42 protein-coding genes and 2 tRNA genes (1 of these 44 running past the window's edge) are annotated in these 45085 nt (G+C 69.7%); 32 read left to right on the top strand and 12 right to left on the bottom strand.

Features of this window, described 5'->3' with window-relative positions:
* Both ADX84_RS04605 and ADX84_RS04600 read left to right on the top strand, forming a co-directional pair.
* Window positions 1-665: serine hydrolase (locus ADX84_RS04605; protein ID WP_049567994.1), on the top strand; the 665-nt coding region annotated here is incomplete at its 5' end.
* 57 nt (window positions 666-722) lie between these two features.
* Window positions 723-1169, top strand: a complete 447-nt coding sequence (locus ADX84_RS04600; protein ID WP_049567991.1) for a VOC family protein — start codon at window positions 723-725, stop codon at window positions 1167-1169.
* 39 nt (window positions 1170-1208) lie between these two features.
* On the opposite strand, the gene ADX84_RS04595 is transcribed toward ADX84_RS04600, so the two are convergent.
* Entirely contained in the window at window positions 1209-2015 is an 807-nt protein-coding gene (locus ADX84_RS04595; protein WP_049567988.1) for a transposase, read from the bottom strand.
* Between the two features lie 77 nt (window positions 2016-2092).
* Window positions 2093-2169: transfer RNA gene (locus tag ADX84_RS04590), tRNA-Leu, on the bottom strand.
* Between the two features lie 162 nt (window positions 2170-2331).
* Here ADX84_RS04590 and ADX84_RS04585 point away from each other — a divergent pair.
* From ADX84_RS04585 to ADX84_RS04565, 5 genes are all read left to right on the top strand, one after another.
* Window positions 2332-2904 carry an ANTAR domain-containing response regulator gene (locus ADX84_RS04585; protein ID WP_049567985.1) on the top strand — a complete coding sequence of 191 codons (573 nt, stop codon included), beginning with the start codon at window positions 2332-2334 and terminating at the stop codon, window positions 2902-2904.
* 325 nt (window positions 2905-3229) lie between these two features.
* On the top strand, window positions 3230-4798 hold the full coding sequence (locus ADX84_RS04580; protein ID WP_049567982.1) for a branched-chain amino acid ABC transporter permease: 1569 nt from the start codon (window positions 3230-3232) through the stop codon (window positions 4796-4798).
* Window positions 4799-4810: 12 nt separating this feature from the next.
* Window positions 4811-5812: a branched-chain amino acid ABC transporter permease gene (locus tag ADX84_RS04575; RefSeq protein ID WP_049567980.1), complete on the top strand. Its 1002-nt coding sequence runs from the start codon at window positions 4811-4813 to the stop codon at window positions 5810-5812.
* The gene (locus ADX84_RS04570) at window positions 5802-6683 is read left to right on the top strand and encodes an ABC transporter ATP-binding protein (RefSeq protein ID WP_049567976.1); all 882 of its coding nucleotides are present in this window, start codon (window positions 5802-5804) and stop codon (window positions 6681-6683) included. The genes ADX84_RS04575 and ADX84_RS04570 overlap by 11 nt, the downstream gene beginning before the upstream one ends.
* Entirely contained in the window at window positions 6676-7536 is an 861-nt protein-coding gene (locus ADX84_RS04565; RefSeq protein ID WP_049568028.1) for an ABC transporter ATP-binding protein, read from the top strand. Before ADX84_RS04570 ends, ADX84_RS04565 begins: the two co-directional genes overlap by 8 nt.
* A 91-nt stretch (window positions 7537-7627) precedes the next feature.
* Here the strand turns inward: ADX84_RS04565 and ADX84_RS04560 are convergent, their stop codons facing one another.
* From ADX84_RS04560 to ADX84_RS04550, 3 genes are all read right to left on the bottom strand, one after another.
* Entirely contained in the window at window positions 7628-8866 is a 1239-nt protein-coding gene (locus ADX84_RS04560; RefSeq protein ID WP_049567973.1) for an ABC transporter substrate-binding protein, read from the bottom strand.
* 288 nt (window positions 8867-9154) lie between these two features.
* Complete coding sequence (locus ADX84_RS04555) at window positions 9155-10408, bottom strand: ABC transporter substrate-binding protein (RefSeq protein ID WP_049568024.1); 1254 nt, start codon at window positions 10406-10408, stop codon at window positions 9155-9157.
* Window positions 10409-10792: 384 nt separating this feature from the next.
* On the bottom strand, window positions 10793-11218 hold the full coding sequence (locus ADX84_RS04550) for a PaaI family thioesterase (protein ID WP_049568022.1): 426 nt from the start codon (window positions 11216-11218) through the stop codon (window positions 10793-10795).
* A gap of 117 nt (window positions 11219-11335) precedes the next feature.
* On the opposite strand from ADX84_RS04550, the gene polA reads away from it, so the two are divergent.
* The 3 genes from polA to rpsA all read left to right on the top strand — a co-directional run bounded on the left by polA (window position 11336) and on the right by rpsA (window position 16507).
* Entirely contained in the window at window positions 11336-14095 is a 2760-nt protein-coding gene (polA, locus tag ADX84_RS04545) for a DNA polymerase I (protein ID WP_049567970.1), read from the top strand.
* A 30-nt stretch (window positions 14096-14125) separates the two neighbouring features.
* Window positions 14126-14569 (top strand): alternative ribosome rescue aminoacyl-tRNA hydrolase ArfB, encoded by a 444-nt coding sequence (gene arfB / locus ADX84_RS04540; RefSeq protein WP_049567966.1) that lies wholly within the window; start codon window positions 14126-14128, stop codon window positions 14567-14569.
* A 438-nt stretch (window positions 14570-15007) separates the two neighbouring features.
* A complete protein-coding gene (rpsA, locus tag ADX84_RS04535) occupies window positions 15008-16507 on the top strand; it encodes a 30S ribosomal protein S1 (RefSeq protein ID WP_049567964.1) in 1500 nt (499 codons plus the stop codon).
* A gap of 84 nt (window positions 16508-16591) precedes the next feature.
* Here the strand turns inward: rpsA and ADX84_RS04530 are convergent, their stop codons facing one another.
* On the bottom strand, window positions 16592-16957 hold the full coding sequence (locus tag ADX84_RS04530; protein WP_049567961.1) for an iron chaperone: 366 nt from the start codon (window positions 16955-16957) through the stop codon (window positions 16592-16594).
* Between the two features lie 73 nt (window positions 16958-17030).
* Here ADX84_RS04530 and ADX84_RS04525 point away from each other — a divergent pair, with 73 nt between their 5' ends.
* Together ADX84_RS04525 and coaE are read left to right on the top strand one after the other, a co-directional pair.
* Window positions 17031-17528, top strand: coding sequence for a GNAT family N-acetyltransferase (locus ADX84_RS04525; RefSeq protein ID WP_049567958.1), 498 nt, complete (start codon window positions 17031-17033; stop codon window positions 17526-17528).
* Window positions 17529-17561: 33 nt separating this feature from the next.
* Window positions 17562-18164: a dephospho-CoA kinase gene (coaE, locus tag ADX84_RS04520; protein WP_049567955.1), complete on the top strand. Its 603-nt coding sequence runs from the start codon at window positions 17562-17564 to the stop codon at window positions 18162-18164.
* A gap of 448 nt (window positions 18165-18612) precedes the next feature.
* Here the strand turns inward: coaE and ADX84_RS04510 are convergent, their stop codons facing one another.
* Window positions 18613-19725, bottom strand: a complete 1113-nt coding sequence (locus ADX84_RS04510; protein WP_156208023.1) for a hypothetical protein — start codon at window positions 19723-19725, stop codon at window positions 18613-18615.
* 257 nt (window positions 19726-19982) lie between these two features.
* Between ADX84_RS04510 and uvrB the strand changes: the two genes are divergently transcribed.
* The 16 genes from uvrB (at window position 19983) to der (ending at window position 38289) form a co-directional block, all read left to right on the top strand.
* Window positions 19983-22076, top strand: a complete 2094-nt coding sequence (gene uvrB / locus ADX84_RS04505; protein ID WP_049567949.1) for an excinuclease ABC subunit UvrB — start codon at window positions 19983-19985, stop codon at window positions 22074-22076.
* A gap of 203 nt (window positions 22077-22279) precedes the next feature.
* Window positions 22280-22729: a DUF3060 domain-containing protein gene (locus ADX84_RS04500; protein ID WP_234003839.1), complete on the top strand. Its 450-nt coding sequence runs from the start codon at window positions 22280-22282 to the stop codon at window positions 22727-22729.
* Window positions 22730-23033: 304 nt separating this feature from the next.
* Window positions 23034-24029 (top strand): GNAT family N-acetyltransferase, encoded by a 996-nt coding sequence (locus ADX84_RS04495; RefSeq protein ID WP_049567943.1) that lies wholly within the window; start codon window positions 23034-23036, stop codon window positions 24027-24029.
* Between the two features lie 105 nt (window positions 24030-24134).
* A complete protein-coding gene (locus ADX84_RS04490) occupies window positions 24135-25058 on the top strand; it encodes a hydroxymethylglutaryl-CoA lyase (RefSeq protein WP_049567940.1) in 924 nt (307 codons plus the stop codon).
* 338 nt (window positions 25059-25396) lie between these two features.
* Window positions 25397-27037, top strand: a complete 1641-nt coding sequence (locus ADX84_RS04485; RefSeq protein WP_082206291.1) for a CTP synthase — start codon at window positions 25397-25399, stop codon at window positions 27035-27037.
* A gap of 44 nt (window positions 27038-27081) precedes the next feature.
* Window positions 27082-27750, top strand: coding sequence for an NUDIX hydrolase (locus tag ADX84_RS04480; protein WP_049567935.1), 669 nt, complete (start codon window positions 27082-27084; stop codon window positions 27748-27750).
* 7 nt (window positions 27751-27757) lie between these two features.
* Window positions 27758-28792, top strand: a complete 1035-nt coding sequence (locus ADX84_RS04475) for a site-specific tyrosine recombinase XerD (RefSeq protein WP_049567933.1) — start codon at window positions 27758-27760, stop codon at window positions 28790-28792.
* Window positions 28793-29081: 289 nt separating this feature from the next.
* Window positions 29082-30041, top strand: coding sequence for a ParA family protein (locus ADX84_RS04470; protein ID WP_049567931.1), 960 nt, complete (start codon window positions 29082-29084; stop codon window positions 30039-30041).
* Window positions 30038-30439 (top strand): hypothetical protein, encoded by a 402-nt coding sequence (locus ADX84_RS04465; protein WP_049567928.1) that lies wholly within the window; start codon window positions 30038-30040, stop codon window positions 30437-30439. Before ADX84_RS04470 ends, ADX84_RS04465 begins: the two co-directional genes overlap by 4 nt.
* Window positions 30440-30559: 120 nt before the next feature.
* Entirely contained in the window at window positions 30560-31423 is an 864-nt protein-coding gene (locus ADX84_RS04460) for a ScpA family protein (protein ID WP_049567926.1), read from the top strand.
* Window positions 31423-32013: an SMC-Scp complex subunit ScpB gene (gene scpB, locus ADX84_RS04455; protein ID WP_017544594.1), complete on the top strand. Its 591-nt coding sequence runs from the start codon at window positions 31423-31425 to the stop codon at window positions 32011-32013. The genes ADX84_RS04460 and scpB overlap by 1 nt, the downstream gene beginning before the upstream one ends.
* Window positions 32000-34081 carry a pseudouridine synthase gene (locus ADX84_RS25270; protein ID WP_082206290.1) on the top strand — a complete coding sequence of 694 codons (2082 nt, stop codon included), beginning with the start codon at window positions 32000-32002 and terminating at the stop codon, window positions 34079-34081. Before scpB ends, ADX84_RS25270 begins: the two co-directional genes overlap by 14 nt.
* A gap of 118 nt (window positions 34082-34199) precedes the next feature.
* Entirely contained in the window at window positions 34200-34562 is a 363-nt protein-coding gene (gene aroH, locus ADX84_RS04440; RefSeq protein WP_049567923.1) for a chorismate mutase, read from the top strand.
* A 129-nt stretch (window positions 34563-34691) separates the two neighbouring features.
* Window positions 34692-35834: a prephenate dehydrogenase gene (locus ADX84_RS04435; RefSeq protein ID WP_049567920.1), complete on the top strand. Its 1143-nt coding sequence runs from the start codon at window positions 34692-34694 to the stop codon at window positions 35832-35834.
* Between the two features lie 108 nt (window positions 35835-35942).
* Window positions 35943-36632 (top strand): (d)CMP kinase, encoded by a 690-nt coding sequence (cmk, locus tag ADX84_RS04430; protein WP_049567918.1) that lies wholly within the window; start codon window positions 35943-35945, stop codon window positions 36630-36632.
* 220 nt (window positions 36633-36852) lie between these two features.
* Window positions 36853-38289 carry a ribosome biogenesis GTPase Der gene (der, locus tag ADX84_RS04425; RefSeq protein WP_049567915.1) on the top strand — a complete coding sequence of 479 codons (1437 nt, stop codon included), beginning with the start codon at window positions 36853-36855 and terminating at the stop codon, window positions 38287-38289.
* A gap of 68 nt (window positions 38290-38357) precedes the next feature.
* Here the strand turns inward: der and ADX84_RS04420 are convergent, their stop codons facing one another.
* Window positions 38358-39806 carry an MFS transporter gene (locus ADX84_RS04420; RefSeq protein WP_049567910.1) on the bottom strand — a complete coding sequence of 483 codons (1449 nt, stop codon included), beginning with the start codon at window positions 39804-39806 and terminating at the stop codon, window positions 38358-38360.
* 98 nt (window positions 39807-39904) lie between these two features.
* Between ADX84_RS04420 and ADX84_RS04415 the strand changes: the two genes are divergently transcribed.
* A complete protein-coding gene (locus tag ADX84_RS04415; RefSeq protein ID WP_049567908.1) occupies window positions 39905-40402 on the top strand; it encodes a DUF523 domain-containing protein in 498 nt (165 codons plus the stop codon).
* Between the two features lie 31 nt (window positions 40403-40433).
* On the opposite strand, the gene ADX84_RS04410 is transcribed toward ADX84_RS04415, so the two are convergent.
* The 4 genes from ADX84_RS04410 to ADX84_RS04395 all read right to left on the bottom strand — a co-directional run bounded on the left by ADX84_RS04410 (window position 40434) and on the right by ADX84_RS04395 (window position 43795).
* A complete protein-coding gene (locus ADX84_RS04410) occupies window positions 40434-40991 on the bottom strand; it encodes a dihydrofolate reductase family protein (protein WP_049567905.1) in 558 nt (185 codons plus the stop codon).
* Window positions 40988-41926, bottom strand: coding sequence for a helix-turn-helix transcriptional regulator (locus ADX84_RS04405; RefSeq protein WP_049567902.1), 939 nt, complete (start codon window positions 41924-41926; stop codon window positions 40988-40990). The genes ADX84_RS04410 and ADX84_RS04405 overlap by 4 nt, the downstream gene beginning before the upstream one ends.
* Window positions 41923-43128: an MFS transporter gene (locus ADX84_RS04400; RefSeq protein ID WP_199776471.1), complete on the bottom strand. Its 1206-nt coding sequence runs from the start codon at window positions 43126-43128 to the stop codon at window positions 41923-41925. Before ADX84_RS04400 ends, ADX84_RS04405 begins: the two co-directional genes overlap by 4 nt.
* A gap of 70 nt (window positions 43129-43198) precedes the next feature.
* Window positions 43199-43795, bottom strand: a complete 597-nt coding sequence (locus ADX84_RS04395) for a TetR/AcrR family transcriptional regulator (protein WP_049567897.1) — start codon at window positions 43793-43795, stop codon at window positions 43199-43201.
* A gap of 165 nt (window positions 43796-43960) precedes the next feature.
* Here ADX84_RS04395 and ADX84_RS04390 point away from each other — a divergent pair.
* The 3 genes from ADX84_RS04390 to ADX84_RS04380 all read left to right on the top strand — a co-directional run.
* Window positions 43961-44034, top strand: a tRNA-Pro gene (locus tag ADX84_RS04390).
* A 457-nt stretch (window positions 44035-44491) separates the two neighbouring features.
* Window positions 44492-44710 (top strand): hypothetical protein, encoded by a 219-nt coding sequence (locus ADX84_RS26555; RefSeq protein WP_049567894.1) that lies wholly within the window; start codon window positions 44492-44494, stop codon window positions 44708-44710.
* Window positions 44711-44816: 106 nt separating this feature from the next.
* A protein-coding gene (locus ADX84_RS04380) for a TetR/AcrR family transcriptional regulator (protein WP_049567891.1) crosses the window boundary here: on the top strand, window positions 44817-45085 show its 5' portion. It continues 391 nt past the right edge of the window; the window shows 269 of its 660 coding nt (coding positions 1-269); it begins with the start codon at window positions 44817-44819; its stop codon lies off the right edge, out of view.

The following is a 45085-nucleotide window of genomic DNA, read 5'->3' as shown; positions in this document are numbered from 1 at the left end:
CCACCGGGCCCCTCGGGCTCGGCCGCTTCCGCCACCCCGCCACCGTCGCTGTCGACGACCTCCTCTACCTGGCCATGTGCGTCAGTGACAACGTCGCCGCCGACATCCTGTTCGGCCTCACCCCACCCGCCCGGGTCACCGACACCCTCCGCGAACACGACATCCACGGGATCGCCGTCCGGCACATCGTCCGCGACCTCAACCAGACCCCCGCCGAACGCCTCGCTCCGGACGAGACCCACCTCGCCCACACCCTCGCCATCCAGGCCGCCAGCGCCGGACGCGGCCACCGCATCCCCCAACTCGACGTCACCCGCGCCAACTCGGGCTCCGCCCGTGCCCACGTCGACCTCCTCCAGGCCATCTGGCGACCCACCACCATCCACCCCGACACCGCGGCCCGCCTGCGCTCCCTCATGGCCGACAACGTCATCCGCCACCGCCTGGCCCCCGAGTTCAGCACCGACGCCAGCACCTGGTCCTCCAAGACCGGCAGTGTCCTCAACCACCGCCACGAGGTCGGCGTCGTCGAACACAGGGGCGGCGAGGCCTACGCCATCGCCGCCCTCACCGCCTCCTCCGTCCCCGCCCGCCACCAACCCGCGGCCGAGGCCCTCATCGGCCGCGTGGCCCGTTCGCTGCGGGACCACCTCCGGGCGTCCTGACCACACCCTGACGTGGCGTAGAGGGACGCAAGACCAGGTCAGACGTAGCGTTGGAGCATGCTCACACAGATCGCCATCCACTCCGTGACCGTGCTCGACCAGGACGAGGCCCTCGACTTCTACGTCGGCAAACTCGGCTTCGAGGTCGGCGACGACGTCGACATGGAGTTCATGCGGTGGCTCACCATCACCCTGCCCGCCGACCCGGACCGCCACATCCTCCTGGAGGTGCCCTCCCAGGACGAGAACGGCGCCCAGGTTCGCGAACTCCTCACCAAGGGCGCCCTCGGCGTCGCCGCCATCATCAACACCGACGACTGCCAGGCCACCTACGACACCCTGCGCGCGCGAGGAGTCCAGTTCACCGAGGAACCGACCCAGCAGCCCTACGGCATCGACTGCGCCCTGCGCGACCCCTTCGGCAACCACCTCCGCATCACGCAGCCCGCACCCATGCAGGAGATCACCGAGGAGGACCTCAGGCGCTGGCGGGGCGAGGAGTAGGCCGCGCCGCCCGCACGCGCGTCCGCCGCGTGGGCGTCCTCAGTACTTGGGCCCCACGAACGCGTCCATCCGCGCCACCGCGTCCCGCTGGGACACCGACACGACGTGTTTGTCCCGGTAGCGCGGTTCCCGCCTGCTCACGTGGACCTTCCAGGCGATGTCCAACCGGTCCAGGGCCTCGGTGAACAGTCCGACGATGTCGGTGGAGACGTTGGTGAAGTGGTAGCGCGGGTACTCGTAGAACCTCACCCCTCCGTCGGGCAGTGTCCTCCTGATCCGGTTGAGCACCCTGCTCCCGTCGGAGTGGATCAGGCCGCGTACGAACTGCTCGGGGTGCTCCTCGACGACGGCCCGCTGCCAGGGTTCCAGGAGGATGGCCCTGTCGTGCTTCCTGCCCGGCCCGTGCTGGGGGAAGAGGCACGGCCAGTGCTTCCAGTTGCTGTGGACCTCGGTGCACCCGGTGGAGGGGACCCGGGAGACCCTGTGGTCGGGGCGGATCGCGGCCATACTCCCCGCGCAGAGTTCTATGAGTCCGGGCCAGGTGTCGGAACACATGACGCGCAGCCGCCAGACCCCCTTCGTGGGGTCTCCGGCGGGGGTGAGACACCCGTCGCCGAGGTAGAGGCCCAGGAGGTACCCGTACGCATCGGTTCGTCGGGGTGGGACGGGTACCGGTTCACACCGGGGACACAGGTCGGTGCCGACGTACCTGTCCACGAGTGAACGGTCGAGGAACCACGTCCGAAGCGTGGACCGGTTGATGCCCGTCCGACGGCTGACCTCCGCGCAGGAGATCCCGGAATCGATGAGGGAGACGGCCTCGCGCCTGACATGCGGTGAGTACATACGGTGCATGTTCGCTCACGCCTCGGACATTCCTGGAAGGCCTCGAACGCAGAAAAGCCACCCGTGGGGGTGGCTGCTGGTGCCCCGAGTGGGATTCGAACCCACACTTGATGGTGTTTGAGACCATTGACTCTGCCGGTTGGTCTATCGGGGCGTTTGAGTTGTTGGTTCCGATTGTCCGGTTTGCCTGCTCGGCGTCCCGGGAGCGACGCTCCGTCAACGGTGCAGTCACGATTGACGCGCATTGCCGGGGCCAACGGTCAGCATACTAGCGGATCTCGGTAACCTCGTGTACGTGACGAGGACGCAGAGCCGTGTGGTGATCGCGGAAGACGAGGCCCTGATTCGCCTGGATCTCAAGGAGATGCTCGAAGAGGACGGTTACGCCGTCGTCGGGGAGGCTGGCGACGGTGAGGCCGCCATCCGGCTTGCCCAGGAGCTCAAACCCGACCTGGTGATCACCGACATCAAGATGCCGGTGCTCGACGGCCTGTCGGCCGCCGAGCGCATCGCCGGGGAGCGCATCGCCCCGGTCGTGATCCTGACCGCCTTCTCCCAGCGGGAGCTGGTGGAGCGGGCACGCGAGGCCGGGGCCATGGCCTACCTGGTCAAGCCGTTCAGCAAGTCGGACCTGGTGCCGGCGATCGAGATGGCCACCTCGCGCTACGCCGAGTTGGCCGCACTGGAGGCCGAGGTCGGCAGCCTCCAGGAGCGACTGGAGACCCGAAAGCTCGTGGAGCAGGCCAAGGGCCTGCTCCAGAGCCGCCACGGGATGAGTGAGCCCGAGGCGTTCCGGTGGATCCAGAAGAACTCCATGGACCGCCGGCTGACCATGCGCAAGGTCGCCGAGACCGTCGTCGAGACGCTCGGGGGAGGACAGTCCTCCTGACGGACCGCCCACCCCAGCGCTGAACCGGGGCCGTACCCGAACGGGTGCGGCCCCTTCGTGTGTCCCGGGGTTCGGCCCGAGAAAACTAACAGATTGGCAGGTTCCGGCTCCGGAACGTGTCCGGGTGTTCAGGGTCAACGCGCATCCAGCACCAGTTTGATCTCGGTTGCACACGATGGGGTGACGGTTGGGTCACGTGGTTTAAGTGACACTGAATGCCCGGCATAAATCGGGCTAAACTCACCGCACCGAACAGCTAAAGGACAGCGGCGCTCGAATGCCTCCCATTCGGGTGCCGCCAACCTCAGATGCGCAAGGAGCGCGCGTGCGCACACGCCTCGTGACCGTGTTGCTCGCCCTGATCACCGCATTCCTGGTGATCCCCGGGGCGGCGGCGACGGCAGACGAACAGGGCGGTGAGACGCTGCACGGTCAGATCGGTCAGCCGGACGACCGGGACCAGGGTGTCGAGGGCATCCTGATCACGGTCCTCCAGGGTGACGACGAGATCGATGCGGTGGAAACCGACTCTGATGGAATTTGGGAAGTGGAGTTGCCCGGACCGGGTGACTACCGCGTAGTGGTGGACCAGGAGTCCGTCCCCAGCGAGTTCGCCGTACGCGAGACGTCCCTCATGGCAGAGGGTGAGGCCCAGGTCGAGGTCGAGACCGGCCAGCAGCGACTGCTCCTCATCGGGTTGGAGAACCCGGGCGAATCCGCGGGCGGCCAGGACGAGAGCTCCCCCTCCCCGGACGCCGAGGCGACCGAGGACGCCGAGGGGGACACGGCCGCCGAGGACGAGTCCGTGGCGGTCGAGGGCGTCAGTGGCGGGTTCGGTGAGCGCTTCGCGCAGCTCACCGCGGCCGGTCTGCTGTTCGGCCTGGTCATCGCGATCTCCGCGATCGGCCTCTCACTGATCTTCGGTACGACGCAGGTCATCAACTTCTCGCACGGTGACATGGTCACCTTCGGCGCGATGATGGCCCTGCTGTTCAGTACCGGCGCCGCGGGACTGGGCAACTCCCTGCTGGCGATCTTCGCCGGTCTGGGGATCGCCGTCCTGCTGGGCGCCTTCCTGGAGCACCGGCTCAACCGGACGACGCTGATCGTCCTCCAGTGGTCCTCGGTCTTCGGCGGTATCGCGCTGGCGACGCTGATGGGCGTGCTCGGTGACGACCTCGGCTGGCAGGTGCCGCTGTGGGCGGCGGCCGGCATCGCGGTGGTCATGGGCGGTGTGCTGGGCAGCACCATGGAGCGCTACCTGTGGCGTCCGCTGCGCAGGCGCAACGTCGCCCTGATCCAGATGTTCATCGTCTCCATCGGCCTGGCCCTGGTGCTGCGGCACGTGCTGCTGGTGCTCTTCGGCGCCAACCGGCGCCGCTACGCCGGGTTCCAGGTGCAGGAGATGGTGCACTTCGGCCCGATCTCCATGCCCCCGCGCGACCTGGTGATCATGGCCGTCGCGATCGTGGTGCTGGTGCTCGTGGCCTGCATGCTCCAGTTCACCCGCATCGGCAAGGCGATGCGCGCGGTCTCGGACAACCGGGACCTCGCGGAGTCGTCGGGCATCGACGTCGACCGGGTGACGCTGTACGTGTGGTTCCTCGGCGGCGGCCTGGCGTCCCTGGGCGGTGTGCTCTTCGGCCTGAACCAGGTCGTGGACTACGAGATGGGCTTCCGTCTGCTGCTGCTCATGTTCGCCGCGGTGATCCTGGGTGGTCTGGGCACGGCCTACGGCGCGATGGTCGGCGGCATCGCCGTGGGCCTGGTGGCGATGCTGTCCACCCTGTGGTTCCCCGCACAGCTCATGCAAGCGTGGGCTCTGGCCCTGATGATCCTCATGCTGCTGATCAGGCCCCAGGGCTTGCTCGGTCGGCGCGAGCGGGTCGGCTAGGAGAGGTAGACGATGGATATTTTCTTGATCCTCGCCGAGTCCGCCCGATCCGCGGTGGGACCGGTGGCCGCGATCTACGCGCTGGCCGCGATCGGCCTGAACATGCACTTCGGTTACGCTGGGTTGCTGAACTTCGGTCAGGTCGGCTTCATGCTGGTGGGCGCCTACGGCGTCGGTATCAGCGTCGCGGTGTTCGAGTTGCCGTTGCTGGTCGGGTTCCTGGTGGGCCTGGCCTGCGCGGTGGTGTTGGCGTTGTTGTTGGGTATCCCGACGCTCCGGTTGCGGGCGGACTACCTGTCGATCACGACGATCGCCGCGGCCGAGGTGCTGCGGTTGGTCTACCGGGCGGGCTTTGCCGAGCCGGTGACCAACGGCGTGTACGGGTTGCAGAACCTGTCCACCGAGTTCCGTGAGTGGAACGAGGCGTTGGGGCTGTTCGACCCGGCCGGCCGTTACGGGATCGGTTCGTTCTCGTTCAGCGGCAACCACATGTGGATGATGACGGTGACGTGGGGTCTGGTGGCGCTGATGGCGGCACTGACCTGGGCGCTGATCCACAGCCCGTGGGGCCGTGTGGTGAAGGGCATCCGCGAGGACGAGGACGCGGTTCGCAGCCTCGGCAAGAACGTCTTCGCGTACAAGATGCAGGCGCTGGTCCTGGGCGGCCTGATCGGTTCGCTGGCCGGTTGCATGATGGCGGTGCACCAGGGTGCGATCGCGCCTGACCAGTTCAAGCCGCAGGTGACGTTCTTCCTGTGGGTGATCCTGCTGCTGGGCGGTGCGGGCCGTGTTCTGGGTCCGATCGTCGGGTCGATGGTGTTCTGGTTCCTCATGAACTTCACGGACAAGCTGCTGCGCGGGTTGGGCAGTGAGGGTTACCTGCCGTTCCTGTCGGGTCCGGACTTCGGCGCCATCCAGTTGGCGTTCGTCGGTGTGCTGCTGGTGCTGCTGATCGTCTTCCGGCCGCAGGGTCTGATCGGTGACCGCAAGGAGATGTTGATCAATGTCAAGTGACGAGGTGAACGCCTCCGGGGCGGATGTCGAGGTCGACCGGATGGCCGGGGCGGTCCCGGAGCCGGGTTCGGCCAAGCCGGATCCGATCCTGGTGGCTGACGGGGTGAAGCGTTCGTTCGGCGGTCTGACCGCAGTGGACGTGGAGCACCTGGAGGTGCAGCGGGGGACGATCACGGCGCTGATCGGTCCGAACGGCGCGGGCAAGTCCACGCTGTTCAACCTGCTGACGGGGTTCGACCGGGTCGACGGCGGCCAGTGGTCGTTCGAGGGCCGCGGCATCAACGGTCGTCGGGGTCACCAGGTGGCCCGGGCCGGGATGGTGCGGACCTTCCAGCTGACCAAGGCGCTCACGCGGATGACGGTGCTCGACAACATGTTGTTGGGCGCTCCGGGTCAGACAGGTGAGCGCATGGCGGGGTCGTTCCTGCGTCCGGTGTGGGGCCGTCAGGAGAAGGCCAACACCGTGAAGGCCCTGGACCTGCTGGAGCGGTTCAAGCTGATCGACAAGCGCCAGGACATGGCGGGCGCGTTGTCGGGTGGTCAGCGCAAGCTGTTGGAGATGGCTCGCGCGCTGATGACCGATCCGAGCATGATCATGCTGGACGAACCGATGGCGGGTGTGAACCCGGCGTTGGTGCAGTCCCTGTTGCACCACATCACGTCGTTGCGTGACGAGGGCAAGACGGTCCTGTTCGTGGAGCACGACATGGACGTGATCATGGGCATCAGTGACTGGATCGTGGTGCTGGCCCAGGGTCAGGTGATCGCGGAGGGGCGTCCTTCGGACATCCGGTCCAACCAACAGGTGATCGACGCCTACCTGGGTGCCCAGGAGGTCGAGGGTGAGACCCAGGGGAGTGGCGATGAGTGAGGAGAACGGCGGGGTCCGTCCGGAGCCGGAGGAGGTCCCGGAGGAGGCTGAGGAGGCCGCGGCCGTGCAGGAGCACCGCGAGGAGGTGCTGGAGCAGGCCCAGGCGGAGTCGCTTGAGGTGGGTGGTCCGGACGACTACCTGCTGTTGGCCAAGGACCTGGTGGCCGGTTACGTGCCCGGGGTGAACATCCTGAACGGGTGCACGCTGACCCTCACCGAGGGTGAGGTCGTGGCGATCATCGGTCCGAACGGCGCGGGCAAGTCGACGTTGATCAAGACGATCTTCGGTCTGATCCCGGTGCGTGAGGGCGGTCTGACGCTGCGGGGTTCGAGCATCGCGGGGTTGGCGGCGCACTCGTTGGTGGAGCGGGGCGTTGGTTACGTTCCGCAGACGCGCAACGTGTTCCCGTCCCTGACGATCGAGGAGAACCTCCAGATGGGGGCGTTCCTGCGGCCGAGGTCGTTCTCGGAGCGGTTCGAGGTGGTGGCGGGTCTGTTCCCGTTGCTCGCGGACCGGCGTCGGGCGAAGGCGGGTTCGCTGTCGGGTGGTCAGCGTCAGATGGTGGCCATGGGCCGGGCGCTGATGATGGACCCGTCGGTGCTGCTGCTGGACGAGCCGACCGCCGGGTTGTCGCCGATCTACCAGGAGGAGGTCTTCCAGCGGGTGAAGGAGGTCAACGCCGCCGGGGTCTCGGTCGTCATGGTCGAGCAGAACGCGCGGCGGTGTCTCCAGATCTGTGACCGCGGTTACGTGCTGGACCAGGGCCGGAACGCGTACACGGGTTCGGGTCGGGACCTGCTGAACGATCCGAACGTGATCGAGCTGTACCTGGGGACGCTCGCCAAGGGCTGATCCGGACGTGTGTGGGGGCGGGACCCGTCGAGGGTCCCGCCCCCTTTTCGTGTGTCCGGAGTGTGCGGTGCCCGGTGTGGTGGGCGCGGGGTCAGTCGTTGGTGTACTCGACGTATTCGAGGATCTCGTAGCCGTCGTCGCCGAAGTGGAAGATCTCGAAGGTGGCGGAGGTGGGGTCGCCGTTGTCGTCGAGGTCGATGTTGCCGCTCATCCCCTGGTAGTCGATGGACCGGCCGTCGGCGAGGAGGTCGCGGCACTCCGCGAACGAGCTGCACTCGGTGCCTTCGGGGCGGGTGACCTCGGCGACGTGGTCCACGTACCGGGTGGGGTCCGTGGAGCCCGCGGACTCGGCGGCCAGGGCGATGGTGGTGACGCAGTCGAAGATGTGCGGGGCGAACTGGAAGGCGTCGAGTTCGGGGTCGAAGGCGCGCAGGTCCTCGCTGAACTGGGGGTTGTCGGCGCTGGGGGCGACGCCGGTGGTGCCGGTGATGGCGTTGGTGGAGGCGGCTCCGATGGTCGCCTCCAGGTCGGGGTCGTTGAGCCCGTCCGTGAGGTAGAACTGGCTCTCGGTGCCGCTCTCGATGAGGGCGGCCATGAGCTGGGTGCCCTCCTGGAAGGAGATGAGGGCGACGGCGTCGGCCCCGGAGGTGACGGTGGAGCTGATGACCGCGCCGAAGTTGGTGGCGTCGGGGTCGTAGGTCTCGGTGAGGACGACGTCGGCGCCGAGGGCGTGGAGTTCGGCCTCGACGGCGTTGAGGTAGCCGATGCCGTAGTCGTCGGCGCGGGCGATGACGGCGACGTCGAGGTGGCCGTCGTCGACGATGCGCTGGGCGAGTACGGGTCCGGCGAGGAGGTCGCTGGGGGCGGTGCGGAAGAAGTAGCCGTTGTCGTCGACGCTGGTGAGGTCGGGCGCGGTGCTGGAACCGGAGCACTGGGCGATCCCCGCGCCCGTGATGGTGGCGTAGCTGGCCTGGGTCATCACGGAGGCGGCGGCGCCGATGACGGCGTTGACGTCGGCGGAGACGAGGTCGTTGGCGGCCTGGTTGGCCTGGGCGGCGTCTCCGGCCTCGTCGGCCACGACCGGTGGTGGGACGGTGGTGCCGAGGATGCCGCCCGCGTCGTTGATCTGGTCGATGGCGTAGTCGACGGCGGCGGTCTGGGGTCGGCCGAGGAAGCTCAGGTTGCCGGTCTGCGGGTAGAGGAGGCCGAACGTGAACCCGGTGTCGTCCGCGGTGTCGTCGCCGAGGTCCAGGGTGCCGCCGCAGGCGGTGAGTGCGAGGCTGACGGTGAGGGCGGCCGCCGAGAGGGAGAGGGCCCTGTGGGTGGGCATGGCGTGGTCGTCCGTTCAGGTGGCGTGGTGCGTCCGGGGGTGGGGACGCGTGGGCGTCGGGCCCCGGTGCGTGCGGTGCCGCTGTGCGGCCGCCTGGCCCGTGTACGACGAGGCACGGCGCGCGGGGTGCGGCCGTGCCGGGGTCTCGCGGTGGTCGTGTTCGGACGGGTCCGGGGGTGCGGGGCTGGTGCCCCGCACCCCCGGACGGTTCGCGTGGTGTGTGGCGGACGGCGCCTCCGCCCAGGGGTCGTGGTGTGGCCCCCTGGGAGGAGACGGGGTCATCCGTCGTTACTCGTCGACGGAGTACTCCTCGAAGCCGAGGGTCTCGTAGCCGTCGTCACCGAAGTGGAAGACCTCGAAGGTGGCGGAGGTGGGGTCGCCGTTGTCGTCGAAGTCGATGTTGCCGCTGGTGCCCTGGAAGTCGATCTCCTCGCCGTCGTTGAGGAGGTCGCGGCACTCCTCGAAGCTGCCGCACTCGGTGCCGTCGGGGCGGCTGATCTCGGGGAGGTGCTCGACGTAGTCGGCGGGGGAGACGGACCCGGCGGACTCGGCGGCCAGGGCGATCGCCGTGACGCAGTCGAAGACCTGCGGGGCGAACTGGAAGACGTCGAGCTCGGAGTCGAAGGCGCGCAGGCCCTCGTTGAACTCGGGGTTGTCAGCACCGGGGGCGACGCCGGTGACGCCGGTGACGACGTCGGGGTCGTCCGAGTTGACGGTGTCGCCGAGCTCGGGGTCGTTGAGACCGTCGGTGATGTAGAGCTGGTCGCCCGAGATGCCGGACTCGATGAGTTCGGCGATGACCTGGGCGCCCTCCTGGAAGGAGATCAGGGCGACGGCGTCGGGGTCGGCGCTGGACACGGAGTTGACGACGGAGTCGAAGTTGGTGGCGTCGGGGTCGTAGTTCTCGGTCGCGACCACGTTCGCGCCGAGGGCCTCGAGCTCGGCCTCCACGGCGCTGCGGTAGCCGTCGCCGTAGTCGTCGGCGCGGGCCACCACGGCGACGTCGAAGGCGCCGTCGTCGACCATCTGGCGGGCCAGGACCGGTCCGGAGAGGAGGTCGCTGGGGGCGGTGCGGAAGAAGTAGCCGTTGTCGTCGATCTCGCTCAGGTCGGGCGCCGTGTTGGAGCCGGAGCACTGCACGATGCTGGCGGCTGTGACGGTGTCGTAGCTGGCCTGCGTCATGGCGGAGGCGGCGGCGCCGATGACGGCGTTGACGTCGGCGGAGACGAGGTCGTTGGCGGCCTGGTTGGCCTGGGCGGCGTCACCGGCCTCGTCGGCCTCGACGATGGCGGGGACGTCGGTGCCGAGGATGCCACCGGCCTTGTTGATCTCGTCGATGGCGTACTTCGCCGCGGTGACCTGGGGCGGACCGAGGAAGGCCAGGCTGCCGGTCTGGGGGTAGAGGATGCCGAAGGTGAACTCCTCGCCGGAGCCCTCACCTCCGTCGGCGCTGTCGCCGCCGTCCCCGTTGCCACACGCGGTCAGTCCGAGCACGAGGGCCGCGGTTGCGGCAGTGAGGCTCAGGAACTTCTTGCTTGCCATGTTCGTGGTCACTCCGTTCAACCGGCTGATCTTGCGCAGCCGTGCCGATAGCTCTGTTGCATCCTGTTGCCCGTTATGTGTGGCATGACTTAATCAGGAGCGTTAGCGGAGCTTAATCCGGTATCGGGTTCCGGCGGAAGCGGCAGGGGGCGGTTGCGTCTCAGTCGCCTTCTGCTCGTTATGACTCTGTAGCCGTGTGGCCGGGTGTGACTGGACGGATGCGCGGTGTCGCGGGGGGATGTTGTGACTGGTTGTCGTGGTGTGAGGGCGTGGCGTGCCCGTTCGTCCAGTGTTCGGAAATGGCGGAGCCGTCGTTAGCCGGGCTTCGTTCCCGGTGGTGGGGGGCCCAACAGCGGGGCGCGGGGCCCCGCTGCTGGAGTTTCCCTACTGGGGGGCGTCGCGCAGCATGCAGGTCAGACGCGAGGTGCAGACCTTCCGCCCCCGGTCGTCGGTGATGGTGATGTCCCAGGTGGCGAGGGTGCGGCCCAGGTGGACCGGGGTGGCCACCCCGGTGACGTGCCCATCGGTGGCGGACCGGTGATGGGTCGCGTTGATCTCGATGCCCACGGCGACGCGGCCGAACCCCTGTGCGTGGATGGTGGAGCCGATGGACCCCAGGGACTCGGCGAGCACGCACGAGGCGCCGCCGTGCAGCAGCCCGAAGGGCTGGCGGTTGCCCTCGACCGGCATACGGCCCACGACGCGTTCGGCGGAGGCCTCGGTGATCTCGATGCCCATGCTCTGGCCCAGACCGCCGGAGAGCGCCCCGGAGTCCATGAGTTCGCGCAGGCCCTCGGCGTCTGTGGTCATGGTGTTGCCTTCCGATCCGGTCAGGTGGCCCCGTAACCGGTCGAACCGACCGGTGTGGGGAGGTGTTCCCGTGGTGATGGCCGCGGGCTGTCCGTAGCGCATCCTAGGATTCGTTCTGTGGTGACCAAGCGAGAGACCCCTGAACAGACATCCCAGGCCGACGGCGGGCGCGCCCGGCTGCTCCTCCTGGACGGCCACTCGATGGCCTTCCGCGCGTTCTTCGCGCTCCCCGTGGAGAAGTTCGGTACGAGTACCGGGCAGTCCACCAACGCCGTGTACGGCTTCGCTTCCATGCTGGTGAAGCTGCTGCGCGACGAGGAGCCCACGCACGTCGCGGTGGCGTGGGACCTCTCGGGCCCCACCTTCAGGGACGAGGAGTACGACGGGTACAAGGGCGGCCGGTCGGAGACCCCGCCGGAGTTCCCCTCCCAGGTGCCGCTGACCCAGGACCTCATGCGCCTGATCGGGGTCGCGAACCTGTCGGCGCCCGGCTTCGAGGCCGACGACGTGATCGCCACCCTCGCGCACCAGGGCTGCGAGGCGGGCATGGAGGTGCTGATCGCCTCCGGTGACCGGGACGCCTTCCAGCTGGTGAACGAGGACTGCACGGTCCTGTACCCGGGCAAGAGCCTCTCGGACATGCGCCGGATGGACCCGGAGGCCGTCGAGGACAAGTACGGGGTCACCCCGGAGCGGTACCGCGACCTCGCGGCCCTGGTGGGGGAGAAGGCCGACAACCTTCCCGGGGTGCCGGGGGTGGGTCCCAAGACCGCCGCCAAGTGGATCACGAAGTTCGGGTCCCTGGAGGAGCTGGTGGCCCGCGCGGACGAGGTCCCCGGCAAGGCGGGGCAGAACTTCCGCGACCACCTCGACGACGTGCTGCGCAACCAGAGGCTCAACAAACTGGTCACCGACGTGGAGCTGGACACGGCCGTGCGGGACCTGGGGCTGGGCGAGGCCGACCGGGCCGGGGTCGACGCGCTCTTCGACAACCTGGAGTTCGCCTCCAACCTGCGTGAGCGCCTCTACGCGGTGATCCGTGCGGACGACGGCGAGGAGAGCGCCGAGGCGGGCGGGGCCGTCGAGGGCTTCACCGTGGACGTGACCGTGGCGGCGACCGGGGGTGTGGCGGCCTGGATCACCGAGCACGCCTCCGCTGAGTCACTCACGGACCAGGCCCCGGCGGGGCTGGCGGTCGACGGTACCTGGGGAGCGGGGACCGGACGGGTGGACGCCCTGGCCGTCACGGTGCCGGGCGGGGCCTCGCTGTACGTGGATCCCACCGTGCTGGACACCGCCGACACCGAGGCGCTGGCGGCCTTCCTCGCGGACGCCGGGCGCCCCAAGGCCGTGCACGAGTACAAGGGCGCGCTGCTCGCGCTGGGCGCACACGGGTGGGACCTGAACGGTGTGGTCAGCGACACCGCCCTGGCGGCCTACCTGGCGCAGCCGGGGCAGCGCCGCTTCGACCTGGCCGACCTGTGCCGCAAGTACCTGGGCCGGGAGCTGGAGGTGGACACCGACGGCGACCAGATGGCCCTGGACCTCGGGGAGCAGGGCGGCAGCGGGCGCGGTCACGGTCTGGCCGTGCGGGCCGCCGCCACCCGCGACCTGGCCGCCGTGTTGGTGGCGGAGCTCGACAAGCGCGGCGGCACGCACCTGCTGCACGAGGTGGAACTGCCGTTGGTCGACGTGTTGGCGCGCCTGGAGCGGGCCGGGATCGCCGCGGACCGCGAGTACCTGGAGGGTCTCCAGGGGGAGTTCGCCTCGGCGGCGCGCGGTGCGGTGGAGCGGGCGCACGAGATCGTGGGCCGGGAGTTCAACCTGGGCTCGCCCAAGCAGTTGCAGCAGGTGCTGTTCGAGGACCTGGAGCTGCCCAGGACGAAGAAGATCAAGACGGGATTCACGACGGACGCGGACGCGTTGGCGTGGTTGGCGGCCCGGACCGAGAACGAGTTGCCGGGCGTGCTGCTGCACCACCGGGACCAGACGAAGCTGCGCACGACGGTCGAGGGTCTGATCAAGACGGTCGCCGACGACGGGCGCATCCACACCACCTTCAACCAGACGGTCGCGGCGACGGGGCGGCTGAGCTCCACGGAACCCAACCTCCAGAACATCCCGGTGCGCACGGACGTGGGCCGAAGGATCAGGCGCGCGTTCGTGGTCGGTGAGGGCTATGAGGAGCTGCTCACCGCGGACTACAGCCAGATCGAGCTGCGCATCATGGCGCACCTGTCGGGTGAGCGGGCGCTGATCGACGCGTTCAACAGCGGGTACGACTTCCACGCGCACATGGCGGCGCAGGTCTTCGACATCGAGGTCGGGGAGGTCGACGGCGAGGCCCGGTCCAAGATCAAGGCGATGAGCTACGGGCTGGCCTACGGGCTGAGTGCCTACGGACTGTCCCAGCAGCTGGCGATCACCCCGGAGGAGGCGAAGAGGCTGATGGAGGACTACTTCGCCAGCTTCGGCGGGGTGCGCGACTACCTCAACCAGGTGGTGGACGAGGCCCGCAAGGTGGGGTACACCGAGACCATCCTGGGTCGGCGGCGCTACCTGCCGGACCTGACGAGCGACAACCGCCAGCGCCGCGAGATGGCGGAGCGGATGGCGTTGAACGCGCCGATCCAGGGGTCGGCCGCCGACATCATCAAGGTGGCGATGCTCCAGGTGGACGCGGCGCTGACCGAGGGAGGATTCCGCTCCCGGGTGCTGTTGCAGGTGCACGACGAGCTCGTGGTGGAGGTCTCCCCGGGTGAGCGCGAGGCGGTCGAAAACCTCGTGACGCACGAGATGGGCTCCGCCTATGATCTGCGTGTCCCGCTGGGCGTCTCGGTCGGCAGCGGGCAGAACTGGCATGACGCCGCGCACTAGGGCGCGGCGCTGATCTCGGAGGTGGGAACGGTGACGGGGCAGGAAGAGACCACGGGCGGACTGGCCGTGGGACCCGTGACCGTTCCCGCCGACGCGTTGACGTGGCGGTTCTCACGGTCCTCGGGGCCGGGCGGGCAGCACGTGAACACGTCGGACACGCGGGTGTCGCTGTCGTTGGACGTGGCGTCGTGCCGGGCGCTGGGAGCCACGCGGCGGGCCCGCGCCCTGGAACGGCTGTCCGGGCGCCTCGTGGACGGGGTGCTCACGGTGTCGGCGCAGACTCACCGTTCCCAGGTGCGCAACCGGGCCGAGGCGCGGGAGAGGCTGGCCGCGATCCTCGCGGAGGCCATCGCGCCACCGCCGCCCGAGCGGCGCAGTACACGGCCCAGCCGGGCCTCGAAGCGGCGTCGGCTGGACGCCAAGCGTCGGCGGAGTGACGTGAAGAAGTCGCGTTCGCGGCCTCCGATGGACTGACGAGCGTCGGATGAACCACGCGTTCCGGACTTTTTTCGGAACGTCTCGCCCCGGCCCCGCGCGGATGGCGTTCGGGGTGCGTCAGCCCCTGGCAGACATGGCTGAAGAGCTAGTTGATCTTCCCCACCCCGCTCGGGTAAATTGCGGCCACGACAGCCTTGTACGGTGCCCTCTTCCCGGATTCCGATTGACCTGCGCGCTCACGTCTCATATTCTGGCGTCAGCGTTGTGGGTTCGTGCGGGCGTCCGCTGTCTCCGATAGGGGGGCAGGAGGGTTGCACCGTCTCGGTCTCCACTCTGGACCGGCGGCTGGCGGTCACGGACGGCTCGTTCCGTACATGTGACCTTCGCTTCTTACTTCTGGACTGCGGATCGACGGGCTCGAACCTGCGGCGTGCCCATTTCCTGTTCCTGTCCGTATCCGGAGTCCACCCACAAATGACGAGCAGCACCGAGGCCACCTCGACACCCCAGGTAGCGGTCAACGACATCGGGTCCGAGGAAGCCTTCCTCGCGGCGATCGACGAGACCATCAAGTACTTCAACGACGGTGACATCGTCGAGGGCACCATCGTGAAGGTCGATCGAGACGAGGTCTTGCTCGACATCGGCTACAAGACCGAGGGTGTCATCCCCTCTCGGGAACTGTCGATCAAGCACGACGTCGACCCCGGTGAGGTCGTTGCCGTCGGCGACCAGGTCGAAGCCCTCGTTCTCCAGAAGGAGGACAAGGAAGGCCGTCTGATCCTGTCCAAGAAGCGCGCTCAGTACGAGCGGGCCTGGGGCACGATCGAGAAGATCAAGGAAGAGGACGGCGTCGTCACCGGCACCGTCATCGAGGTCGTCAAGGGTGGTCTCATCCTCGACATCGGCCTGCGCGGCTTCCTTCCGGCGTCCCTGGTCGAGATGCGTCGCGTCCGCGACCTTCAGCCCTACGTCGGCCGCGAGCTCGAGGCGAAGATCATCGAGCTGGACAAGAACCGCAACAACGTGGTCCTGTCCCGTCGCGCCTGGCTGGAGCAGACCCAGTCCGAGGTCCGTCAGACGTTCCTCAACACCCTCCAGAAGGGTCAGATCCGCAAGGGCGTCGTCTCCTCGATCGTCAACTTCGGTGCCTTCGTGGACCTGGGTGGCGTCGACGGTCTGGTGCACGTCTCCGAGCTGTCCTGGAAGCACATCGACCACCCGAGCGAGGTTGTCGAGGTCGGCCAGGAGGTCACGGTCGAGGTCCTCGACGTCGACATGGAGCGCGAGCGCGTCTCCCTGTCGCTCAAGGCGACCCAGGAAGACCCGTGGCAGCAGTTCGCCCGGACCCACCAGATCGGGCAGGTCGTTCCCGGCAAGGTCACCAAGCTCGTCCCGTTCGGTGCGTTCGTGCGCGTCGAGGAGGGCATCGAGGGCCTGGTCCACATCTCCGAGCTGGCCGAGCGCCACGTCGAGGTGCCGGAGCAGGTCGTCCAGGTCGGCACCGAGATCTTCGTCAAGATCATCGACATCGACCTCGACCGCCGTCGCATCAGCCTCTCGCTGAAGCAGGCCAACGAGAGCGTCTCGCCCGACCAGGTGGACTTCGACCCCACCCTGTACGGCATGGCCGCCGACTACGACGAGCAGGGCAACTACAAGTACCCCGAGGGCTTCGACGCGGACAGCGGCGAGTGGCTCGAGGGCTTCGAGGCCCAGCGCGACGAGTGGGAGCGCAGCTACGCCGAGGCGCAGGCCCGCTTCGAGGCTCACCGCAAGCAGGTCGAGGAGGCGCGTGCGGCCGAGGCCGACGCCGCCAACGCTCCTGCCGTGGAGGAGGACGAGGAGGACTACACCGGTGGTGCGCAGAGCGCCGGCGGTTCGTCGTCCGGCTCCGAGACCACCAGCGGTGCGCTCGCCTCTGACGAGGCTCTGGCCGCCCTCCGCGAGAAGCTCGCGGGCGGCGAGGCCTGAGGGTCTCCTCGCCGGGCTCCGGCCCGAGTGATGGCTGAGTGAAGGGCCGTCCCCACCCACGGGTGGGGGCGGCCCTTCCGCGTGTCAGCGGTTCGGTCCCCGCATGGCGGCCACGGTCCGCAGCAGGTCCCGAACCAGGTCGAGGTCGACGGCCCCGGGAGAGCGGAAACGCAGGCATCCCCTGCCCATGTCCTGGCCCGCGAGCCGCTCGGCGTGGGCCGCGGCGACGTCCTCACGCATCAGGTAGACCGAGACGTGGCGCTTCTGACGGGCGAAGGCGACCTCCGGGACCCCGTCCCTGCGGTACGCGGGCATCCCGTACGCCATGACCTCCTCGAACCCCGGGAGTTCGGCGCGGAACAGGTCCCGGAGCCCGCTCAGCGCGGACCGGTCGGCCTCGGGAAGTTCCGCCAGATAGGCGTCGACATCGACTGCGTTGCTGCTCACCATGGGTCAAGGCTACGTACCGGCGGCTAGGGTTGCCTGGTACCCGCCGAGGGCGGGGACCAGTTGAGGAGGCGACGTGTTCGACATCCACCCGGCCACCCCCGACGACGCCGGTGAGATCTTCACCCTGCAACGGGCCGCCTACGTGGACGAGGCCCAGGCCTACGGGGACCCGTTCATCCTGCCGCTCACCGAGGGGCTGTCACGGATCCAGGGGTTGCTCGCCGACGGAGACGCCCTCGTGCTCAAGGCCGTGGTCGGGCACCGTCTGGTCGGTGCGGTCCGCGCCGGAGTCACTGAGACCACCGGGGTGGTGGGGCGCCTCGTCGTGGCCCCGGACATGCGTCGCCGGGGGATCGCCGGGGCGCTGCTGGCCCGGGTCGAGGACGACCTGCGCGAGCGCAGGCCGGAACTGACGGCGCTCACCCTGTTCACGGGGGCACAGAGTCCGAAGAACCAGCGACTGTACCGGACCCTGGGGTACGCCGAGACGCACCGGGAGCGGGTCGCGGACCACCTCGTGATGGTGCACATGCGCAAGGAACTGGCCCGGGTGGGCGCGGGGTCGGCGTGACGCCCGCCCGCCGCGCCCCCTAGGGTGTGGCCCATGCTGAAAGTGGGTCTCACCGGCGGGATCGGTTCGGGCAAGAGCGCGGTCTCGTCCGCGTTGTCCTCCTACGGCGCGGTGGTGGTCGACGCGGACGCCATCGCCCGTGAGGTGGTCGCGTCCGGCACACCGGGACTGGCCGAGGTGGTCGCCGAGTTCGGCGAGGGGGTGCTCGCCTCCGACGGGAGCCTGGACCGGCCCGCGCTGGGGGAGATCGTCTTCGCCGACGAGGCCCGTCTGGCCAGGCTCAACGCGATCGTCCACCCCCGGGTGGCCGAGCGCAGCGGCGAGCTCATGGCGGAGGCCGAGGCCGCCGGGGCCAGCGTGGTGGTGTACGACGTGCCGCTGCTGGTGGAGAACGGGCTGGAGTCGCTCTACGACGTGGTGGTCGTGGTGGACACCCCCGACGAACTCAGGGTGGAGCGGGTGTCCCGTGACCGGGACATGCCGCCCGAGCAGGTGCGGGCCCGGATCGCGGCTCAGGCTGACCGGCCGACCCGTCTGGCCGCGGCCGACCTGGTGGTGGACAACTCCGGTACCCGTGAGGACCTCGCCGACCGCGTCGCCGAACTGTGGGGCGAACTCCTGGCACGGGCGGCCTAGGGCGTTGATGGCAGATCCCTGAATCCCCTGCGGGCAGGACGAAGGGCGTCGAGGATCAGAGTGTGCCCCAGGGACCTTGACGCCCTTTCGTCAGCGCTCCACGTCCAACTGGACGATGAGGTGATCCCTCCCCACGAGCCGCGCCACTGGGCCGGGGCGCCCCGCCCGCTCAACGACTCCGGACTCGTCTGCGTCGCCCTGGCCCGAGTGCTGTTGCGCCATGATGCAGAACGCCACTGGACGCGTGCCGCCCCGCACCGGATCGGGCACCTGTTCCCCCGCCTGCCCGGCCAGTCCGAACGCGACCGCCACTGCGCTCGGCGGCCCCGGCCCTGTTCAGGGTCGCGATGTGGCTGGTGACCTGGCACAACCGGATGATCGGTGCCCCAGTCAAGCGGTCGTTGGTCGCTGACGACCCCTGACCAGGGCACATCGTCCCATCAACGGTCTAGGGGCCCTTCGACCCGTCAGTGCCGCGGAAGAGGTCGGCCGTGGCCCGGACGGTCTCCCGGATCATCTCCTCCCGTACCGCCCGGGCGGCCTCGGCTCCGTGGAGGCTGTCGTCAAGGGCGTTCGGCGTACCCGGGTCCGCCGTCGGTGTCCTGGCCGCGAGGTCGGCGAAGTCGCCCGCCTGGTCGGCGACGCGTTGGAGCCTGACCCACTCCTTGTGGGTCTCCACAGCCGTCTGGATCCTCTTGCCGTAGGCGTCCAGCCGGTCGACCTCCTCGGTCAGGCGTTCCGTCGCCTCCTCCAGGACACTCCACTGCGGAGCGAGCGCCTCCCTGAGCGGTGCGCTGTTGCCCTCCCTCTGGCTGTCGACCAGCCTTCCGCGCAACTGGTCGAGGTGCAGGCACTCCCTGGCCAGGCGCCACTCCTCCGAGCGCAGCAGGGGCAGGGCATGGTCCAGACCCACCGGTGTGCCGAGGACCAGGTGCGCGTGCTCGGCGCGCGCGGTCACACGCTGGAGCCTGTCCAGCAGCTGGGCGCTCAGGGTGAACCGGAGGTCCGCGCGGATGACGTAGTCGTCACGGTGCCGAGCGGCGAGGTCGGCGGTGTCCCAGGGGCGCCGGACGACGAGGAACACGACCAGGGTGACCACGGGAAGGAACCAGAGCACGACCGCGCCCGGTGTGCCCGGCATCAGGGGCTCCGTGACGGATGGCTCCTCCGCCGCGATCACCTCGGCGATGAGCAGGATCCACCACATGGGGAACACGAAGCCGACCAGGGGGGCGCCCAGGACGAAGAGCCACATGAAGAACCCCTCGTCCTCGAGGTCCAGCATGTCGTGCACCACGAACCTCAGGCAGAGGAAGGCGCAGCAGAGCCCGGTCACGAGGATGAGCGGCGTGAGCACCACGAAGCCGGATGCTCCGGGAGTCAGGACCAGAGGTGCTCCGAGGACGGCAGGTGCCATCGCGGCGAGGGCGATCAGGGACCAACGCGGCAGGGGGAGCCTGATCGGGTTCGGGTGTCTGAGGCCTTCGGGGGAGGCCTTCAGGCGCCTGAGGGTCCCGGACCGCAGGTTCGGGTCGAAGGTCGCCTGTGTGCTGGGGGTCACGGTGCACATCACCCTTCTTCGGGGATCGGACGTCGGTGAGATGCCGCCGGGTCCCCACCGGTTCCCGACGCCTTCGGGAAGTCGTGCGCCGTGGTCGTCGTGCCGCGGGGACGGTGCGCCCGGCGGCGGTGACGACCCGTTCGGGGGCCTATGAGGAGGTGTCCGGAGGCTCCGGGATGTCGTGGGCGGTCTGTAGCGTTGGAGAGAGGGACACGTGGGCGAGGGGCGGCCCGACGTTCGTAGGGAGAAGAGGGCAAGTGCGACCGGTCAGTGACATCAAGCGCAGTGAGGCACCCTTCGAGGTCGTCTCGGAGATGACCCCCGCCGGGGACCAGCCAAGGGCCATCGAGCAGATCACCAGGCGGGTGCGGGAGGGCGACCAGCACACGGTGCTGCTGGGCGCGACCGGTACGGGCAAGACGGCCACGGTGGCGTGGACGGTGGAGCAGCTCCAGCGGCCCACGCTCGTGATGCAGCCCAACAAGACCCTGGCGGCGCAGTTCGCGAACGAGCTGAGGCAGATGCTGCCGAACAACGCCGTCGAGTACTTCGTCTCCTACTACGACTACTACCAGCCCGAGGCCTACGTCCCGCAGAGTGACACCTACATCGAGAAGGACTCCTCGATCAACGACGAGGTGGAGCGGCTGCGGCACTCGGCGACCAACTCGCTGCTCACGCGGCGGGACACGATCGTGGTGGCGTCCGTCTCCTGCATCTACGGCCTGGGCACCCCGCAGGAGTACGTGGACCGCATGGCCCAGCTGTCGGTGGGCATGGAGGTGGACCGCGACGACCTGCTGCGCCGCCTGGTGGAGATGCAGTACGCGCGCAACGACATGGCGTTCACGCGGGGGACGTTCCGGGTGCGCGGGGACACGATCGAGATCATCCCGGTCTACGAGGAGCTGGCGATCCGCATCGAGATGTTCGGTGACGAGATCGAGCGGCTGCTGACCCTGCACCCCCTGACCGGCGAGGTGCTGGGGGAGAGCCAGGAGATGTTCATCTTCCCGGCCTCCCACTACGTGGCCGGTGAGGAGCGCACCGAGCGGGCGATCGGCACGATCGAGGCGGAGCTGGGCGAACGGCTGGCCGAGCTGGAGGGCCAGGGCAAGCTCCTGGAGGCGCAGCGACTGCGGATGCGCACCACCCACGACCTGGAGATGATGCGCCAGCTCGGCACCTGCTCGGGGATCGAGAACTACTCGCGGCACTTCGACGGGCGTGAGCCCGGCAGCGCCCCCAACACGCTGTTGGACTACTTCCCCGAGGACTTCCTGCTGGTCTTGGACGAGTCGCACGTGACGGTCCCGCAGATCGGTGCCATGTACGAGGGTGACGCGGCGCGCAAGCGGACCCTGGTCGACCACGGTTTCCGGCTGCCCTCGGCGCTGGACAACCGGCCGCTGAAGTGGGAGGAGTTCACGAAGCGGATCGGGCAGTCGGTGTACCTGTCGGCGACGCCGGGCAAGTACGAGCTGCGTCAGGCCGGTGGCGACGTGGTCGAGCAGGTCATCCGGCCGACCGGCCTGGTGGACCCCCAGGTGGTGGTCAAGCCGACCGAGGGCCAGATCGACGACCTGGTGCACGAGATCACCGAGCGCGCGGAGCGCTCGGAGCGGGTGCTGGTGACCACGCTGACCAAGAAGATGGCCGAGGACCTCACGGACTACTTCGCGGAGCTGGGTATCCGGGTGCGGTACCTGCACAGCGAGGTGGACACGCTGCGCCGGGTGGAGCTGCTGCGGGAGCTGCGGGTGGGGGAGTTCGACGTGCTGGTGGGCATCAACCTGCTGCGTGAGGGCCTGGACCTGCCCGAGGTGTCGTTGGTGGCGATCCTGGACGCGGACAAGGAGGGCTTCCTGCGTTCGGAGACCTCGCTGATCCAGACCATCGGCCGCGCGGCGCGCAACGTGGACGGTCAGGTGCACATGTACGCCGACAACGTCACGGACTCGATGCGCGCGGCGATCGACGAGACCACGAGACGCCGGGACAAGCAGCTGGCCTACAACGCCGAGCACGGGATCGATCCGACGCCGCTGCGCAAGCAGATCGCGGACATCCTGGACACCCTGAACCGTGAGGACGTGGACACCGAGGAGCTCATGTCGACGGGGTACCGCCAGGGCGGCAAGGCGGGCCGGGCTCCGGTGCCCGCGTTGGGCGAGCGCGCGGACGTGGCGAACATGCCGCGCGCGGAGCTTGCCGGGCTGATCGACCAGCTGAGCGAGCAGATGCACCAGGCCGCGACCGACCTCCAGTTCGAGCTCGCCGCCAGGCTGAGGGACGAGATCGGCGAGCTGAAGCGCGAGCTTCGCGGCATGGACGCGGCCGGGTTGAAGTGATCCTGGCGGCACCCGGTAGGGTGCCGCCAGGCTAGTCGGCGCGGGGGTTCCACACCGGGAATCCCCGCGGTGACCGCCGTTCCCGTCTCGAATCGAGCACGATCCCAGTACGGTTGGGTCGCATAGTTACCTCCACGTGACATATTCTTGTGCTTTGCGTAAGTCGAATGTCGCTTTTGCCTTTTTCGGGTGTGGGGGAGTTCATGGTCGGTCGGGTTCTTGGTATCGCGTTCGTCGCGGTGCTGACGGGTCTCCTGGTGGCCGGGTGCGGGCTCGACCGGGGCGGTGACGACCCGGAGGAGATCGCCCCCACCCCCGACGTCGGTCAGGGGCCGGAGGACGAGCCGGTGGACGGAGTCTCCAACGACCAGGTCATCGTGGTGGTCGACGACGGTGCCGAGGTGCACGAGGACTGCGCCAACCGCGAGGTCGTGGTCAAGGCGGACGACGCCGTCGTGATACTGGACGGTGACTGCGGGCTGGTCCGCGCCACCGGGCGCAACTCCGTCGTGGAGGTGGGCACGGCGAGGAAGATCGTCCTCGTGGGCGTGGACAACCAGATCTCCTTCGCCTCCGGCGACCCCGAAGTGATCAACCACGGACGCAACACCACCGTCTCCGAGGGCGGCACCGCCAGCCCCGAGGTCGAATAGCCCCCTCGCCGAGGAGCCCCGCCCTCCGTGCGCGACCCCTCCATCCGTTACCGTGGTGCGCGTTCGCGCGCGCCGTGTAGGCGTGGTCGGGCAGGGGCTCGCCGAGGTCCTCTCCGGAGAGAAGGACGGGCCCGTGTTCTCCGGCTTTCGGTCACCCGTACCGCTTCGAGGAGGTACGGTCGATCCTGTCCCGACACGTCGGTTGGTTCGGACGACGGCCCGGTGCCCGTGAAGGGCATCGCGACGCGACCGCACCCGTCAGTCCGGTCGGGGCACGCTCTTGACGAATGGAGGGGTGGGGCGGGTGAGTGGTTATGTCGCTCGGGTGCGGCATGATGAGTCGCCTGGCGGCGACATCGGACTCGATCCGCTGGTGCACTCCGTTGCCCAGCGCTGGGCGGAGTCGGACCCCCTGCTGCCCGAACCCGTGGGGTTCGCGGCCAACTCCTACCCCCTGCTGACGGTCAGCGACGAGGAGAGCCGAACCGTCGCCGCGGGCAGCATGCACTACACCTGGTACCAGCCGGGCGAGGTGGGCCGCATCTGGGGCGTGCCCGACCAGCACTGGCTCACCCCCATCGTCGGTGGTCCCGAACCCGCCCGCGCGCTGGACTCCCTGCTCACCAGCTGGCGCGACCAGATCGAGGACCTGCCCACGGGCACCGGCTCGGAGTCGGCGGCCCTCGTGAGCTGGCCCGCGCGCGACGTCGCGGGGATCATCCCGCTGCAACGCCACGGCCTCCAGCCCTACACCGTGCTCGCCGCCCGCCAGCGCCGCCGAGGCGTGCCGCCCTCCCTGCCCCCGCGTGACGTGGTCATCCGGCTGGCCGACACCAGCGACCTCACCCAGGTGGTGGGTCTGTTGATGGAGGAGCACCGGTACGAACAGCACTTCGGCGGGGTGTTCCTCCAGCCCGACACCGCCGAGCAGACCCGCAAGGTCGCCGCTCGGGCGCTCAACCGTTCGCGTTCGTGGATCTGGTTGGCCGAGCGCCGGGGCCGGGCCGTGGGGCTGTTGTGGGTGTCGCCGCCCGAACGCTCCCGCTGGGCGAAGTCCCTGGTCCGGGCGCGGCCGATCGCGCACATCGGCTACGGGGTGGTCTCGGGGGCCGAGCGCGGCCACGGGATCGGCACCGCCCTGGTGAGCCAGGCGCACCAGGCACTGGACAGCCACGGTGTGGGGGTGTCGGTGCTCAACTACGCCGCCATGAACCCGCTCTCCGGACCGTTCTGGCACCGGATGGGCTACCGCCCGGTGTGGACGACCTGGGAGGTCCGTCCCGCCCTCGCGCTGCGCTGACCTCGGCGCGCACCGCGACGGTCCGGAGCCCCGGTGACGGAGTTCACGGGGCGGGCTGGTTAGCCTGGGCGCGCAAACGCAGTGTGGCGTGGAGAGGTGGAGTCGATGAGCGCGGATGACCGTGGGCCCGAGGGTGGCGAGCACGTGGAGATCGTGGAGGTGGGGCCGCGTGACGGCCTCCAGAACGAGTCCACCGTGCTGTCGGTCGAGGACCGGGTGGAGCTGATCGACCGTGCGGTGGCCGCCGGGGTGCGGCGGATCGAGGCGGTCAGCTTCGTCAACCCCAAGCGGGTGCCGCAGATGGCCGGGGCCGAGGAGGTCATGGCCGGGGTCACGCGGGCGCCCGGTGTCTCCTTCATCGGTCTGGCCCTCAACCGGCGCGGCCTGGACCGGGCACTGGAGGCCGGGGTGTCCGAGGTCAACGTGGCGGTTCCGGCCACGGACGGCTTCAGCACCCGCAACCAGGGCACCACCGTCGAGGCGATGCTGGACTCCCTGGTGGAGATGGACCGGGCCCTGGAGGGCACCGGGGTGCCGTTGAGCGTCACCGTCTCCACGGCCTTCGGTTGCCCGTTCGACGGAGAGGTCGCGCCGGAACGCGTGATGGAGGTCGTGCGGCGGATCGCGGACACCGGAGCCGTGGAGATCGCCCTGGCCGACACGATCGGGGTGGGCGTCCCCGCGCAGGTGCGCGATCTCCTGCGCCGCACCGCCGAGGTGGCGGGCGGTCGGACCCTGCGCTGCCACTTCCACAACACCCGCAACACGGGCTACGCGAACGCCCTGGCCGCGGTGGAGGAGGGCGTCCGGGTCCTGGACTCCAGCCTGGGCGGTTTCGGCGGCTGCCCGTTCGCTCCGGCCGCCACCGGCAACATCGGCACCGAGGACCTCCTGTACATGCTGCACCGCAGCGGTCTGCGCACGGGAGTGAGCCTGTCCGAGGCGGCCGAGCTGGGCGACTGGATGGGCGAGCGGCTCGGCAAGCAGCCGCCCGCCTACCTCGGCCGCGCCGGAGGCTTCCCCGCCTGACACATGGCACGGGCTCCGGGCCGGTGAGTGGTGGTCCGGAGCGTCACGGGCTCTTCGAGGGGCTTCGGAACGGTGTTGCCTTCGCCACCCGGCGGGCGGTGGTTCGCACGGGAGGCCCACGCCACCAGGGGTTCGCGGCAACCGCGCAGGTGGGGATGGGGAACACCGGGGGCAGGGCGGACGTTCCCAGGTGTGGACGAACGGAGGGCCTGTTATTCTGGTGCCCCGTGGAGTCCGACGCGCTGGAACGGCATCGCCGCCGCTCGGAACCGGACCGCCGCACGGCAGCCAAGCTCGCCCGAGCCAGCCGTAGCCACTCAAACCACGGGAGCAACACTTTGGCATCCGCCGCGAGTACCAAGCACCTTTTCGTTACTGGCGGCGTCGCCTCCAGTCTTGGCAAGGGCCTGACCGCCTCCAGCCTGGGACGGCTCCTGAAGTCACGCGGACTTCGGGTCACCATGCAGAAGCTGGACCCCTACCTCAACGTCGACCCCGGAACGATGAACCCGTTCCAGCACGGTGAGGTCTTCGTGACCGACGACGGCGCCGAGACCGACCTGGACGTCGGTCACTACGAGCGCTTCCTCGACGTCGAGCTCTCCGCCTCGGCCAACGTCACCACCGGCCAGATCTACTCCAGCGTCATCGCCAAGGAGCGCCAGGGCGCCTACCTCGGTGACACCGTGCAGGTCATCCCGCACATCACCAACGAGATCAAGTCGCGCATCTACGCGATGGACGCTCCCGACGTCGACATCGTCATCACCGAGATCGGCGGCACCGTCGGCGACATCGAGTCGCAGCCCTTCCTCGAAGCCGTCCGCCAGATCCGGCACGAGATGGGCCGGGAGAACTGCTTCTTCCTGCACGTCTCCCTCATCCCCTTCCTCGGCCCGTCCGGCGAGATGAAGACCAAGCCGACCCAGCACTCGGTCGCCGCCCTGCGCAGCATCGGGATCCAGCCCGACGCCATCGTGTGCCGCTCGGACCGGCCCATCACGCAGAGCCTGAAGTCCAAGATCAGCCTCATGTGTGACGTGGACGAGGCCGGCGTGGTCTCCACCCCCGACGCCCCCTCCATCTACGACATCCCCAAGGTCCTGCACCGCGAGGGCCTGGACGCCTACGTCGTCCGCCGCCTGGGCATGCCCTTCCGTGACGTGGACTGGACCGAGTGGGACGAGCTGCTGCGCCGCGTGCACCAGCCCGACCACGAGGTCACCATCGCCATGGTGGGCAAGTACATCGACCTGCCCGACGCCTACCTCTCGGTCAGCGAGGCCCTGCGCGCCGGAGGCTTCGCCACGGACACCCGCGTGAACATCCGATGGGTGGCCAGCGACAACTGCGCCAGCCCCTCGGGTGCGGCCGCCGAGCTCGACGGCGCCGACGGCGTCCTCATCCCGGGCGGCTTCGGCGTGCGCGGCATCGAGGGCAAGCTCGGCGCGATCCGCTACGCCCGTGAGAAGGGCGTGCCGCTGCTCGGCATCTGCCTGGGCCTCCAGGGCATGGTCATCGAGTACGCGCGCAACGTGCTCGGACTGGAGGGCGCCAACAGCCTCGAGTTCGACGACAAGGCCGTCGACCCGGTGATCGCGACCATGGCCGACCAGGAGGACGTCGTCGCGGGCGACCGCGACATGGGCGGCACCATGCGTCTGGGCCTGTACCCGGCGGACCTGGGCGAGGGCACCCTGGCCCGCGACCTGTACGACGGGGCCGACCAGGTCACCGAGCGCCACCGCCACCGGTACGAGGTCAACAACGCCTACCGGCCCAAGCTGGAGGAGGCGGGTCTGGTGTTCTCCGGCCTCTCCCCGGATGGCAAGCTGGTGGAGTACGTGGAACTGCCCCGGGACGCGCACCCGTTCTTCATCGCGACGCAGGCGCACCCGGAGCTGCGCTCCCGCCCGACCAACGCGAACCCGCTCTTCCGCGGCCTGATCTCCGCCTCGCTGGAGCACAAGGTCTCCTAGCGGCGACGACCAGGTGGGTGGGGCCCGAGCCTGAGAGGGGCCGCATGGCCAACCACACCCGCCCGGTCGAGGACGAGACGACGGGGGCGTTCGCGAAGGTCGCGGACGCCCCCGAGTCGTGGCCGGTGGAGCGGTCCGAGGAGCGGTACCGGGGCGCCAAGTGCTCGATGCGCACGGACTGGGTGGAGATGCCCGGAGCCAACGGCCAGGGCCGGGCCGTCGCGGCCCGCGACTACATGGTCCACCCGGGTGCCTCCGCGATCCTGGCCCTCGACTCCCGTGGCCGGGTGCTGCTGCAACGCCAGTACCGGCACCCCACCCAGCACACGCTCTGGGAGCTGCCCGCCGGTCTGATCGACGGTGACGGCGAGGGGCCGCTGGCCACCGCCCGCCGTGAACTGGTGGAGGAGGCCTCGCTGCGCGCCGCCACCTGGCACAGACTTCCGGACTTCTACCCGAGCACGGGTTTCTCCAACGAGCGCATCCACGTCTTCCTCGCCCGTGACCTCACCGAGGTACCGGAGGAGGAGATCGACTTCGTGCGCGAACACGAGGAGACCGACCTGGCCAGCGAGTGGCTCCCGCTGCCGGAGGCCGTGCGCGCGGTCATGGAGGGGCGGCTGCACAACGGGGCCACGGTCATCGGCGTGCTCGCCGCGCACGCGGCCTCGCAGGACGGGTTCGCCTCCCTGCCCGTGGCCTCGGACGACTGAACCGCACGTGGGAACCGAAGCAGCGGAGAACGGGCCGGGGCGGACCGAACTCGACGAGGGCCCCCTGGGCCGGGTCCGGTCCGCGTTCCTCGACCACCTGAGCGCCGAGCGGGCGCTGGCCGACAACACCCTGCTGGCCTACCGGCGTGACCTGTGGCGTTACGTCGAGTACCTGGACGCCCAAGGGGTCACCGACCTCGCCGGGGCTTCCACCGGGCACGTGGGAGCGTTCCTGGGGGCGCTGCGCGACGGCGATGACGCCCACGCGCCGCTGAGTGCCTCCTCCGCCGGACGCACCCTGGCCGCGGTGCGGGGGCTGCACCGGTTCGCGGTGCGAGAGGGGTGGGCGGCCAACGACCCCGCCGCCGAGGTGACTCCGCCGTCCCCGCCCATGCGCCTGCCCAAGGCCGTGCCCCTGGACCAGGTGGAGCGGCTGCTGGAATCGGCGGGGCCGGTGGCGGCGCCGGCCTCGGACGCACGCGTCGACCTGCTCGCCCAGCGCGACCGCGCGCTGCTGGAGGTGCTGTACGGCACGGGGGCGCGGGTGTCGGAGGCGGTGGGCCTGGACGTGGACGACGTCGCGGACGCGGTGGACGCGGGCGGGCCGGTCGGCCTGGTGCGTTTCAGGGGCAAGGGCGGCAAGGAGAGGCTCGTACCGTTGGGCTCCTACGCCCGTCGCGCCCTGGCCGGTTACCTCACCCTGGTGCGGCCGGTACTGGCCGCGTCGGGGCGGGGCGGCCCGGCGCTGTTCCTCAACACCCGGGGCGGACGCCTGACCCGGCAGGGCGGGTGGGTGCTGCTGTCGGCCGTGGCGGAACGAGCCGGGGTGGAGGGAGTCTCGCCGCACACCCTGAGGCACTCCTTCGCCACCCATCTGATCGACGGTGGCGCGGACATCCGTGTCGTCCAGGAGTTGCTGGGGCACAGTTCGGTCACCACCACGCAGGTCTACACGCTGGTGACCGTGGAGCGGCTGCGCGAGGTGTACGCGTCGAGTCACCCCAGGGCGCGGCGCGGGGCGGATCCGGGTGGCCCGCCGTGAGGGCTGGGACCGCCGCGGAGGGGGCGGAACCGCGTTCGGGACGAGTCCGACGTGCGTCGTGTGTACCCTTCTCCTACGAGAGAAATGGGTACGACCGTGCGGTTCCTCCCGGTTGCAGAGGGTGGGGAATCCTCGTCGGATCATGTTGAAGTGCGCCGTGTCGTCGTTCTAGAGTCGCCGCACAGAGGTACGTTGCTGTCGACATATTGAGTTTCCGACGGCGGCCAGTCGTGGGAGACGTCAAGAGTCCCATCGGGCCGTGGCCGGTCCGTAGGGGAGGTCAAGGGTTGTGAACTGGTCGGACAACGACGAGGCGGCGAACACCGCACCCGTCGGCAAGGAGGGCTTCGCCGACCCGGTGAGCAACCCGTGGGGGACGACACGCAACACGGGGGCGGATCTGCACACCAAGAGACCCGTGCGTACATATCCGGAGCCTGCGCCGCTTGACGAACACGGTCCGGCACGGATTGTAGCACTCTGTAACCAGAAGGGTGGGGTCGGTAAGACCACCACCACCATCAACCTCGGTGCAGCCATCGCGGAGTACGGCAGACGGGTACTGCTGGTCGACTTCGACCCGCAGGGCGCGCTGTCGGTGGGCCTGGGACGGCTGGACCCGCGCGAGCTGGACCTGACCGTCTACAACCTGCTCATGCAGCGCGACGTGACGGTCGAGGACGTCCTGCTCAAGACTGACGTCGACGGCCTGGACCTCATTCCGAGCAACATCGACCTGTCGGCCGCAGAGGTGCAGCTGGTCGGCGAGGTGGCCCGTGAGCAGATGCTGGGGCGCGCGCTGCGCCCGGTCATCAACGACTACGACGTCATCCTCATCGACTGCCAGCCTTCGCTGGGCCTGCTGACCGTCAACGCGCTGACCGCGGCGGACGGGGTCATCGTGCCGCTGGAGTGCGAGTTCTTCGCGCTGCGCGGTGTCGCTCTGCTGATGGACACCATCCAGAAGGTGCAGGAGCGCCTGAACGAGGACCTCGTCATCGACGGTTTCCTCGGCACCATGTACGACCCGCGCACCCTGCACGCCCGCGAGGTGCTGTCCACGATCGTGGACGGCTTCGGCGACAAGGTGTACGGCACGGTGATCAACCGAACCGTGCGCTTCCCGGACGCCACCGTGGCCGGCGAACCCATCACGAGGTTCGACTCGTCCTCGGCCGGGGCCAACGCCTACCGGTCGCTGGCCAAGGAGGTGCTGGCGAGGTGGCCTCTCAGCGGTCACGACGTGTGACGCTACCCGGGGCGGACGAGCTGTTCTTCCGCCCCTCCGGTCCCGAAGAGGAACCGGTCGAGACCGAACGCCAGTACCAGGTACCGGAACAGGATCGACAGAGCACCACCGAGGCCTCGTCGGAGCGGCCCGCGCGCAAGTCGAACGGCAGGGGGCGGAGCAAGGTACGCCGCGCTCCGAAGCCGAGCGGGCGCCAACGCCACGACGAGAAGATCACCGTCTACGTCTCCGGGGCCGAGCTGCTGGCCCTGGAACAGACCCGGCTCTCGCTGCGCGCGGAGCACGGGTTGTCGGCCGACCGCGGCCGCCTCGTTCGCGAGGCCGTCGCCATGTTGCTCGCCGACTTCGAGGAGCACGGCTCCAGCAGCATGCTGGTGCGCCGGCTGACCGAGGACTGACGTCCCCGGGCCGACCGCTGGGGGAGCGGACGGCGACCGGGAACACGGGAGTGAGGGTGTCACCGGCTGGTCCCAGCCGGTGACACCCTTGTGTCATGAGCGAGAAGACGTGGACCCTTCATGGTGACTGACCAGAAGGGCGCACCGCCGGGGGCGGACGGCGCCGACGAGGTCGACGAGAACGCCTTCCAGGTGCACCTGGACAACTTCGAGGGCCCCTTCGACCTGCTCCTCGGACTGATCTCCAAGCACAAGCTGGACATCACCGAGGTGTCGCTGTCGAAGGTCACCGACGAGTTCATCGCGCACATCCGCAGGTTCGGCGACGACTGGGACCTGGACCAGGCCAGCAACTTCCTGCTGGTCGCGGCCACCCTGCTCGATCTCAAGGCCGCCCGCCTGCTGCCGCGCGGCGACGTGGAGGACGAGGCGGACCTGGCGCTGCTGGAGGCGCGCGACCTGTTGTTCGCCCGGCTGCTCCAGTACCGCGCCTACAAGGAGGTCGCCTCCTTCATGCGCGAGCGCCTGGCCACGCAGGGCCGCAGGTACGCGCGGGCGGTTCCGTTGGAGGAGCGGTTCGCGGGAATGCGGCCGGACGTGCTGTTCAGGCTCGGCCCCGAGGAGTTCGCGGCGCTGGCCGGCCTGGTGTTCACCCCGAGGGAACCGCCGAGCGTCTCGGTCACCCACATCCACCTCACCAAGACCTCCGTCAAGGAGCAGGGCGAGCTGATGGTGGCCGAACTCCGGGAGCATGGGCAGCTGACGTTCGCCCAGCTGACGGCCGAGTGCGACGGTACCTTCGAGGTCGTCGCCCGCTTCCTGGCCCTGCTGGAGCTCTACCGCGCCGCGAACGTGGGCTTCGACCAGCCCGTTCCGCTGGAGCAGCTGACCGTCACCTGGACCGGCGGCGACGAGGACGTCGAGTTGGAGTCCGACTACGACGAGGCGGAACCGACCGCCGAGACGACACCGGGGGAGCAGTGATGACCGCAGAGCACACCGCCGGGGCCGAGGAGCTCTCCACGCCCCCGGCCCTGCGCCGCGACCTGGAGGCCGTGCTGATGGTGGTCGACCAGCCGGTGTCCGAGTACGACCTGGCCCGCGCCATGGACGTGCCGCTTGAGCTGGTGACCCGTACCCTGGAGGAACTCTCCCGGGAATACACCGAACAGGGCCGTGGTTTCGACCTACGGGCGGTGGCCGACGGGTGGCGTGTTTACACGCGCCCGGAGTGCGCCGACATCGTCGAGCACTTCCTCAGGGAGGGGCAGGAGGTGCGGCTCACACAGGCCGCACTGGAGACGATGGCCGTCGTCGCCTACCGCCAGCCGGTCTCACGTGGCAGGGTCTCCGCCGTTCGCGGGGTCAACTGCGACGGGGTTATGCGTACCCTCGTACTGAGGGGCCTGATCGAAGAGGCCGGACACGATCCCGAGTCCGGTGCGCTGCTGTATCGGACCACTTCCTATTTCCTGGAACGGCTGGGCCTGCGTGGCCTGGACGAACTGCCTGATCTGGCGCCGTTCCTCCCCGACGACATCGAAGGTCTTGACGACACCGGTGAGCACACCTAACAGAGAACGTTCCCGTGGTGAGCGGGACGGACACGCCCCGCGCGGTGAGCGCGGCGACTATGACAACCGCGGCGGCCGAGGCCCCCGCGACGACCGACGCGGCCTCGACCGCAGCGGTGGCGGACGCTACGACCGGGACGACCGTCCCCGCCGTGACGACCGTGACCGTGGTGGTCAGCAGGGCCGGGACGACCGGCGTGGCGGCTACCAGGGTCGCGATGACCGTGGGGGTCGCTCCTACGACCGTCGTGACGACGACCGTGGCCGTGGCGGGTACCAGAACCGCGATGACCGAGGCCGTGACGACCGTGACCGTGGTGGTCAGCAGGGCCGCGATGACCGGCGTGGCGGCTACCAGGGTCGCGATGACCGTGGGGGTCGCTCCTACGACCGTCGTGACGACAACCGTGGTGGTCGCTTCGACCGTGACGACCGTGGTGGCCGTCCGCAGGGCCGTGACGACCGTGGCCGTGGCGGGTACCAGAGCCGCGACGACCGTGGTGGCCGTCCGCAGGGCCGTGACGACCGTGGCCGTGGCGGGTACCAGAGCCGCGACGACCGTGGTGGCCGTCCGCAGGGCCGTGACGACCGTGGCCGTGGCGGGTACCAGAGCCGCGACGACCGTGGTGGCCGTCCGCAGGGCCGTGACGACCGTGGCCGTGGCGGGTACCAGAGCCGTGACGACAGTGGAGGCCGTCCGCAGGGCCGTGACGACCGCCCCCGCCGCGACGACCGGAGCCGGGACGACCGCCGTGGCGGTGGCCGGTTCGAGCGCGACGACCGCCGTCCGCAGGGCCGGGACGACCGTGGTGGTCGTTCCTTCGAACGTCGTGACGACAACCGTGGTGGTCGCTTCGACCGTGACGACCGCCGCCCGCAGGGCCGCGACCAGCGGCGCGACGACCGTGGTGGCCGTTCCTTCGAGCGTCGTGACGACAACCGTGGCGGCCGTCCGCAGGGCCGCGACGACCGTCCCCGCCGTGACGACAAGCGTGGTGGCGGCTATCAGGGCCGTGACGACAACCGTGGCGGTCACCGCGACGAGCGTCCCCGCCGTGACGCCCAGGGGCGTCGCCTCCCGGGCCGTGACGACAAGCGCGGTGGTGGCTACCAGCGCCGTGACGACAACCGTGGCGGGCGTCCGCAGGTTCGGGACGACCGTCCCCGCCGTGACCCCGACCAGCGTCCGGCCCGTCGCGACCACGCGCCCGTCAGCGACGGCAAGAGCGAGAACCAGCTCTCCAAGGCGGCGCGTGAGCGGCTCAGCGCCCTGCGCGCGGACTACAACCCGCGTGACGAGGACCGCCACGAGGGCGACTCCCGTGACACCTACACGGACGTCCCCAACGGCATCCGGCTCCAGAAGGCGCTGGCCGCGGCCGGTGTCGCCAGCCGTCGGGCCAGCGAGGAGATGATCGCGGCCGGTCGGGTCAGTGTCGACGGCCAGATCGTCAAGCGCTTCGGTGCCCGGGTCGACCCCGAGGCCTCCGAGATCCGTGTCGACGACATGCGCGTGGTCACCGCCCCGGACAAGCTGTACTTCGCGCTGAACAAGCCGCGCGGCGTGGTCAGCACCATGTGGGACCCGGAGGGTCGCCCGACCCTGGCCGACTACGCCGGTCAGACCGCCGAGCGCATCTTCCACGTGGGTCGGCTGGACACCGAGACCGAGGGCCTCATCCTGCTGACCAACGACGGTGACCTGGCCAACCGCCTCACGCACCCGCGCTACAAGGTCGTCAAGACCTACCTCGCGAAGGTGCCCGGCCCGGTGCCGCACCGCGTGGTGCGCGAGATCCAGAAGGGCGTGGAGCTGGAGGACGGGCCGGTCCAGGTCGACTCCTTCCGCGTGGTCGACAACGACGACGCCCAGGCCATGGTGGAGATCCGTCTGCACGAGGGACGCAAGCACATCGTGCGTCGCCTCATGGAGGCGGTGGGCCACCCGGTCGCGGACCTGGCCCGCACCCAGGTCGGTCCGATCGACCTCAACACCCTGCGTCTGGGCACCATGCGTGCGCTCAGCTCGCGTGAGGTCGGCGAACTCTACAAGGCCGCGGGTCTCTGACCCGGAGGTCTGTCGATACAGTTGACGGCGGTCGCGCCCCACTCTCGGGGAGCGGCCGCCGTCTCCTGTGTCCCCCAAGGCGACGGCACCACCGACGAGGACGAAAGCGGGATCGAACGTGGCGGTACGGGCCATTCGCGGTGCGGTGCAGGTCGACGCGGACGAACGCGAGCAGGTACTGGAGGCCACCACCGAACTGGTCTCCGAGGTGATGCGGCGCAACGGGCTCACCACCGACGACGTGATCAGTGTGTTGTTCACTGCCACCACTGACCTGAACAGCGAGTTTCCCGCGCTGGCGGCGCGCGGTGTGGGCTTCACCGACGTTCCTCTGATGTGCGCGTCCGAGATCGACGTCCCCGGCGCCCTGCCGCGCGTGGTGCGGCTGATGGCCCACGTGGAGACCGACCTCCCGCGCTCCGAGGTCCAGCACGTCTACCTGCGCGGTGCCCAGGCCCTGCGCCTGGACATCGCCCAGTAGCAGACCCGGCGCCGCCGCCCCTCCCGACCGGGGACTCCACCGGAACCGCGGGCGGGAGGCCTGGTCAGGAGGTCGTACCCTTGGACCGTGCCCGCGACAGGCGTGGGCACGGTGAAGCGGGGGAGTGCTGTGGGCGAGGAAGCGGCCGGGACGCGCCGGACGGAGCCGCGTCGGGTCACCGTGGTCGGGACCGGTCTGATCGGTACGTCGATCGCCCTGGCTCTGCGTGCGCGCGACGTCGACGTCACCCTCAGCGACCCGGACCCCGCCTCCCTGAACCTGGCCTGCGACCTCGGAGCGGGGCGTCCGCTGGAGGAGGCCGGGCACGGCGCCCCCGTGGACCTCGCCGTGATCGCCGCCCCGCCCGCCGTCGTCCCGGCGGTGCTGCGCGACGCCCAGCAGCGGAAGCTGGCCCAGGTGTACACCGACGTGGCCAGTGTGAAGACGAGTGTGCTCGAGGGCGCGGAGCGGCTCGGCTGCGACATGGCGACCTTCGTGCCCGGACATCCCATGGGCGGCAGGGAGAAGCACGGTCCGGGCGCCGCCCGCGCCGACCTGTTCCTCGGCCGCTCCTGGGCGCTGTGCCCCACTCCGGAGGCCGACCAGGCGTCCGTCGAGGCGGTGGCCGGCCTGGCCCGCGCGTGCGGCGCGGACCCGCTGGTGCTGGACGCCCGGGCGCACGACCGCGCGGTGGCGCTGGTCTCGCACGCCCCGCACGTGGCCTCCTCCGCGGTGGCCGCCCGGCTGCTGTCCGGAGATGACGACGCGCTGACCCTGGCGGGCCAGGGGGTGCGCGACGTCACCCGGATCGCCGGGGGCGATCCGGCCATGTGGGAGGAGATCCTCACCCACAACGCGGGTCCGGTGGCCGAGGTGCTGCGCGGGGTGGCCGCGGACCTGGCCGTCACCGCCGACGCCCTGCGCTCCTGGAGCCAGGCCGGGCCCGGGACCCCGCTTCGGGACGACCTGGAGCCCGTCCGCGACCTGCTGGCGCGCGGGCGTTCGGGGCAGGCGCGCATCCCCGGCAAGCACGGGTCGGTCCGGCGCCCCGAGTACACCGTGATCCCCGTGGTCATCCCGGACGAGCCCGGAGCCCTGGGGCGCCTGTTCGCGGCGGCCGCCACTGCTGGAGTCAACATCGAGGACGTGCGGATCGAGCACAGCCCCGGCCTGCCGCTGGGTGTGGCCGAGCTGTACCTGCTCCCTGAGGCGGTCGACACCCTCGCCGCCGCGCTTTCCGCCGACGGCTGGTCGGTGCACCCGGGCCTGTGAATCCACGGCCGGTGCCCGTGGTGCCGGGCGTCTCGGCGCGAAGGTAGGCTGAGGCGTCGGCGACACCAGACGCCGACGCAGGCACAGTGATCTCGGGAGTCAGCAGCAGTGAGCGCGCAGGACAAGGGCATCGTCATCGCCATCGACGGTCCCTCCGGGTCGGGCAAGTCCAGCACGGCCAGGGGTGTCGCCAGGGCGCGGGAGCTGCGCTACCTCGACACCGGGGCCATGTACCGGGCCCTGACCTGGTGGATGCTGGACAACGGCGTGGACGTCGACGACGCCGCCGCGGTGGCCGCCAACGTCGGCCGCCCCGTGATCTCGATGGGCACCGACCCGTCCGCTCCGTCCGTGACGGTGGACGGCCGCGACGTGGCCGCCGAGATCCGCGGCAAGGAGGTCACCACCAGCGTCAGCGCCGTCTCGGCCGTGCCCGAGGCCCGTGAGCTGCTGGTGCGGACCCAGCGCGAGGTCATCGAGACCGCTCGTGAGCAGGGTGCGGGTATCGTGGTGGAGGGCCGTGACATCACGACGGTCGTCGCCCCCGAGGCCCCCGTCAAGCTGTTCCTGACCGCCAGCTCCGAGGCGCGCGCGCAGCGTCGCAGCAAGGAGGTCCGGACCGTCGACGTCGCGGCCACCCAGGCCGACCTGGCCCGTCGGGACAAGCTCGACTCCAGCCGGGCCCACTCGCCGCTGACGCAGACCGCCGACGCCACCGAGCTCGACACCACCGGCCTCACCCTCGACGAGGTCATCGCCCTGGTCGTCAAGCTGGCCGACGAGGCCCGCGACAGCTAGCGCGCGACCCGCCGGAGACGGTGGGAGGCCGGGGAGAGACCGGCCACACCACCCCCGCCAGGGGGAACACACGAACATCCACGGGGGTTGCCCTCCGTGGCAGGACACGGGCGCCCTCGGTGGCGCCCGTGGTGATTCACGTGGCGATCGCGCTGAATCCTTCGACATCCTCGCGGCACGCATCCTGGGCGCGTGAGGACCTGTAACCGGGAGTGAGTACATGATTGAGTTCGACGTGTCCGACGTGGGCGAGGCGCCCGAGGGCGAGGAGACGGCGCTGCCCGTCGTCGCCGTGGTCGGCCGCCCCAACGTCGGTAAGTCCAGCCTGGTGAACCGGATCATCGGCCGTCGTGAGGCCGTGGTCGAGGACGTCCCGGGCGTGACCCGTGACCGGGTGGCCTACGACGCCGAGTGGCAGAGCCACCGCTTCACGCTGGTGGACACCGGAGGCTGGGAGACCAGCGTCAGCGGGCTGGCCGCGATGGTCGCCCGCCAGGCCGAGTACGCCGCGCAGACCGCCGACGTCATCCTGTTCGTGGTCGACGCGACCGTGGGCATCACCGACGCCGACGCCGCGGTCACCCGCGTCCTGCGCGCCACGAAGAAGCCCGTGGTGCTGGCCGCCAACAAGGTGGACGGCGGGCAGCAGGAGGCCGACGCCCTCGACCTGTGGAACCTGGGTGTGGGACAGCCGTTCCCGATCAGCGCCCTGCACGGTCGCGGTACCGGTGACATGCTGGACGCCATCGTGGAGGCCTTCCCCGAGACCCCCGTGGGTGAGGCCGAGGACGAGGAGGACGGCCCGTCCCGCATCGCCCTGCTGGGTCGCCCGAACGTGGGCAAGTCCAGCCTGCTCAACCGGCTCGCCGGTGAGGACCGCGTGGTCGTGGACTCGGTCGCGGGTACCACCCGTGACGCGGTCGACGAGCTGATCGAGCTGGGCGGCCAGACCTGGAAGTTCATCGACACCGCCGGTATCCGCCGTCGGTTCCGCGCGCTCCAGGGCGCCGACTACTACGCGACGATGCGCACCGGCACCGCTCTGGAGCGGGCCGAGGTGGCCGTGGTGCTGATGGACGTCAGCGAGCCGCTGGCCGAGCAGGACATCCGGGTCGTGGAGCAGGTCGTGGAGGCCGGGCGCGGTCTGGTGCTGGCCTTCAACAAGTGGGACGTCCTCGACGAGGAGCGCCGCATCTACCTGGAGAAGGAGATCGACCGCCAGCTGGCGCGGGTCTCCTGGGCTCCCCGGGTGAACATCTCCGCCATGACCGGCCGCCACATGGAGCGCCTGGTCCCGGCGATCGAGACCAGCCTGGCCGGATGGAACCAGCGCATCTCCACGGGCCAGCTCAACAACTGGCTCAAGGAGCTGGTGGCGGCCACCCCGCCGCCGGTGCGTGGCGGCAAGCAGCCCAAGATCCTGTTCGCGACGCAGGCCGGTGCGCGTCCGCCGCACTTCATCCTGTTCACGACCGGGTTCCTTGAGGAGAACTACCGCCGGTTCATCGAGCGTCGTCTGCGCGAGGACTTCGGTTTCGAGGGGACCCCGGTGCACATCAGCATGCGTATCCGGGAGAAGAAGAACGCCACCCCGGGCCGCGCCTCCAAGGGCAGTGTGCGTCCGGACCGCAAGCCGCGTGGCGGCGGCCGCCGCTAGCGGCGGGTTCGAGGCATGAGTAGGGGGCGTCCCGGTGGGGCGCCCCCTTCGTCGTGCCCGGTCTCCGGTCAGGTGTCCGTGGGCAGGCGGCGAACGTTGCTGCCCCGGATGCCCCTGCCGAACTCGCCGCTCTTCCTCGGGTAGGGCAGTTTCCTCGAGGTGCCTGGAGCGCGCTCCGGGACGGGGATGACCGGGGCTCCGGGCAGCGGTTGCCCGGCGCTCTCCCTCATCCGCCAGACCACGACGAGTCCGATCATGCTCGCGGCCATCACCAGCCAGGCGGGGGAGTACGGGTTCCCGGTGGCCTGCACCAACGACTCCGAGATCAGCGGGGTGGTGCCGCCGAACAGCGCCACCGAGATGTTGAAGCTGATGGCCAGGGCACCGTAGCGGACCTTGGTCGGGAAGAAGGCCGGGAGCGAGGCGGGGCCCGCGCCGGAGAAGTGCACCAGGGTGAAGGCCAGGACCAGCACGCCCAGGGCCGCCGCCCACGCCGTGCCCTGTTGCAGCAGCCAGAAGGCGGGCAGGGACAACAGGATCCCGAAGAAGCAGCCGGACATCAGGACGGGCCTGCGGCCCACCCGGTCGCTCATGAAGCCGAACAGCGTGACGGTGGCCAGCATGAAGATCATGGCGCCCAGGGTCACCACCAGGGCCAGGGTGGAGCTGTATCCCAGCACCGCCTCCAGGTAGGTGGGCATGTAGGCGGTCACCATGTAGTTGTTGACGTTGAAGACCATGACCAGGCCGATGCACAGGACGATGGCGTGCCACTGGCCGACGATCGTCTCCTTGAGCTGGCCCTTGCGGCGCTCACCCTGCTCGTCCTTGGCGAAACCGTCGGTGTTCTGGTTGTAGACCGGGGTCTCCTCCAGCTTCACCCGCAGGTAGAGACCGATGGCGCCCAGAGGCAGGGCCAAGAGGAACGGGATGCGCCAGCCCCAGTCCTGCATGGTGTCGGAGCCCAGGAGCAGGGTCATCACCGTGACGATGGAGGCGCCGCCGATGTAACCGCTGACCGTGCCGAACTCCAGCCACGAGGAGAGGAACCCCCGTCGCTTGTCCGGGGCGTACTCGGCGATGAACGTGGTGGCGCCGCCGTATTCGCCGCCCGTGGAGAAGCCCTGGAGCATGCGGGCGAGCAGCAACAGGATCGGCGCGACGATACCGATGGTCGCGGCCGAGGGGATGAGCCCGATCGAGAAGGTGCTGACCGCCATGAGCAGCATGGTGGCGGCCAGGACGCGTTTGCGGCCGATCCGGTCGCCGAGGGGGCCGAAGAACATGCCGCCGAGCGGACGGACCAGGAAGGCCGCCGCGAACGTCGTGAACGTGGCGATGAGCTGCACACCGGCCGACTGCGACGGGTAGAAGACCAGACCGATCGTCACGGCGAGGTAGCTGTAGACACCGAAGTCGTACCACTCGGTCGCGTTGCCGATCGCCGCCGCGACCACGGCCTTGCGCGTGGTCCTGTGCTCCGTCTTCAGGGTCTGCCGGCCCGGTTGTTCGCTCACTTCTCCCCCTCGGTGAAATCACCTGAAGTACACAGACAAACACTTTGGGTGGTGGAAGCGTGGGAGGTGTACGTGTCAGTGGCGGTAGCGTTGGCCTCATGCGTAAAGTGCTGGTCAGCGCGTGCCTGATGGGGCGCAGGGTCCGTTATGACGGTCGGGCCAAATCGGTGGGGGACGACACCGTCACCCGCTGGCGGGAGGAGGGCCGCCTGGTGGTGCACTGCCCGGAGATCGCCGGGGGACTGCCGGTGCCCAGACCGCCCGCCGAGATCGAGCCCGGCGCGGACGCCGCCGACGTGCTCGCCGGTCGGGCCCGTATCCGCACCCCCGAGGGGGTGGACGTCACCGACCACTTCGTCTCCGGAGCGAGGGCGGCGCTGGCCACCGCGCGGGCGCACGGCGTGGCGGTGGCTCTGCTCAAGGAGTCCAGCCCCTCGTGTGGCACACGCGAGGTGTACGACGGAGCCTTCGAGGGACGCAAGGTGACCGGTGAGGGTGTGACCGCGCACCTGCTCCGCGAGAACGGGGTGGCCGTGTTCAACGAGAACGAGGTGTCCCGGGCGGCCGACCGGCTGCTGGCTCTGGAAGCGGGCTGAGGGGGCGCCGGTGCGAGCGACGCCCCCTTGGTCAGTCCTTGACGACCTCGTAGCGAAGACAGGCGAAGGCGCCCACGAGCTTGGCCTCCAGGGGCCGCAGCCGCACCCGTCCGTCGAGCAGGGGCGCGCCCCCGCCCAGACTCACCGGGGCCACCGACACCGACACCTCGTCCAGCAGCCCCAGCCTGGCCAGGTCCGCGGCGATCCGTCCGCCGCCGACCACCCAGATATCACGGCCGTCCGCGGCCCGCGCCATCTCGGCGTGCAGGTCCCGTAGCTCCTGGTCGGTGTCGGCACTGGTGAAGCGGAGGTCGCCCTCGAGCCGGGGCAGCTCCCGGTGGGTGAGCACCCAGGTGGGCGCCTCGTACGGCCAGGGCTTGTCACCCTCGTACTTGTGGATCCACTCGTAGGTGGTCGCCCCCATGACGATCGCCCCGGCGTTCCTGATGAACTCGGCGGTCTCGTCGATCGCCTCGCTGCCCTCCTCTCCCTCCTGCGCTCCCTCCACGGCGAACAGCCAGCCCAGAGAGTTGTCCTGGTCGGCGATGAACCCGTCCAGACTGGTGGCGGTCTCGTACACGGTCCTCATACTGTGTCTCCCCGTTTCCTCGGTGCTTCGTAGCGTTCCGGCAACCACTCCAGGGGGTCGCCCTGGTCGACCTCCACCCCCGCCTCCCGCAGCATGTGGCGGACGTTCTGCCTGCGGTGAGCGGAGTAGGTGAGCACGTGTGCCACCACCCCGCCGAGCAGGAAGCTCTCCGGCGGGTCGCACAGGGCGTCGATGAGCCGGTCTCCCCAGGCGTCCCGACGTCCGATGTCCGTGACCACGGCGATCCAGCGCGCCCCCGCCCTCTCATGCCTGATCCGCAGCGACTCCGGGTCGTCGGCCCCGCGCCCGGGTGTGTCCGCGAGCCACGACTCCTTGGTGCCCACCAGGTGGTCCAGGGTCGCGGCGATGGAACCCTCGGGTCCGTCCCAGGACAGGACGGTCCGCTCCTCCCGTACCCTGCGGTACTCCTCCTCGGGCAGTGCGGCGGCGAGCCGGATGAGGTGCGCGGTGTCGTCCACGTCGTGGTGGGTCTGGAGCGCGGTCACGTCCATGCTGGGGCGTCCCCTCTGGTACTCCTCGACCCACAGGTGGATCGGTGGGTGGAAGTGGACGCCGTTCGGTGCGGGAAGCCACCGGCCGCTGCCCGCCGTGGTGGCGCTCGGCGGGTGTCCGAAGGCCCGGGCGAAGGCCCGTGTGAAGCCCTCCACGGAGGCGTACCCGGCCTCGAAGGCCGCGTCGGTGACGCTGCTGCCCTGTCCGATCCGCCAGGCGGCCCGTTCCAGCAGGACCCTCCGACGCAGTGCCACCGGTGACTCCCCGGTGTCCCGGGACAGCTGACGGCTGAAGTGGAACGGGGAGGCGTGCGCCTGCCCGGCCATCTCGCTCAGTCGGGCGTTGTCCTCGTCCAGAACCGCGTCGAGCAGCTCCCGCAGACGGTCCCGCCCGGAGGGGGATTCGGTGGTGGGTTCGGTCATGTGACCAGTATGTTCCGGGGGCCCTCGCCCGCGCTTGACCGTTCTTGCGCAGTGTCGGCGGCCTCGTGCCCGACCCGGGCCGCCCGGCGCGCGGCCGGCACCATCGCGGCCAGAGCGAGCAGGGCGAGGCCGACACCGACCCACAGCGGCGCCCGTAGACCGAACTCCTCCACACCCAGGCCGCCGACCCACGAACCGAGCACCACGCCCAGGGTGATGAACGAGGAGTGCACGGTGTTGACCAGTGGGCCGGTGTCGCCCACACGCTGGACCCGGGTGATCATCGCCGGGTTCAGGGTGATGCCCACCAGCCCGACACCCGCCATCGCCGTCAGCGCGACCCCTGGAAGGTGGGCGTACAAAGCGAAGACGACGAGGAAGACAGTGTTCAGTGCCAGGCCCGTGACGATGACGGTGATGGTGTGTGACTGTGCCAAGCGACTGACGACCATGGTGCCGACCACGGTCGCCCCGCCGTAGACGAGCAGCAGCAGCGGCACGATGCCCCGGGGGAAGCCGCTGACCTCGGTGAGAACGGGTGTGAAGTAGGAGAACGCCGCGAAGGTGGCACCGATGATCAGGGTCGAGGTACCCATGACGCGCCACAGCTGTGGCCTGCGGAACGCCTCCTTGGAACTGTTTGCGGAACCGGGCCGATCCATGCGGGGCAGGGCCAGCAGGGTGGCGATCGCGACGACCACGGTCAGCGCGCCGACGAAGACGAACGCGGAGCGCCAGCCGAACTGGACGCCGATGAGCGCGGACAGCGGCAGACCCAACAACGTGCCCACCATGAGGCCCTGGAGCGCCAGTCCGGTCGCACGGCCGCGCAGGTGCGCTGGCGTGACCTGGGCGACGGCGGAGAAGGCCACCCCGAAGAAGGCTCCGGCAGCGGCACCGGTGATCAGCCGAGCGAGCACCATGAGCCCGTATCCGGGAGCCAGCGCGGCCAGGGTGTTGCCCGCGAAGAACACCACGAACAGGGCCAGGAGCGCGTGGTGGGTGCGCAGTCGCAGGACGGCCAGGGTGAGGATGGGCCCACCGATCGCCATGGCCAGGGCGAACGCGGTGATCAGGTAGCCGATCCTGGGCACGGTGGTTCCCAGGTCCTCCGCCATCTGCGGCATGAGCCCACCGACGAGGAGTTCGCTGGTGACCATGGCGAAGATACCGAGTGCCATGAGGGGGACTGACTTGGGCATCCTGCCTCGCTTTTTTGTATTGATCGATCCAAAAAGAGGCCGCGCGGAGGAGCGCGCCCACATGAGGGCTTCAGGCCTGAAGCGCCCTGAGTCCCACGCCTGCGATGCCCTCCAGCGGTTCGCGTCCGGCGCCCGACTGGGCGGCTACCCGCAGCCCGTAGATCAGGGAGGTCGTGTACCAGGCCAGTTCGCCGGGTTCGCGCTCACCGGTGACGGACCCGTCGAGCTGGCCGTCCATGATGGCCAGGCGTAGCGATGCCAGTCGCCTGTCCTGGTCGGCCTGGATCAGCCGGGCGATGTCCGGATTTCGGGAGGCCGCCGCTGTGATGGTGTTGACGGTGAAGCACCCCGAGCCGTGGCCCGTGCGCTGGTTGTCCAGCTCGTCGTCCACAATCGCCGACAACAGCGTCCGCAGGCGCTCCAGCCCGCTCGGCCCCTGGGTGTCGAGGACATCGCTCTGACGCGCGGTCATGGTGGTGGCGTAGTGCGAGAGCGCCCTCCTGAAGAGGTGCTCCTTGGAGTGGAAGGTGTTGTAGAGGCTGCTGCGCGTGAGTCCTGTGGCCTCACAGAGGTCCGCTGTGGAGGTCGTGTCGAACCCCCGGGTCCAGAACGCCCGGCAGGCGGCCCGGACCACGCGCTCCTCATCGAACTGACGTGGTCTTCCCATGGCAGTGACCGTACCACGTTATGGAACGAACAGACCAAAACGCGTCCGGGTCTCTGTCAGGCTCCGAACCTCGTCGCGAAGGTGCGCATCGTGGTGCGAACCCCCCGGGGCATGCGATAGAGTCTTCCCCGTTGGCGGCGCCGGTTACGGCGTCCGCTCAGCGGCCGGGACGTAGCGCAGTTTGGTAGCGCACTTGACTGGGGGTCAAGGGGTCGTGGGTTCAAATCCCGCCGTCCCGACAAACGAAGGGCGTTCACTCAGGTGGACGCCCTTTCGCGTGTCCGAGATCAGCCCGTATCAGGGCCACGCCGCATCGCGCAGTCCGCACGGGGGCCTGGTGGCACTGCTGGCCGTGCCCGAACATGACCACTCCGCCCCCCGGCCGGCGCCTGGGCGATCGCGCCGCACGCCTGGTCACCGAGACCTTCGCCCCCGGCGCCCTGGGGTCATCCTCCTGGCCGTGGGCTGGTACTCCACCCCCGACCCTTCCGGGTTGGGCTGGGGGCTGCTGGCAGCCCTGTTCTGCGGCATCCTCATCTTCGGTGCGCGGCTGGGCTGGTGGGGCGACCACCACGGGGGCCGGAAGCAGCGCCTGGTCCCACGGGCCGTCATCATCGCCTGGTCCCACGGGCCGTCATCATCGCCTGCGTCTGCGCCGGTAGCGCGACCCTGGTCCTCCTGGGGGCTCCACGGCCGGTGGTCGCGCTGGTCGTGGCGATGCTGGCCACCCTGTTCGTCACGTTGGCCGTCACCGTGGTCGCCCGGTGGAAGATCTTGGTGCACACGGCCACGGCCGGGGGCGTGGTCGTGCTAGCGCCGCTCATCTATGGCGCGCACATGTTGGCCCTGGTGCCGCTGGCCGCGCTCGTGGCGTGGTCCCGGGTGCGGCTGGGGGCCACACGGTCGCCCAAGTGATCGCGGGGGCCGCCCTGGGTGCGGGCTGGCGGGCCCGCTCTTCCAGCTGTTCACCCAGCGCCCCTCCCGCTTGACAGCCCAGTTTTAGAGTAAATACTCTAATCGTGTGAACGACGCCGGCGCACCGCCCACCAAGCCAGTTCGAAAGACCGCGCGGGACAAGGTCCTCCTCGCCGCCCTGGACCTGTTCAACGAGCAGGGAACCGCAGCGGTCTCCACCAACCACATCGCCAAGCGAGCAGGCGTCAGCCCCGGCAACCTCTACTACTGGTTCGACGGCAAACCCGCGATCATCACCGCCCTGTTCGAGCAGTGGAGCGAAGCCTCGGCTCCCGTCGCCCCCGAGGACGGGACCCCCGAAGCCCTGCTCATCGC

Origin of the sequence: Nocardiopsis sp. SBT366 (assembly GCF_001083815.1) — a bacterium.
In the GTDB taxonomy this organism is placed as follows: Bacteria; Actinomycetota; Actinomycetes; order Streptosporangiales; family Streptosporangiaceae; genus Nocardiopsis; species Nocardiopsis prasina.
Note: the sequence above shows the minus strand (reverse complement) of the source record. Positions and strands in the feature narration are given on the sequence as shown.

Excerpts from the sequence above, each read along its gene's own strand:
- ADX84_RS04600 (WP_049567991.1), top strand. The coding sequence starts at position 723 with ATGCTCACACAGATCGCCATCCACTCCGTGACCGTGCTCGACCAGGAC.
- ADX84_RS04595 (WP_049567988.1), bottom strand. The coding sequence starts at position 2,015 with ATGTACTCACCGCATGTCAGGCGCGAGGCCGTCTCCCTCATCGATTCC.
- ADX84_RS04575 (WP_049567980.1), top strand. The coding sequence starts at position 4,811 with ATGGATATTTTCTTGATCCTCGCCGAGTCCGCCCGATCCGCGGTGGGA.
- ADX84_RS04570 (WP_049567976.1), top strand. The coding sequence starts at position 5,802 with ATGTCAAGTGACGAGGTGAACGCCTCCGGGGCGGATGTCGAGGTCGAC.
- ADX84_RS04565 (WP_049568028.1), top strand. The coding sequence starts at position 6,676 with ATGAGTGAGGAGAACGGCGGGGTCCGTCCGGAGCCGGAGGAGGTCCCG.
- ADX84_RS04560 (WP_049567973.1), bottom strand. The coding sequence starts at position 8,866 with ATGCCCACCCACAGGGCCCTCTCCCTCTCGGCGGCCGCCCTCACCGTC.
- ADX84_RS04555 (WP_049568024.1), bottom strand. The coding sequence starts at position 10,408 with ATGGCAAGCAAGAAGTTCCTGAGCCTCACTGCCGCAACCGCGGCCCTC.
- ADX84_RS04550 (WP_049568022.1), bottom strand. The coding sequence starts at position 11,218 with ATGACCACAGACGCCGAGGGCCTGCGCGAACTCATGGACTCCGGGGCG.
- rpsA (WP_049567964.1), top strand. The coding sequence starts at position 15,008 with ATGACGAGCAGCACCGAGGCCACCTCGACACCCCAGGTAGCGGTCAAC.
- ADX84_RS04530 (WP_049567961.1), bottom strand. The coding sequence starts at position 16,957 with ATGGTGAGCAGCAACGCAGTCGATGTCGACGCCTATCTGGCGGAACTT.
- coaE (WP_049567955.1), top strand. The coding sequence starts at position 17,562 with ATGCTGAAAGTGGGTCTCACCGGCGGGATCGGTTCGGGCAAGAGCGCG.
- ADX84_RS04500 (WP_234003839.1), top strand. The coding sequence starts at position 22,280 with ATGGTCGGTCGGGTTCTTGGTATCGCGTTCGTCGCGGTGCTGACGGGT.
- ADX84_RS04490 (WP_049567940.1), top strand. The coding sequence starts at position 24,135 with ATGAGCGCGGATGACCGTGGGCCCGAGGGTGGCGAGCACGTGGAGATC.
- ADX84_RS04480 (WP_049567935.1), top strand. The coding sequence starts at position 27,082 with ATGGCCAACCACACCCGCCCGGTCGAGGACGAGACGACGGGGGCGTTC.
- ADX84_RS04460 (WP_049567926.1), top strand. The coding sequence starts at position 30,560 with ATGGTGACTGACCAGAAGGGCGCACCGCCGGGGGCGGACGGCGCCGAC.
- scpB (WP_017544594.1), top strand. The coding sequence starts at position 31,423 with ATGACCGCAGAGCACACCGCCGGGGCCGAGGAGCTCTCCACGCCCCCG.
- der (WP_049567915.1), top strand. The coding sequence starts at position 36,853 with ATGATTGAGTTCGACGTGTCCGACGTGGGCGAGGCGCCCGAGGGCGAG.
- ADX84_RS04415 (WP_049567908.1), top strand. The coding sequence starts at position 39,905 with ATGCGTAAAGTGCTGGTCAGCGCGTGCCTGATGGGGCGCAGGGTCCGT.
- ADX84_RS04410 (WP_049567905.1), bottom strand. The coding sequence starts at position 40,991 with ATGAGGACCGTGTACGAGACCGCCACCAGTCTGGACGGGTTCATCGCC.
- ADX84_RS04405 (WP_049567902.1), bottom strand. The coding sequence starts at position 41,926 with ATGACCGAACCCACCACCGAATCCCCCTCCGGGCGGGACCGTCTGCGG.
- ADX84_RS04400 (WP_199776471.1), bottom strand. The coding sequence starts at position 43,128 with ATGCCCAAGTCAGTCCCCCTCATGGCACTCGGTATCTTCGCCATGGTC.
- ADX84_RS04395 (WP_049567897.1), bottom strand. The coding sequence starts at position 43,795 with ATGGGAAGACCACGTCAGTTCGATGAGGAGCGCGTGGTCCGGGCCGCC.